Genomic DNA, 57,671 nt, shown 5'->3' with positions numbered 1-57,671 from the left:
CCGAGACGAGTTGTATCCAGTTCGACAATGTTTGGTCGACCCAGCCGTGGCCGCCGACCAAATGCCCGCCCATCTCAAGGACGACTGCAGGCAGGGCGAACACCAAGCCTATCCAGAACCGCCGGGTCATGTCCGCTAACTCGGGATTCGGTGCGGCGTCCAGAGTTGCCACTTCGGGCTCCAGAGCCATGCCGCAGATCGGGCAGCTGCCGGGTCCGATCTGCCGGATCTCGGGATGCATCGGGCATGTGTAGATGGTGCCTTCCGGAACAGGCTCTTTCGGTGCGGCCTTGGACTTATCGAGATACGTTTCGGGGGCGGCGGCGAACTTCGTACGACAGCTGGCCGAGCAGAAATGGTAGGTGTGACCTTGGTAATCGAACCGGTGCTTGCTCGTCGTCGGATCGACGGTCATCCCGCAAACTGGGTCCACGACCTTTCCGTCTCCCGAAACGGGATGGTGGTGATGCTCATGAGCGTCGTGATCATGGCCGCCACCGCAACAAGCTGCTTTGGTTTCGTCAGGGCCCGGTGTCGCGATCGTTTTCGAGGAGCAGCCGCATTCTCCTTTGGAATTAGCCTTTTCCGGACTGGTCATCTAAGTCTCCTGTGGGACTTGCAACTTATACCCTATGGGGGTATATAGGAGGAATGCGCAAAGACATCAAGACTTCGTGCCAGAAACGCCTCAGCCGGATTGAAGGTCAGGTCCGGGGCCTTGCTAAGATGGTGGATGAAGACCGGTACTGCATCGATATCGTAACGCAGATCTCCGCCGTTCGTGCCGCTCTGCGCCGCGTTGAGGAAGAGGTGTTGAAGGATCATGTCGCCCATTGCGTCGAGCATGCGATCGCGAGTGGCGACAAAGCGGATCAGCGCCGCAAGATCGCGGAATTGATGGCTGTAGTTGGACGGACGGAACGATAAGCTCTAGGTTCCATCTTGGCGGTACAAGGATTCGCGACTATGGTTGCAAATTCGGACACGGCAAATCGAGGGTACTAACGCGTTAATGTTGGTCGGACTTACCAAGACGCAACGGCGGAAAGCAGGGTGGTTCATCGCCCTGGCTTATCTGTTTTGCGTGATGGCGCCGACGTTGTCCTTCGCCTTACCAGGCAGTCAGGCAACGCCTTACTGCCTGACTGACGATGATCATGTGCCGGGCATGGTTCACGTGCACAACGATCATATGCATAGTGAAGGCGCGATCCACGTCCATAAGGACGGGAATGCTCATCCTCATTCCGGCATCGAGACCCACGCGAGTTCATCCGCAGATCATGATGCGAACCTTGTCGCGTTGAAGAGTGATGTCGGTTCGACAAAGGCGCCGCATTCGGCGGATGGAAAGTGTTGTGGCCTGATTTGCGTCACCGCGCTCCCTGCGCCCGCGCTCCTCGCCGTGGCACATCCGTCAGTGCCGAAGGCCATCCAAGCTTCCGACAACCATCGGAAGCTTGCGGATAATTCGCCCCCACAGCTTTATCGTCCCCCCAATTCCTGACCTGACAACAGCGTGACGCGGCGCCGTACCCGTTCGGGGTACGCGCACCTGTGGTCCATCGTCAGTTCAGGAAACATCTATGTCAGCGCAAATTGGGGCGATCGTCGCCGCCGTTGGTTCGGTGGTGCGCGAAATATTCGGAAGAACACTTAGAGCATTTGCAGGCGTGGCTTTGGCGGCTATGACACTGGGCGGCTGCACGGTACCGACTGGGCCGCTCGTCGGCGCAGACCCTGCTGATGCTGGGGCAAGAGTCGCGGGCGTCGGCTACCGATCGACCATCGCTCCTTATACCAGCCTCCGCCCGACCACGCCTACCGGCTGGGCGGAGCAGAACCAGCGCGTCACCCCGTCACCGAAATCCGGGCACGAGCACTAGGAGCGCGTCATGAAAATTATCCGTGGCGTGCTGCCGCATCAGAGCCTCCTCCGAAACAATCGGTCGGCGTTGGCACTCACCGTTTCCCTCCTTCTTTCTGGTTGTGCGACCTTCTCGCCGGATCTGGGAATGGGCGTCGTCGCCGATGTCGCCGACCATACGATCAAGAAGGATGTGATCGCGATCCGCTCGGTGGATGAGGCGCAGCAGACCAGCGACAGAGTCAAGCATTTGCTACGCCGGACGCTCAATGTTGATACCGCCGTTCAGGTCGCGCTGCTCAACAATCGCGGCTTGCAGGCCGCATACAATGAATTGGCATTGGCGGAAGCCGATCGTGTCCAGGAAAGCCTGCCGCCCAATCCGACGTTCTCAGTCTCGCGCATTTCGGGCAATGGCGCGACCGAGATCGAGCGCCAGATCGTGGGAGACATCCTCGCACTTGCGACGCTACCGTTCCGATCCGAAATCGCAAAACAGCGTTTCCATCAGGCACAGCTTCGCGCCGCCCTGGAAACACTTCGCCTTGCCGCCGATGTCAGACGTGCTTACTACCGCGCGGTTGCCGCAAACGAACTGGTCGGCCTTCTTAGCGACGCCAAGGCCACCGCCGAATCCATCGCGCAATTGTCGAAGAACCTTGGCCAGACCGGATCGATGAACAAACTCGATCAGGCGCGTGAGCAGGTCTTCTATGCGGAAACCACAGCGGACCTTGCGACGGTGCGTCAGGAAGCGACCAGTTCGCGCGAAGCTCTGGCACGGCTGTTGGGGCTGTGGGACGGCGATCTCAATTTCAAGCTGCCGAGCCATCTGCCGGCTTTGCCGCCGCGTCCGCAGACCTTGCCACGCATCGAAGTCGACGCCGTTGAACACCGTATCGATCTACAGATCGCCCGTATCGAACTGGTTGCTTTGGCAAAAGCGCTCAATCTGACGGAAGCGAGCCGTTTCGTCACGCTGCTCGATGTTGCGGGAATTTCGAAGACCACCAGGAACCCCGATGGCTCCCGGTCCCGCGAACGCGGCTTCGACATCCAGTTCCAGATCCCGATCTTCGACGGCGGCGAGGTCCGGGTGCGGCAAGCGAGCGAGACCTACAACCAGGCCTTCAATCGTCTGACCGAGAAGGCGATCAACGTGCGCTCGGAAGCGCGTGACGCGTACCGGACGTATCGATCGAGCTATGAGATCGCCCGGCAGTACGAGCGCGAGGTTCTGCCGCTCCGGAAGATTATCACCGAAGAGATGCAACTGCGCTTTTCGAGCATGCAGGTGGACGTGTTCACACTGTTGACGGAAGCGCGGCAGCGCACCGCCTCATTGCGCGCGGCGATCGAAGCCAAGCGCAGCTTCTGGCTCGCCCAATCCGACCTGCAGACCGCCGTCAACGGCGGCGGCTCGGGAGAAACACCAACGAAGTCCAGTCCGACGACGACCGCCCAGGCCGGCGGCGGAGGCAATTGATGGAGACCAACATGCTATCGCGAAGAGGATTTTTGGGAACGGCCGCGCTGGTCGGCGCGAGCGCCGTCAGCGGTCGCGTGCAGGCGGCGAACATTCCGGAAGCGCCGATCATGGACAAGGTGACGATGCAGCCGCCGCTGCATCCCACCAGCGGTCCGGATTACCGCCCGGTCGTGACCCTCAACGGCTGGTCACTGCCCTGGCGGATGAATGGCGACTGGAAGGAATTCCATCTCGTCGCGGAGCCCGTGGTGCGAGAGTTCGCCGACGGTATGAAGGCGTATCTGTGGGGTTACAATGGCCAGGCGCCGGGCCCGACGATCGAGGCCGTCGAAGGCGACAAGGTCCGCATCTTCGTCACCAACAAGCTGCCCGAGCATACGACCGTGCATTGGCACGGCATGATCGTGCCGAACGGCATGGACGGCGTCGGTGGTCTCAATCAGCCGCATATCAAGCCCGGCAAGACCTTCGTCTACGAGTTCGAGATGAAGAACAGTGGGACGTTCATGTACCACCCGCACTCCGACGAAATGGTGCAGATGGCAATGGGCATGATGGGCATGGTCATTGTGCACCCGCGCGATCCGTCGTTCCGTCCGGTCGATCGCGACTTCGTCTTCATCATGAGCACCTACGACATCGACCCCGGGACCTATCTGCCGAAGGTCAACGAGATGACCAACTTCAACATGTGGACGTTCAACAGCCGCGTGTTTCCGGGCATCGATCCGCTGCCGGTGCGGCTCGGCGACAGGGTACGGGTCCGGATCGGCAATCTCACCATGACCAACCATCCGATTCACCTGCATGGACACCACTTTGCAGTGACCTGCACCGACGGCGGCTGGATTCCGGAAAGCGCTCAGAGGCCGGAGACCACGACGGACGTTCCGGTCGGTGCGGTTCGGGCGTTCGATGTGTTGGCCGACAACCCGGGGGACTGGGCACTGCATTGCCACAAGTCGCACCACACCATGAACGCCATGGGCCACGACATGCGCAACATGATCGGCGTCTCGAAGAAGGATCTGGCGAAAGCGGTCGGCAAGCTGGCGCCAGACGCCATGGTGATGGGATCGACGGGCATGGCGATGGGCGAGATGGAAATGCCTGCGCCGGACAACACGCTGCCGATGATGACGGGCTCGGGACAATTCGGGCCGATCGAGATGGGCGGGATGTTCACGGTGATGAAGATCCGCGAAGGCATGGCCCGCGACGATTACAGCGATCCCGGGCCCTACAAGAACCCGCCTGGCACCGTCGCATATGAAGTCGATGCTCCGGCCGCGGAGCCGGTCCGACCGCAGAACGGCAAAGACGATGCGGGCGCTGCAAAGATGAAAGGCATGAAAGGCATGAAGATGAAGGGGATGTGAGTGCGACGTTCAGACCGAATGTTTCACCGAACGAAGGAGACGCGACATGAAAGAACTGCATCGAACTGGCGTCGCATTATTTGCAACACTGATCTTGGCGGCGCCGGCATGGGCCGGGGCAGGGCCTGCCGGACATCAGGACGACACGTTTTCGGCTGGTGAGCCGGGCGAGGCGAATAAACCAGCACGGATCGTTCAAGTGACGATGGGCAAAGCCGATGGCAAGATGACGTTCACGCCGAACAAGATCGAGGTCAAAAAAGGCGAGCAGATCAAGTTCATGCTGCGCAACAACGGCGAATTCGACCACGAGTTCATTCTCGCGACCACGGCCGAAAATCTCAAGCATGCCGAGTCGATGAAGAAAAATCCCGACATGGAGCATGATGATCCGAACGGCAAGCGCCTGGCGCCGAAGAAGACCGGCGAGATCGTCTGGAAATTCACGAAGAGTGGCACGTTTGAATACTCTTGCCTGATTCCAGGTCACCGCGAGGCGGGAATGATCGGCACGGTTGTCGTCAAGTAACCCGCATGATTGCCATGCAGGGAAGACCAACGGAAATTTATGGCTCCGGGCAACGGAGCGAACGATCGAGCCATATTCTGTCGGGAGTCCATTTCATCGGCATTCAAAAAAACTCGTGAACAAGCGAGGCGATCTACTTGCCGTCCGAAAATTCACTGCTGCCTAAACGTGACCGAGCGCGTGGTCGTCGGAACTGTTCATCCTCCGCGACGCGCACAACAGGATACACCGCGGGCGGCGTGAAAGAAGACCTTCCAAGGGAAGGTGCAGTAACTGAAGAGGAGTAAAAAATGAAAACACGTAACATCATAGCGGGAATTGCCGCGTTCGCTTTCGCCTTGTCGTCCTCCGCTGCATTGGCGCAGGCGGACATGGTGAAGGGTGAAGTCAAAAAGATCGACGAGTCCGCGGGCAAGATCACCATGAAGCACGGGCCGATCAAGAACCTCGATATGGACGAGGACGGCATGACAATGGTGTTCCGCGTCCAGGACCCAGCGATGCTGAAACAGGTCAAGGTCGGCGACAAAGTGCAATTCCAGGCTGAACGAGCAACGGCGGGCATCACCGTCACCAAGATCGAGAAGCAGAAATAGCACCCGGCAGTTCGACGCCGTCGATCTCACGTCGGCGGCGTCGGATACGGCGGAGTAGAAGTTCGCATGGAGAGCGACGGCGTTGGAAACAGAACGAAATTACACTGGACCGGAAGGGCCGCGATGAGCCTCGTCATGCCCGGTGCGCCCATATCGATGCCGACGGAGAGAGCGATCACAAAGGAGCGAGAAAGTTCACCCGCCAAGCGTGACCTCCGGCTGGATCTGTTCCGTGGATTGGCTAACTGGGCGATCTTCCTGGATCACATTCCGAACAACTTGGTTGCCTGGATAACCACGCGAAACTACGGCTTCAGCGATGCGGCGGACGTTTTCGTGTTCATTTCCGGTTACACCGCCGCGTTCATCTACGCACGCAGGATGGCCGCGCAGGGATACCTCGCGGGGACGGCCCTGCTGGTCCGCCGCGTTTGGCAACTTTATGTGGCGCATGTCCTGTTGTTCGTGTTCTACGCCGCCGCCATTGGGTATGTCGCGCAAGACTACGGACATTCCCACCTTCTGGACGAATTCAACGTAGCCGGATTGATCGAGCAACCAGTGGCGACACTTACGCAGGGACTCCTTCTCAGGTTCAAGCCGCTCAACCTGGACGTCCTGCCTTTGTACATCGTGCTGATGGCTGGATTTGCACCGTTGCTGATGCTGATGATGCGAGCTCCGGACGCGGCGCTGGCTGCGGCAATTTTGGTCTATGTGCTGGCGCGTCATTTCGGCTGGAATTTCCCTGCGCATCCTTCCGGCGGCTGGTACTTTAATCCGTTCACATGGCAGCTTCTGTTCACGATGGGCGCTTGGGCGGCATTGGGAGGCGCCTCCCGGGCACAGGCGTTGGCTCGCTCCCGAATGATCCTGACCGCGAGCGTGGCTTTCGTGGTTTTCGCATTCATCGTGACGGTCGGCGCTCGCCTTGGGCTATCGGCGTTGTCGCCTATGTTCAATGTTCTCAGTGAGAAAACCAATCTCGCGCCCTATAGGATCCTACATTTTTTAGCCCTTGCCGTGATCGTGGTTCACCTCGTTCCACGAAACTGGAAAGGTCTCGATTCAAAACTGGCTCGCCCGGCCATCGTGTGCGGGCAGAGATCGTTAGAAGTGTTCTGCACGGGGATTTTCCTGTCGTTCGTCGGGCATTTCATTTTGGAGATGTATTCGGACCGCCTGCTTACCCAAATTGGAGTGAGCGTTGGTGGAATTCTTCTGATGACGGCCGTCGCGCTCTATCGGACGTGGTCCCGAACTCTTGACGCGCGTTCTCCCAACGCTCCGGTCACGCAACGCAATCAGCCGGAAAAGGGAGAATGAATGATGCACCCACCGGTCATCGCGTTTTGCGACGTGGGCGGCCTTCTTGGAAAGAACAATGAGATAGCTAGGGCGTCTAAAAAGCACCGGGAACAGACCTGCGGTCGATGGTCCACATATGCCAGCGATTGGGTTGAACGAGGAGGTCTCCATGATTGCTCTTCCATATGACTACTTCTTGATCGTCTGGTTCATCCTCGCAGCCGCTTCCACGGCGTACGTTGCGTTCGACCAGTTCAACGGCAACCCGGAACCGACGGTGATGAAGTGGGGCTTCATCCTCGTCACTCTCTACATGGGGCCATTCGGTCTGCTGCTCTACGTACTGGCGGACAAGGAGCCGCGTCCCGGTGAACATGAACGGTTCACCGCGCCTCTTTGGAAGCAGGGAATCGGAAGCACCATCCATTGTGTCGCTGGCGACGCCACCGGGATTATTCTCGCGGCGGTCGTGACGGCGTCGCTCGGACTGCCGATGTGGATCGACCTGATCGTCGAATATATCGCCGGGTTTTCGTTCGGGCTTTTCATCTTCCAGTCGCTTTTCATGAAAAAGATGATGGGCGGCACCTACTGGGAAAACGTGCGCAAGAGCTTCATGCCCGAATTCATCAGCATGAATGCTATGATGGCGGGAATGGCGCCGACGATGAGCTTGTTGATGATGGGCCGCGACATGCGCGCCATGGATCCGCTTGAACTGGTCTTCTGGGGTGTGATGTCGATCGGCGTCATGGTCGGATTCTCGACCGCCTATCCATTCAACGTCTGGATGGTGAAGAAGAAGGTCAAGCACGGCCTGATGACCGTTCGCTCCAATGATGACGCAAAAGCCCACGATGACCACGCAAAGAAGCCGGCCATGGACAAGATGGCCCATTCTAGGATGGCTCACGGCAGCGGCCATCAGATGGCCGGCGACGCAACCACTCCGCAGTTGGTGGCGCTCGCCGGCGTGACGGGATTTCTCCTGATATCCGGAATGGTCATTCCCGGCTTTTCCGTGAACCTCGGTCTCAGCGCCCGCGACGTCGATGCCTCCATCATGCCGCCAGGTATGATCAACACGTTCGATCTACCCGGCGAGGCCATGAAGGACATGGCCGCTGTGAAGCCGCGACAGGTTACTTATATTGCTCCGCTCGACGCAAAGGGCGACCAGGTGCTGCAACCGCGGATCGAGAATGGCGTCAAAGTGTTTGAGCTGGAAGCTTCCGTCATCCGCTGGAACATCCTTCCCGACGTCGCGGTCGATGCCTACGCCTACAATCATCAGGTGCCGGGGCCCCGGTTACAGATGACCGAGGGCGATCACGTCCGAATCAACTTCCACAACAATCTCCCGGAATCCACGACCGTGCATTGGCACGGCCTGATCGTGCCAAACGAAATGGATGGACCGGCGAAGATCACTCAGGATCCGGTGCCTCCAGGTGGTTCCTACACCTACGAATTCACGGTCGGGCAAAGCGGCACATATTTTTACCACAGCCACGACCACCCGGACCGGCAGCAGGCGCTCGGGCTCTATGGCGCATTGCTGATTGCGCCCAAGGATCCATCGGCTGAAGTGAAAGCCGATCTGGATTACACGATCCAGTTGCAGGAATGGCTGAAACGCGAATGGCTCACCTATCCCGCCATGTCGATGGAAGGAGCGATGCCGAACTACTTCACCATTAATGGCAAGGCCTATCCTTCGACCGACACGATTGCAATGAAGGTCGGGCAAACCATCAAGCTGCGGTTCATCGGCACCAACAATAACTTCATTCATCCCATGCACGTCCACGGCGGTCCGTTCGAGGTCGTTGCGGTCGATGGTGTGACGTTGAACGAAAGCGCGCGTTATCAAGCGGACACCGTCAACGTCGGCCCAGGCCAGCGATACGATGTGATCTGGACCGCCCGCAAGCCCGGCAAATGGCTGGTGCACTGCCACATTCCGCATCACACGGCTAACAACAATGTCGAGCAGCACGGCGGCGGAGGCCTGATGCTCGTTCTCGACGTGAAATGAGCCTCCGCTTCACCGCAACAGGAAAACAAATGTCGAAGACTTCAACGGCTACCATTGCATTGATCGCAGCAATCTTTTCAAGCGGAGCAGCCCTCGCTCATCCACAACTCGAGACGTCTGAACCTGCCGCAGGAGCAGCGACGACTGCACCCAAGCAGATCAAGATCACCTTCAACGAAACCGTCATCCCGCAATTTTCCGGAATTGAGATCAAGGACAAGGCGGGCCGAACGATCACGGTCGGGAAGCCGGCCGTCGATCCCGCCGACAAGAAGCGATTGATTGTGCCGGTGAAAGAGGCATTGCCTTCTGGCGAGTACAGGGTCGATTGGCACGCCGTCTCGGACGATACCCATCGCGTCAAGGGGACCTATTCGTTCAGCGTGACCCGCTGATGATTGAGGTCGGGCTTATTATCGCGCGGCTTCTGCATTATCTGGCGACGACGGCCCTTGCGGGGCTATCGTTTTTTCCGCTGTACGCATACTCGGGAGCCGAACCGGAAGTCTTAGGCCGCTGGCGGCACAAATGGCTCTTGTGGACCGCCATTGCTGCACTGTTGAGCGGTCTTTGCTGGTTCACATTTGCTGCCGCGAACATGAGCGGGAGCATGCGCGATCTCGCTGATGCAGAAACGCTCTGGACGATCGTCCACGACATGAGTTTCGGTCATGTCTGGGCGCTACGTATGCTTCTTGCGGTGCTCACGATTGGCGTCGCGGCATCAGGTCTCCGTTCGAAGGTAGCGGCGCATCATTATAATTGGATGATGTCGCTCCTAACCGCGGTTCTTTTGGCATCGCTGGCCGGGACGGGGCACGCCCAGATCGAGGAAGGGCGGCTTGGCATCATTCACGTTGTTGCCGACGCCGCACATCTTCTCGCCGCCGGGACTTGGCTCGGAGGGCTCATTCCGCTTGCGGTGATCCTGCATCGCTCCAAAATAAGAGACGTGAATGTGAGGTCGGAGGACTTAAATTGCATTTTGACGCGATTTTCCGGAATGGGTTATGCCGCGGTCGCCACATTGATCGGGTCGGGTCTCGTCAACAGTTGGTTCTTGGTTGGATCGTTTTCCGGATTACTGGACACTGCCTATGGCCAAATCCTCCTTGGAAAGCTTGTGCTGTTTGTCGGAATGCTCGCGCTCGCGGTTGCGAATCGGTTCTGGCTCGTGCCGTCGATGAGCAAGCTTCGAACGGATACGGCAGGTGAATTGGCCATGTGGTCCACAAGGCTGCGCCGTCACGTGCTCGGTGAGCAGTTTTTGGGATGCGCGGTTCTCTTGGCGGTAAGCATCCTCGGAACTATGCAGCCGGCCGTCGGGCAGTGATAATGGCTTCACGCAAAGAGATGATCGAAGATGAAGGAAATGAACTTAAAGGGAGGATCAAGATGAATACAGGTGACGTATCGCGACGGAGCGCGCTCGGACTTGTCGCGGCGGCATTGATCGCTCCGACGGTTTCTGTGGCTGCACAGACCACTGTCATTCGTGTTCACAAGGATCCGAATTGCGGCTGCTGCTCGGGATGGGTGAGGCATTTGGAAGCTGCGGGATTCGGCGTCGCGGTTGTAGAAGACACCGATCTCCGGGTCATCCGGAAGCGTTTGGGCGTCCCGACCGATCTGTCCGCATGCCATACAGCCGAAGCGGGCGGATATGTCATCGAGGGACATGTTCCGGCCGCGGCCATTCAACGGATGCTGAAGGAGCGCCCCGTTGCCACCGGCGTGGCGGTTCCGGGAATGCCAGTGGGTTCTCCCGGCATGGAGGGCGGCAAGCCCGAACGATATGTCGTTGTTCTGTTCGGGCCGGATGGTCGACGTGCCTACATGGAATTCGAAGGCTTGCGTCCCGTCGGTTGATTAACCGCCGTTGGACTGCTCAAATGTTCCTCAGGGCAAGCCGCTCAAATTTCAGAGGAGTTTGTAAGCGGCACCGGATGCCCTGACCTGATCGGAGTGCGGTTAGGATGCCTTGCGATCCGATCCTGCCTGCCGCATGCGTCAGGGCGTCGGTGTGATCGACTGGACGGTATAGGTGCCACCGGAGCCGCTCAGGGTGAAATTCACCTTGTCTCCGGTCTTCACCTTCGCGAGATCGACCGACGGTGCAACAGCGAACTCCATCTTCATGGCGGGCCAGTCGATAGCCGGAATTGGGCCGTGATCGAAGGTGATTTTGTGATCCGCGGCGTTCAGCGCCGTGACCGTGCCGGAGGCGGTCGCGCTCCTTACCTCCTTCGCGTCGCTCATCGGCGCCATCTTCTTCATGTTCTTCATGCCATTGATGTCGGACATGCCCGCGCCTCCCTGAGCGAAAGTGGCGCCTGCCTGCAGCGTCAATGCGGCACCGAGCAGCGTGGCAGCAAGAACTCCGGCACGTTGGGTCCGGCGATGGTTATCGACGTAATACATTGATATTCTCCTGTTTGGCGTGATGATTTGTGGATGCCACGGTGGGCGTGGATAGGGTGATGAGCGAACGAACTGAATCCGCTAGGATCGTCTTCGCGTCCATTGCCGCCGTTTTCGGTGCGCAATTCTTGTGAAGCTGTTTCGCCGTCATTGCACATTCTCCGTATGGTGCAGTTCGAGCGTTCGCGTCGGGCCTCGATGTCCGGTACCTTTCTCGTCGCTGTCCTGCCACGGCACGGCGGGCAATCCGATTCCCTTGACCACCGCGAAGATCGCGGGAATGACAACCAAGGTCAGCACGGTCGAGGAAACCATGCCGCCGATCATCGGCACGGCAATTCGCTGCATCACCTCCGAGCCGGTCCCCGTGCTCCAGAGAATCGGTACCAAGCCCGCCATGATGGCGACGACGGTCATCATCTTGGGCCGTACCCGGTCCACCGCGCCAAGCATGATCGCATCGTACAGGTCGGCACGCGTGAACTGCTCTCCAGCGGCCGATCGTTTCGCCTTCAATTCGGACATGGCCTGCTCGAGGTAGATCAACATTACGACGCCGGTTTCGGCCGCGACACCCGCAAGCGCAATGAAGCCGACGGCGACCGCGACCGACATGTTGAATCCGAGCCACCACATCAACCAAATGCCGCCGACCAACGAAAACGGCAATGACAGCATCACGATCAGGGTTTCCGCCAGTTTCCGGAAATTCAGGTAGAGCAGCAGAAAGATGATCAGCAAAGTCACCGGCACGACTATCTTGAGTCGCGCTTCGGCACGCTGCAGATACTCGAATTGTCCGCTCCAGGAGACGTAGTAGCCCGGCGGAAATTTTACTTTTTGCGCGACCGCCTGCTGCGCCTCGGCGACGTAGCCGCCCAGATCGCGACCGGTAATGTCGACGTAAATGTAAACCGCGAGTTGACCGTTCTCGGTGCGGATCGAGGTGGCGCCGCGGGTCAATTTCACGCTGGCGACCTGGCCGAGCGGGACGCTCCCACCGGACGCCAGCGGTACCTGGACATCGGTGCTGATCGTCTGTGGGCTAGAGCGCAATGCGCGCGGATACCGGATGTTGACGGCGTAGCGTTCCCGACCTTCGACCGTCGTGGTGACGGTTTCGCCGCCCAGCGCCGTGGCGATCACGTCTTGGACGTCGCTGATCGTCAACCCGTAGCGGCCCAACGCCAAACGATCGGGAATGATCTCCAAATAGTATCCGCCAATCACGCGCTCAGCATAGGCGCTTGAGGTACCAGGCACCGATTTGACCACCCCTTCGACTTCGCGGGCGAGCTTCTCCATTTCCGCAAGATCCTTGCCGAAAATCTTGATCCCGACGGGCGTGCGGATTCCGGTCGACAGCATGTCGATTCGGGCGCGGATCGGCATCGTCCACGCATTTGAGACCCCCGGAAACTGCAGCGCCTTGTCCATCTCGGCCTTGAGGCTGTCGATCGTTACGCCAGGCCGCCATTCCGACTTCGGCTTCAAATTGATGATGGTCTCGAACATTTCGGTCGGCGCCGGGTCGGTGGCGGTCGAGGCGCGGCCCGCTTTGCCATAGACCGACGCAACCTCGGGGAATGACTTGATGATGCGGTCCTGGGTCTGCAACAGCTCAGCAGCCTTGGTGATGGACAGGCCGGGCAGCGTTGTCGGCATGTACATCAGGGTGCCTTCATTGAGGGTCGGCATGAACTCGCTGCCGAGTTGGCGGGCGGGCCAGATCGTCACCGCCAGCGCCGCCAGCGCAAGTACGATCGTCAATGTCTTCGCCTTGAGAACCCACCGGATCACCGGTCGATACACCCAGATCAGGAACCTGTTCACGGGATTCTTGTGTTCCGAGATGATGCGCCCGCGGACAAAGATGACCATGAGAGCCGGCACCAGCGTGATCGAGAGCAGGGCGGCCGCAGCCATCGAAAAGGTTTTGGTGTAGGCGAGCGGCCCGAACATGCGTCCTTCCTGCGCCTCCAAGGTAAAGATCGGTAAGAACGAGACGGTGATCACCAACAAACTGAAGAATAGCGACGGCCCGACTTCGCTGGCCGCATCGATCAGGATCTGCATCCGCGGTGTGCCAGGCTCCGCGCGCTCGAGATGTTTGTGCGCATTTTCGATCATGACGATCGCCGCGTCGATCATAGCGCCAACCGCGATGGCAATGCCGCCGAGGCTCATAATGTTGGCGCCAAGCCCCATGAACTTCATGGCCGCGAACGCCATCAGGATGCCGACGGGGAGCATTAGGATGGCAACGAGGGCGCTGCGCAGGTGAAGCAGGAAGACAAAGCAAACCAAGGCAACGATGATGCTCTCTTCGAGCAGGGTGCCCTTGAGCGTCTTGATGGCAGCTTTGATGAGTTCGGAGCGATCGTAGACTGGGATGATCTCGACGCCCTTGGGCAGGCTTGAGGCGATCTCTGCGAGGCGCGCCTTGACGTTGTCGATCACGGTGAGAGCATTGGCGCCGAACCGTTGCAGCGCAATACCGCTGACGACTTCGCCGTCGCCGTTGAGTTCGGTAATGCCGCGGCGCTCGTCAGGACCAAGTTCGACGCGCGCAACATCCCGCAATCGAAGCGGAGCGCCCGCATCAGTCTTCAGAACGATGTTCTCGATGTCCTCGATGCCTCTGAGGTAGCCACGGCCGCGGACGACGAATTCAAACTCGGACAGCTCCACGGTGCGCCCGCCGACATCCATGTTGCTCGCCCGGACGGCGCTGCGAAGCTTGTCCAGGGAAATGCCCTGGGCGCGCAATTTTTGTGGATCAACGACAATGTTGTATTGCTTGACGAAGCCGCCGACGCTGGCCACTTCCGCGACGCCTTCGGCTTTGGAGATTCCATAACGGATGGTCCAATCCTGGAGGGAACGCAGTTCAGCAAGGGTCATGTTCTTGGCCACAACGGCGTATTGATAGACCCATCCAACGCCGGTTGCGTCAGGCCCAAGAGTTGGGGTCACACCCGTCGGGAGTCTGCGCGCTACGGTGTTGAGATATTCCAGCACGCGGCTGCGAGCCCAATATGGATCGGTGCCATCTTCGAAAATGACGTAGACGAAAGACGCGCCGAAAAACGAGAAGCCCCGCACCACCTTCGATTTCGGCACCGTCAGCATCGCCGTCGTCAACGGATAGGTGACCTGATCTTCGACGACTTGGGGCGCTTGCCCGGGGTATTCAGTGTAGACGATGACCTGTACGTCGGAGAGATCGGGGATGGCGTCGAGCGGCAGGGTGCGCAGTGCATAAATACCCGCTGTGACTGCGAACACGGTCCCGATCAGGACGAGCATGAGATTCCGCGCCGACCAGGCGATCAGGCGGGCGATCATTTCGATTTTTCTCCATCTGTAAATGCCTGCAAAGCCGATTTCAGGTTGCTTTCGGCATCGATCAGGAAGTTGGCGGCGACTACGACGAGATCGCCTTCGTCGACACCCTCGCGGATCTCGGTGTAGTCCTCGCCACGTGTGCCGACCTTGACTTCACGTGGCTCGAAACGGCCTTTACCTTTGTCGATGAAAACGATCTGCCGCGCTCCGGTATCGATCACCGCGCCGTTTGGTACTGCGATCACGGGCTTTTCGGCACCGGACGCGATTTCGACGTCGGCGAACATATCGGGGAGAAGCACGCCGTCAGGATTGGGGAGTTCGATGCGCACCTTGGTGGTTCGCGTTTGCGTGTTCACCTCAGGATAGATCAAAGCGACAGATCCTTTGAATACCCGACCCGGCAGACTGCGAACCTTGATCGTCGCTGCCGCGCCGATCTTCACGGCATCGATATCCTGTTCGGCGACGTCAGCGATCACCCAGATCACGGAGGTGTCGGCCAGTCGAAACAACACGTCGCCCGGCATCGCCCGCATGCCCTCGATCGCCGTTCGCTCCAGAATCACGCCATCGCGCGGGGCCGTCCAGGTTATGGTCAGTGGGACCGTTTTGGTACGATCGATTTCGGCGATCACGCTGGCGGGTACGGCTAGGTTCTCGAGCCGCCGCCGTGCGCCTTCGATCAGTTGCTTGCGCCCAGCAAGATTGGCCGTTCCACCGCTGTCGCTGACGATGGACAGGTATTGGGCACCCGCAGCCGCCACATCGGGCGAATATAGCTTCAGTAACGGTTGCCCCTTGGTGACGTGATCGCCTGTAGTGACGTTCTCGACGCTCTCGATGAACGACTGCGCTCTCAACGAGACGACGGCCACGCGTCGCTCATCGAGCTTGATCGTTCCGGGAGCACGAACGGGCCGTGTCACGGTGCGCAGGGAGGCAGGTTCCGATCGGACGCCGGTGCGTTGCAGCTTGCCCGGTGAAATCTGGATCGTGGAGGCGTCGTTCTCACCTTCGTACACGGGGATGTAGTCCATCCCCATTGAGTCCTTCTTCGGAACAGGAGAGGTGTCGGGCAGGCCCATCGGATTGCGATAGAAGAGAATCCGCTTGGCTCCGGTGTCCTGGGCCGGCGCCGCAGTTTCCGAAGGGTTATCGAAGCTGACATCTTCGTTGGCATAGACTGCAATATACGGACGCCCGTCCGGTGTCGTCTTCGCGTTCTTGGAATAGAGCGTCTTGCCGTCGGGGTCGCGGTAGTAAATGATCGGACCGGTTACCGCGGGCTTGGCGGGCTGGGATCCGAGGAGGGCTGCGACACGAAGCGGAACCCAGCTAGGTAACGTTTGGTTAGCGTGACCGAGTCGATAGCCAACTCCCAGCATTGCGACAAGTGCGCTTATTGCAAACGCAAGGAGCGCGATCCGTTTCGCGGTCGATCTTCCGGTTTGGGCGCGGGGCCTCACGCGTCCATCCTCGAATGGACGGTGTTCAGTCAACTTATCCATCAGTGTACCCTTGGCACTGCTGCGGAATGCCGCAACTGAACCTGATTAGGTCTTTCCGGCAGAAACGATGCCAGTCCGGGAAGCGATCGTAAGTAGGTCGCCCGTTCCATGATGTTCTGGCTATCCCTCTGTATCGACCGAGCTGTGTTCTGCCGGGCACATCAGTGCACCGGATCGAAAATCCTATTTGCAAACGAACCACCGATTATTTCGCATCGGACTCCGGACCGGTTACAGGCTCACGCCGATGTGAAAGACCCACCTGAATGGTCGTTCGATGCTCCGAAGTCGATTAATGCCGAGGCCGAACGATTTATGGGCGCCCTTCCGGGTGTGCAAAATTCATCGACCGGCATGGCGATCGGACGGCGACTGTTTCAGCCGTGATGGTCTTTTTGCTTCGGTGCATTTTGCTTGTCGTGACGTTCGTTGCTGGCCTTCATCATTTGATTGCAGCTTTTCATCATCTGCTTCATTTGGCTCATCATGCCCATCATTTCCTGCATGCCCTGTGAGCCGTTGCCCATCATGGGTTGATTGGTTTCTGGCGGCGGATTCGATGGCGTGGACGTTTCGTCCGCCTGGACGGCGGCAGAAGCCGCTAACGACGCAATCAATGCGAGCGGGATGAGAGTGGTGGTGATCTTCATTTTGTTGCCTTTCTAAAGGATGGCACGGATCGGTGATCAATGCGTGCTGCGGTACGGTTTGGGGCAAACTGCGACGCTCCGCTCGTCGCATCCCGAGGCATCGTTGCCATGAGAACATAGGTGCAGGGCGCACATGGCCAGACAGGGAAGGGCTGGCAGGAGAAATGGCAGGACACCTGATGCTACGAGCCACCGCCAGTTGAACGCGACTCCGGCAAGCAACGCCAATGCAGCCAAAAGCAGCCACAGCGTGCGTTTACAAAAACCAAACGCATCGGGAATCCTGCGCCGCAGGTCTTGTCGATCCAATGCCGACGTTAACCATGTCATGGTTGCGTCTCCTGCCATGCACCTGCACCCTCGCCGCTTGCTTAAGAGGGCGATCATCATCCGTTAGTTCGCGAAGGGGCGCATGCCGGTTACAAGCTCACGCTCTCGTGAGACCGACCGGAGAAGCAGTTTTCTCTTCTCGGCGGGGACAAACAGGTGACGTGCTGTCTTCCTTCGTGGCGGCGCTCATCCGCGCCGCCCCGACCTTCAGCTCTCATTGGTGTAGACGGAGTAAGGATTTTGTCTTTTCACCGGGCAATGCCGAGCGCGGCCAATGCCAACCTTACCAACGCAGCAGTTTGGGGCCGAGCACGGCGCCAGCGACCGTACACAAAACGATCGTGCCCCCATACCAGAGCGCAATGAAGGGAAGCAGGTCATCCATGCAATGCAAAGCATAGGCGGTCGCGCTGACGCCGCCCGCGACCAGCCCGGCCAGCGCACCGGTGCGGACCAAATCGGTCGGGGCGGCGAGGCGGACTGCCGCCATGATTGTGGCGAATGGTACGACCGCGACCGTGGGGACGGCGATTAGGCATTCGAGCCAGTAACTGCCGAACACCATGGTCTCCCAGTGTGACCGTGGTGCCGTGGCCAGATTGATGGCCGCAATGATCATGGCTGCGAGAAACGGTAGGACGGTGAGGGCGAACCGGACCCGGAATTCGCCGCCGGGGCGGATGTACTTGACCAGATAATGCGAGGCCAAAATCACGACCGACAAACTGAAGGCCAGTTTTGCAACCAGAAAGACTTGAGCGTGCAGTTCATCGAGGTCGGTGCGAACGCCGAGGATAAAAACCACCACCAGCAGGGATGCCGCAGCTCCTATCAAGATTGCAATCCGAACATTCCGGACGACCTCTTGCGTATCGACCGGATCAACCTGTGAGCTGAGCATGGAAATCAATTCGTTGGTTTTCACGCCTTTGTCTCCCGAGCAATTAACGCGGTGAGTATCTTTAACCCACGGTGAACATTCACTTTGACGGCAGATTGCGACATCCCGCTACGATCGGCGGCTTCGGCTACACTCAAGCCTTCGAGTTTCACGTATTGGAGCGAAAGTCTCATTCGTTCCGGTAACCTTTCCAATAGCTTGGAAAGGTCGAATTGACTTTCTGCGGCAGCATTGTCGTCCGATGCCAGGATGTTGTCGGCGTTTTCTAACGGTACGTCCGCCGTCGTAGCCCTGGTGCGTCGCAAATGGTCGATGAGCTTGTAGCGGGCAATAGCGTATACCCACGGCGTCAGCGGTTGTTCCGGATCGTAGGTGTGACGTTGCGTATGGATGACGATCAAGGCCTCCTGCACGAGGTCTTCAGTTTCCTCGGCTGTCCGCCCGGATCGCAAAAGCCTGGTCTTGTAGTAGCTCCGCAGATGTCCGCCCAAAGTCGTCAGCAGTAATCGATGCGCGTTGGAGTCGCCTTCGAGGCTCGCCGTCATGAGCGCTTTGAGGTCCGACTCCTTTGTCATCTCTCCCTCGTTAGATTCGAACGGACAATGCCCGTGGTTACAGACTCACGAGATAGTGAGTGCAGGTGGCTGCGACAGGCGAAGTTCAGGAGAAGTCACAAAAGATGAGCGCAACAGCTTGGGTGCATCGATCGTATCATTCAACGCTTCGGTACCTCACCCAAGATTATAGCGTGCCTTTGGCCGGGGCAAATTGCAGTATCGCAACGGCGATGGGCTCGGTCTGTCTGGCGTTGTCGGACAAATCAACCGAGACGGCCGGGGAACACCAGAGCGTCGAAAACGGGGCATATCTCGATCACTGCTTCCGCTCGGCTCTAAGTATGCACGGTCGCGCTCACATCGTCGTGACCTGTAACCCGTCAGACCTCACGTTCGAACTCATTTACATGAGGTCCATGCTGTGACCATCAAGCCGAGCCGGGAGATGAAAAATGGGCAAATCAAACAGGGTTGCATTACTGTCGCTGTTCCTGATCGCCTCCGCATCGCCAAGCTTTGCGCATGCGACCAAGACCGATTCTGGTCTTCGGACTACGGCCGCGGAGCGGATGATTCCTACGGTCTCGCCCCAGAACTGGGTCGCTACTCGGCATCTCGGCCCGAAAGCTTGCAACTATCGCGGCGGACCTAAAACGGGCACATGGTCGTGTGAACGAACGTCCAACCTCATCAACGGCGCAAGCCTTCGTTGAATTGACTTCTAGTTGTCATTGTCGGTGCAGATGAAGCCCATCATGGACGTTTTATGAGGGACGGCGATCGGTCGGTCGCAACGCTCAACGGCAACGTCAACTTGTGCGGCTTGATGTTTGCCGAAGCTCATCATGATGGACGTGCTCGAAACGGGGGCGCATTCCGAAGCCCGACGAAATGAGGTGAACCATGATGCACGACATGGTGCCAGGCATGATGTGGGGAATGGGTCTCATTGGATTATTGGTTGTTGTTGTCCTGCTGCTTGTGGTGGCCGCGCTGGTCAAATATCTGCGTTCGTCGAACAAAGGAGGAGATCGGTGAAAGGACTGTGAATGCTCGTGTTCGCAGGCAGTCGCCGTTGCTTTCGGAGCGATTGCGGCTAGGGCCCACGGATTTTTTGGAGGGTTGATTCGGGACAATTTAGTGGTACAAAGGAGTGCAGTGGGGCCCTAATAACCTACTGATTTTGCTAGATGAATGCTCAGGAGTCGCCAATCCTTTCCTGGGCACCATTTTTAGATCATGCGGCTATCGCTGATCTCCCCTCGTCGCGGGGATTGTTCCGCCGTCTTGCGGTATACACGATGCGGCTTCCACAAATCTTGCGCCAAAACATGAAATCGCCGGGCTGGCGGCCTGCCTGATGCCTGTAAGGTGAGAGGCAGGTGATGCATGCGGGCGGGCAGAGGGCAATGAACGGTCGCGCGGTCGGAAGCAATCCTGCCGAAATATTTTCAGTTTTCCTGAAACTGGGGCTCACCTCGTTTGGCGGGCCGGTCGCGCATCTCGGCTATTTCCGATCCGAGTTCGTCGAGCGGCGGAAATGGCTGAGCGAGGAAAGCTACGCCGACCTCGTGGCGCTTTGTCAGTTTCTTCCCGGTCCTGCATCGAGCCAGGTCGGAATCGCGATCGGCCTGTTGCGTGGCGGCTATCCCGGTGCGCTCGCGGCGTGGGCCGCATTCACGCTGCCGTCCGCACTGGCACTTGTTCTCTTTGCTTATGGCCTCGCGGTCTTTGAAAATCATTTCGGCGGCGGATGGCTGCACGGGTTGAAGGTTGCCGCCGTCGCCGTCGTGGCGCTGGCCATTCTCGGCATGGCCAGAACGCTGACGCCGGATCGTCTCCGGGTGACGTTTGCGATTGCCGCGATGGCGGTGGCGCTCATGCTGCCCTCGGCGTGGGGGCAGATCGCGGGCATCGTGCTCGGCGGATGTGTCGGCTGGTTTTGCATCGAGGGAAAACCGTCCGCCGATCAGGCCGTGCTGCCGCTTCCGATCAGCCGCGGGGCTGGCGTCGCGATGCTTGTTGCGTTCGCCGTTTTGCTGGCGGGTCTGCCTCTCGCCGCGGCGGCAACCGACAGTCTGTCACTGAAACTGTTCGACATCTTTTATCGCGTCGGATCGCTGGTGTTCGGCGGCGGCCATGTCGTTCTGCCGCTGCTCAAGGCGGAAGTCGTCCCGGCCTTTGTGAGCAGCGACAATTTCCTTGCGGGCTACGGCGCCGCGCAGGCCGTTCCGGGTCCGCTGTTCACGTTCGCCGCCTATCTCGGCGCGGTCATGGGTGGATGGACCATCGCGGCCGTTTGTCTTGTCGGCATCTTTCTGCCGTCGTTTCTGCTGGTGATCGGCGTGCTGCCGTTCTGGGATGCGCTGCGAAGAAAACCGGCGGCGCAAGCCGTGCTGGCGGGCGTGAACGCGGCGGTGGTCGGATTGCTGCTCGCCGCGTTCTACGATCCGGTTTGGACCGCGGGCATCACCAACAGCTATGACTACGCGCTCGGGTTGGGCGCGTTCGTGCTGCTGTTCGTATGGAAGGCGCCGCCGTGGCTTGTGGTGGTTCTGTGCGGTGCGGCCGGGCAATGGCTCTCTCATTGGTGAACCGGCCGGGGTTGCGGAGATTCTGTTCAGCGGGTACAGAGCCTCACCGCCGCTGATCGCGGGCCGTCTCAACGCGTGTCGTTGGGTGCGCCCGTTTCGGCAAGCACATTACTGTAAGAGAATCTTCCAGGAGTGGCTTTGAGAGTGGCTTTGAAATACGCGCTTATAGTTGTGGCCGCCGTGCCCGCGCTCCGGGTTGCTCCGGCTGCCGCCGTCGATGCCCGGTTTTACAACAGCCTGAAGCGGCTCGATCCCGAGACCAGACTCGAACAGGTCTGCGACATCGAGGCGATGAACCGGATCGACCGCGATCCCACCCCCTACCATCCCGACCGCGCCAAGAGCGACGTGCTGAGCACGCCGCGCCACGTCGGCGACACGGTGAAGGGCAATGGCGGCGCCTTTCGCAGCAAGGGCAAGTGGTACGCTTACTCCTTCACTTGCAAGGGATCGCCGGACCACTACAAGGTGCTGTCGTTCAGCTACAAGATCGGCGGGCCGATTCCCGAAACCAAGTGGGCATCGTACGGGCTCTGGCGCTAATCGTGGCGTGCGGCTTGCGTTTCATATGCTGGCTCATCGAGATCGTTTGAAAGCGGCCCGATCCATGCTGGCCGCTTATTATATTAGAATTACCTAATTTAACTCTTTTTCGAGAAATGGTCCGTTAAACAGGACGAGCGTCCATCGCTTGTCTGTCGAGCCTTGTCTTCGGCAAGGATCATCGATTCATGGGTCATTCATGCCAAACATCTCGATCCGGTCAAAATTGATCGCCGTCATTGCTCTGCTTCTTCTGTCGATGGCGGGGCTTGGAGCTATCGCACTTCATAGCGTTCAGGTTCTGAGCGGTCATACGGCGAACATTACCAGGGTCTGGCTGCCAAGCGTTCGTCATCTCGGCGAATTGCGCTCTGCAATCAATTTGAACCGCGCGCAGCTCCGGGCCTACATGATGGCTGATAATGACAAGGAGCGCGCCACTCTCGACAAGGTTATGAAAAAGACCCTCGCGTTAATCGCGCAGACGCGCGATTCTTACGTGGCGCTGGTGTCTTCGCCGCAGGAGCGCGAGCTGTTCAACGACTGGTCGCGCGCCTGGACAAAATATGTCGAGGAGACCGATGCCGTTTTGGCGCTGTCCCGAAAGGGCGATGCTGCCTCCGCTCAGCAGGCCAGAGACCTTTTCATCAAGACGGTTCGTCCGGTGGCGAACGAATCGGACGGGTATCTGACGAAAGCCATCGAGATCAATGATAACGGCGCGAAAGCAGAAACGAGAAACGCAGAAGAGGGCCACCTTTGGGCTTTCAGGATCGTTTGCTCCGTCCTTGTGATGGCTATCCTTCTGGCCGCCATCGCGGGCTTTCTGTTTATTCGCGACATTTCATCTTCCATCGGCTCGATTGTCCGCCCGATGCGGGCGCTTGGTCGCGGTGATCTGACAGCCGAAATTCCACAGGGCGGAGAAAAGACGGAAATCGGATCGATGGCGGTGGCGTTGCAGATTTTCAAGGATGCGTTGATCGCCAAGAAAGCGGCGGACGAGGCAGCCGCCCGTGATGCCCAAGGGAAGATCGAGCGCGCCAAACGTCTTGAGGCATTGACCACGCAGTTCGAGGCAGCGATCGGTGAAATCGTGGAAACTGTTTCCGAAGCATCGTGCGGGCTGGAGGCTTCCGCCGACAGCCTGACGCGGACGGCAGATCGTTCGCGTGAACTTGCCACGTTTGTGACCTCGGCGTCGGAAGAGGCTTCGGCCAATGTCCAGTCGGTGGCTTCGGCGACCGAGGAGTTGTCGTCTTCGGTTTCCGAGATCAGCCGTCAGGTTCAGGAATCCGCAGAAATTGCGAAGGAAGCCGTTGCCCAGGCGCACCTGACGGATGAGCATGTCGGCGAGCTCTCCAAGGCCGCAACCCGAATCGGCGATGTGATCGAGTTGATCAATACGATCGCAGGCCAGACCAATCTGCTGGCGCTGAACGCCACTATCGAAGCGGCGCGGGCGGGTGAGGCCGGACGGGGGTTTGCCGTCGTGGCCGCCGAGGTGAAGGCTTTGGCCGAGCAAACGGCCAAGGCAACCGGCGAAATCGATCAGCAGATCTCGGGGATTCAAGCCGCGACGCAGCAGTCGGTCGGGGCGATCAGGGTGATCGGACGCACGATCGAACGGCTGTCCGAAATCTCGTCGGCGATTGCGGCGGCTGTCGAAGAACAGGGTGCGGCGACGCAGGAGATCGCGCGCAACGTGCAGCACGCGGCGGAAGGCACGCAGCAGGTGTCGTCCAACGTCACGGAGGTCCAGCGTGGCGCGATCGCGACCGGATCGGCCTCGTCGCAGGTTCTCGCCGCGGCGCAATCCCTGGCGCAGGACTCCGGCCGGCTGAAATCAGAGGTCGTGAACTTCATCAGCGCCGTGCGGGTGGCTTGAGCGAAGATCGGCGGGTTGAAGGGAAGCCTTGGGGACGGTGAGCTGAGTGTTTGCTCTTCACACACCCCAGATGTCGTCGGCATAGTCGCGGATGGTGCGGTCGGCCGAGAACCAGCCCATCCGCGCGGTGTTGAGGATCGCGGACATTTCCCACGCGGCATGCCCCCAGCGTGTGTCCACCAGCGCCTGGGCGCGATGGTAATCGTCGAAGTCCGCCGACACCATGTAGTGATCGAGATAGCGCAGGCTGTGCGCGATCGGTGCGAAGCGCGCCGGATCGTCGGGCGAGAACGCGCCGCGGTCGATCGCCTCGATCACGCGCGCCAGCATCGGCGAGGCGGCGATGGCGTCGGACGCGTCCAGCCCCATGCTGCGGCGCTCTGCCACCTGAGCGGCGGTCATCCCGAAGATGAAGATGTTATCCGCGCCGACCTGATCGCGGATTTCGATATTGGCGCCGTCGAGCGTGCCGATGGTGAGCGCGCCGTTGAGCGCGAGCTTCATGTTGCCGGTGCCGGAGGCTTCCATGCCCGCGGTTGAGATCTGTTCCGACAGATCGCAGGCCGGCACCATCATCTCCGCCGCGCTGACATTGTAGTTCGGCACGAACGCCACCTTCAGCAGGCCGCGAATCGATTCGTCACGGTTCACCGTGTCCGCGATGTCGTTGATGAGCTTGATGATCAGCTTGGCCTGATGGTAGCTCGGCGCGGCCTTGCCCGCGAAGATTTTCACGCGCGGCACCCAGTTCGCACCGGGGTTGTCGCGGATCGCGAGATAGCGCGCGATGGTGTCGAGCGCGTTGAGCAACTGGCGCTTATATTCGTGGATGCGCTTGATCTGGATGTCGAATAGCGCCGCCGGATCGAGGCGCAGCGATAGCGTGCGCTCGACCATGCCCGCGAGCGCGACCTTGTTGTGCTGCTTGATGGCGCGGAAGCGCTCCTGAAAGGCCGCATCATTGGCATAGGGCTCGAGTCCGGTCAGCGCCGCGGGGTCGTCGAGTACGCGGTCGCCGCAGACCTCGCGCAACAGCGCGGTGAGGTCCGGATTGCACTGGTGCAGCCAGCGCCGGAAGGTGATGCCGTTGGTCTTGTTGGTGATGCGGTCGGGATAGAGCGTGTTGAGGTCGGCGAACACCGTATGCTTCATCAGTTCCGAATGCATCGCCGAGACGCCGTTGATGCGGTGCGAGCCGATGAAGGCGAGATGGCCCATGCGCACGCGGCGGCCGCCGGTCTCGTCGATCAGCGAGGTCGCCGCGCGAAAACGGATGTCGCCGGGCCGCTGCCGCTCGGCGGCGGCGAGGTTGTCGGCGTTCAGCCGGTAGATGATGTCGAGATGGCGCGGCAGCAGCCTCTCGAACAGTTCGACCGGCCAGCTCTCCAGCGCCTCCGGCAGCAGCGTGTGGTTGGTGTAGGCGACGGTCTGCGATACGATCCGCCGCGCCTGTGGCCACGGCACGTCATGATGATCGATCAGAAGCCGCAGCAGTTCCGGCACCGCGAGGCTCGGATGTGTGTCGTTGAGCTGGATCGCGGCATGTGACGCCAGCGTGCGGATGTTGCCCTGCTCGCGCAGGTGGCGCGCGACGATGTCCTGCAACGAGGCGGAGACGAAGAAATATTCCTGCCGCAGCCGCAACTCCTTGCCCGCCGCCGTCTCGTCGCTCGGATAGAGGAATTTCGAGATCGCTTCCGCGCGCGTGCGCTGGTTGGAGGCGGCCGCATAGTCGCCACGGTTGAAGGCGTCGATGTCGAGCGGAGCCACGGGCCGCGCCGACCACAGCCGCAGCGCGTTGACATGCGCGCCACGCCAGCCGACGATCGGTGTGTCGAACGCCGCCGCGCGCACCGTCTCGCCCGGTATCCATGTGACGGAATCGCCCCGCGCGGAGGGATGATGTTCGATGCGCCCGCCGTACTGGACGTCGTAGCACACCTCGAACCGCTCGAACTCCCACGGGTTGCCGCCCTCCAGCCAGCATTCGGGAAATTCCTGCTGCCAGCCATGCGCGATGGCCTGCCGGAACAGGCCATGTTCGTAGCGGATGCCGTAACCGATGGCGGGGATCGCAAGGCTCGCCATGCTCTCCATGAAGCAGGCGGCGAGGCGGCCGAGTCCGCCATTGCCGAGTGCCGCGTCCGGCTCGATGTCCTTGACGTCGGCGAAGTCGACGCCGAGGTCGCGCAGCGCGCGGACATAGGTCTCCATCAATTGCAGATTGCTCAGCGCATCGGTGAGCAGGCGGCCGATCAGGAATTCCAGCGACAGATAATAGACGCGCTTTTTTCCCGCGATGCGCGTCTCGCGCACGCCCGGCAGCCAGCGCGCGGCGATGCGTTCGCGCAATGTCAGTGCTGCGGCGAGATACCAGTCGTGCATCGTCGCGCGCTCGATCTCATGGCCCAGCACGCGCGTGATCCTGGCCCTGATCTCGTCGCGAACAGCCGCCACATCGTAGTCGCTCGGACGCTCCCGCGCGGGCGCGCTGTTCGAAAGCCCGGTCTTGGGGAGCGCAGTCCTGACAATATTCAAGCCGCCACCCTCACTTTGGTGCGTGATCGCAAACTCATCCCGCACGACAAACCGGAGAGCGGCGGGATGGGTTCCAGAACAAACAAAGATTAAGGCCACAGGCGGGAGGTGGGGGCGCGCCGGCAAACAAAATTGCGGGCGCACAAAATATCAAGCCATTGATTTTTATTTGTTTTTTAAAAACTTGCATGAAATCCGCTAAAAATTTGCTTTCTGCCGCCAGTTGGGATTTTTCAGCTTCAGGATTTTTCAGGGTTGGCAGGCTAGTTTGCCAACCATTCGATTCGGAACACGCAACATGACCATCCGGCTGCACCGCGGCGACCTGCCAGACCTTTCGCGCTACACGGACTCCGTCGCGATCGACACCGAAACCCTCGGTCTCAACCCGCATCGCGACCGGCTGTGCGTGGTGCAGCTTTCGAACGGCGACGGCAGCGCCGATGTCGTGCAGATTCCGGCGGGCCACACCGACGCCCCCAACCTGAAGAAGCTGCTCGGCGATCCCGCGATCACCAAGCTGTTTCATTTCGCCCGGTTCGACATCGCCGTGCTGTACCATGCCTTCGGCGTGATGGCGCAGCCGGTCTATTGCACCAAGATCGCCTCGAAGCTGGTGCGCACCTATACCGACCGGCACGGCCTGAAGGATCTGGTGCGCGAGATGCTCGGCGTGGAGATTTCCAAGCAGCAGCAGTCCAGCGACTGGGGCGCTGCGTCATTGTCGGAAGCGCAACTGACCTACGCCGCTTCCGACGTGCTGCATCTGCATGCGCTGCGCGACAAGCTCGACGCCATGCTCGCGCGCGAGAATCGCGAACCTCTGGCGAAAGCCTGCTTTGAATTCCTGCCGACACGCGCGAGGCTTGATCTGCAAGGCTGGGAAGAAACCGATATTTTCGCGCATTCGTAAAGAGCGCGCATTGTCCGAAAGCCGCGATGCCCGAAAGGCAGGGGCCCTGCGCGGCCGTTCGCGGCCCTTATATTGTCGCGATAGCGCGTAAACCTGATAGCGTAACCCGGGAACCATGGTGGCCACACAGACGCCGGCATATCAGGGAAACGATCCCCGCTTCGTGCGCGCCGCGCGCCACAGCCGCCGCGTGCGCTGGCTGCGCCGCGCCGTGCCTGCGGTGGTGATCCTGTCGCTGGCGCTCATCGTCGGCGCGTCGGTGTTCAATCCGTTCCGCTTCCTTAAAAAACTGCCGATCGATCTCAGCAAGCTGTCGGTCTCGGGTACCAAGATCACGATGGATGCGCCGCATCTCGCGGGCTATCTGCCCGACCGGCGGCCCTATGAAGTGTGGGCGAAGGCCGCGACGCAGGATGTCACCGACCCGACCAAGGTGGACATGCTCAGCATCCGCGCGCAGGTGGAGATGCAGGACAAGTCGACGCTGCGGGTGGACGCGCAGAACGGCCATTTCGACACCAAGACGCAACTGCTCGATCTCGCCAACGACATTCTCTTGCAGACAACCAGCGGTTCTGAGGCGAAGCTCACGCAGGCGCGCGTCGATCTCGCGACCGGCATCATCAGCTCGGACCAGCCGGTGGCGGTAAAGTTCACCAACGGCACGCTGAACTCGCAGAATTTGCGCATCACCGATCACGGCGCGTCGGCGGTGTTCGGCGGCGGCGTGACGATGCTGCTCGATCCGCCCGCGGACAAGACCAATGCCGCCGCCACGGCGGGGGGCGCGCCCGCCGATGCACCTGCGGAATCCCAATGAGGCGGCGATTGAAATCGGATATGGATGCACGATGCGAGTAACGGGACACAATCTGTCAGGCGGCCGGAAGGCGCGCGCGGTGTGCCGCCGCGCGGCGCTGGGCCTGTCCGTGTTCATTGCTGTTTTCTCGGCGTTCGCGGTGTGTGTGTCCGCCGCGCAGGCGCAGACCAGCACGGTGTCCGGCGTGCCGAACGCGGTGCAGGGCTTCTCGAAGAATCGCGGCCAGCCGATCCAGATCGATGCGCTCTCGCTCGAGGTGCGCGACAAGGACAAGATCGCGACCTTCTCCGGCAATGTGAAAGTCGTGCAGGGCGACACCACGATGCGCTCGAAGACGCTCGTGGTGTTCTACGATCAGGACAAGGCGGGGGCGAAGCCGGGCATGAAGACGGCGCAGCCGGGGCCGGGCGGCAATTCGAGCGTGCGGCGGCTGGAAGCGCGCGGCGGCGTCGTCGTCACGCAGAACGATCAGACCGTGACCGGCGAGACCGGCATCTTCGACATGAAGACCAACACCGTGACGATGACCGGCGGCGTGGTGCTGACCAAGGACAAGAACGTGCTGAAGGGCGACCGGCTGGTGGTGGATATGACGACCGGCGTCTCGCGCGTCGAATCCAGCGGCGGGCGCGGCGTCTCCGGCCTGTTCAATTCCACTTCGCCTAACAAGAATGGCGGCGGGCTCAGCCTCGTGCCCGGCTCAAGTCCCAAGACGGAGAACGCGCCGTCCTCGCGCGCTCCCGGAAAACCGATGAAACTCAATAACTTGCAAGGCCGTTCGGGATCGCGCGGTTGAACCTTGGCCCGCGAGCCTATATCAAAGGGCGGGGACGGATTCTGACAGGCGGGGTGCCGGCGCGCCTCTCACGCCGCGGGGTCGCAAGCTGGCAAGCCAGGCTTTGAAACAAGCCAGTCTTTGAAAGGCCGATCGAGCGGATGGTGGATCTCCTGCGCATGTTTCGCCGCCGTGCCCCTTCGCGGGGCAAGCAGGGCTTTGGCCGCGCCAAAGGCGATATCAAAAGTGACATCAAGGGCGACATCACCTCGTTCAGCGCCCGCATGGGCGACATGTTCAAGGGCGGGAAGAGCGATCCCGCGCCGCAGCCCGCATCGCGGCAGCCGTTTCAGTTGACCGAACAGCAGCAGCAATGGGCCTCCTACAGCGAGATGGCGGTCATGCTGACGGAGGATGATGTGACATCCTTCGAGCGCACGTCGCCGCCGATCCCGCGCGGCGATGCGCGGCGCCCGCCACAGCCAGAGTCACGACAAGCGCAGCAACGGCAGCCCCAGCAAAGGCCACCGCAACAGGGTAGGGCCGCAGCGCAGCGTTCGCAGCCGCGCGCCGGATATCTTGCCGTGCACGGCATCGAGAAAAGTTTCGGCACCCGCAAGGTGGTGCGCGGCATCAACATCTATGTGCGTCGTGGCGAGGCGGTCGGCCTGCTGGGCCCGAACGGCGCGGGCAAGACCACGGCCTTCTACATGATCACCGGCCTTATCAAGGCCGACAAGGGCCGCATCGAACTCGACGGCTACGATGTCACGAATCTTCCGATGTATCAGCGCGCGCGGCTCGGCATCGGCTACCTGCCGCAGGAAGCCTCTATTTTCCGGGGACTTTCGGTCGAGGACAACATTCGCGCGGTGCTGGAAGTCGCCGAGCCCGACCGGCGCAAGCGCGAATACGAACTGGATTCGCTGCTGGAGGAATTCAACATCGTGCGGCTGCGCAAGTCGCCGTCGATCGCGCTGTCGGGCGGCGAGCGCCGCCGCGTCGAGATCGCGCGCGCTCTGGCGACCAAGCCGAACTACATGCTGCTCGACGAGCCGTTCGCGGGCATCGACCCGATCGCGGTCGGCGACATCCAGCAGCTGGTGCGCCACCTCACCAATCGCGGCATCGGCGTCTTGATCACCGATCATAATGTGCGCGAGACGCTCGGCCTCACCGACCGCGCCTACATCGTCTATGCCGGCGAGGTGCTGACCGAGGGCCAGCCCGAGGAGATCGTCAACGATCCCGACGTGCGCCGTCTCTACCTCGGCGAGGAATTCCGCCTGTAGTTCCGGCGGTACCGCCCGGCGGGAGGACACAGCCGCCCGTTGCGGGCGAAAACTCAGTCCCGTCAAGTCATATACAGGGGCATTTAAAAGAGCTAAGCAAGAATTGGACCAATTGGCCCGACTCTTCAGGCTGGATGCCATAATGGCGCTGACGCAACGCTTGGAATTTCGCCAGTCGCAAGCACTGGTGATGACGCCGCAGTTGATGCAGGCGATCAAGCTGCTGCAATTGTCCAATCTCGATCTGGTGGCGTTCGTCGAGGGCGAGCTGGAGCGCAATCCGCTTCTGGAGCGTAACGACGAAGAAGCGCCGGTGCGCGGCGAAGGCGCGGCAGGGGAACAGGATTTTTCCGGAAATGACGATGGCGGGGACGACCAGCCGGGCAGCGAGCCTGCGCGCGGCCCCGGCGAGCCGTCCGACGACTGGATGAATCGCGAACTCGGCAGCCGCGCCGAGATCGAACAGACCTTCGACACCAGCATGGACAACGTCTTCACTGAGGAGCCTTCGGAGACGGCGACGCGCGCGGCGCAGGATGCCGCGCCGACCTCCTACACCGAATGGGGCGGCGGCGCTTCCAGCGACGAGGACTATAATCTGGAGGCTTTCGTCGCCGCCGAAACCTCGTTGCAGGATCATCTGGCCGAACAGCTCGCGGTCGCGCTGACCGATCCCGCGCAGCGCATGATCGGCCAGTACCTGATCGATCTCGTCGATGAGGCGGGCTATCTGCCGCCGGATCTCGGCGAAGCCGCCGACAAGCTCGGCACCACTCAGAAAGCCGTCGATGATGTGCTCGCGGTGTTGCAGACGTTCGATCCGCCGGGCATCTGCGCGCGGACTCTGAGCGAGTGCCTCGCGATCCAGTTGCGCGAGCGCGACCGATATGATCCGGCGATGCGCGCTCTGGTCGAGCATCTCGATCTGCTGGCGAAGCGCGAGATCGCGGCTTTACGAAAAATCTGCGGCGTCGATGACGACGACATCGCCGACATGATCGGCGAGATCCGTCATCTCGATCCCAAGCCCGGATTGAAATTCGCGACCGGGCGGACGCAAACGGTGGTGCCCGACGTCTATGTGCGGCCGGGGCCGGACGGCGGCTGGCTCGTCGAACTCAACAGCGACACGCTGCCCAAGGTGCTCGTCAACCAGTCCTATTACGCGAGCCTCACCAGGACGCTGCGCAAGGACGAGGACAAGTCCTATTTCGCCGATTGCTTGCAGAACGCAACCTGGCTGGTGCGCGCGCTCGATCAGCGCGCGCGGACCATCCTGAAAGTGGCCACCGAGATCGTGCGCCAGCAGGATGGCTTCTTCACGCGCGGCGTTGCGCATTTGCGCCCGCTCAACCTCAAGGCGGTGGCGGACGCGATCCAGATGCACGAATCGACGGTGTCGCGCGTCACCGCCAACAAATACATGGCGACGAATCGCGGTATCTTCGAATTGAAATATTTCTTCACTGCGTCCATCGCTTCCGCCGACGGCGGCGAGGCGCATTCGGCCGAATCCGTGCGGCATCGCATCAAACAGATGATCGATGCCGAGGAGCCGAACGATATTCTGTCAGACGACACGCTGGTGGAACGCTTGCGCGCTGAGGGCGTTGATATTGCCCGGCGCACCGTGGCGAAATACCGGGAAGCTCTGAGGATACCGTCATCCGTTCAGCGCCGCCGTGAAAAGCGTTATGCGCTTGGTCAAGTTTCCGGCCATTCCGGAGCCGCAACCCCTTCTTCCAGCGACCGGCCGCGCGACATAGCTCCCGCTTGACGGTTTGCCGGGCAATGGCATTGTGGGGATGTTGAAACAAGACGACGAGGTGCGTTCATGACGCTTCGAGTTTCCGGCAAAAGCATCAACATCGGTGAAGCCATTCGCGGTCGTGTGGAAGGTCGAACGGAAGAGGTGTTACGAAAATATTTCGACGGGAATTATTCGGGGCATTTCACTTTCAGCAAGGATGGTTTCGGCTTCAAGGCGGATTGCGCGCTGCATCTGGATTCCGGCGTGACGCTAGAGGCCGACGCAATGGCCGCCGATGCCTATGCCAGCGCGGATCAGGCACTCATCCAGATCGAGAAGCGGTTGCGCCGCTACAAGAGCCGGCTCAAGGATCGCTCCGCGCGCAAGGCGCATGCGGAATCCGAAGCGATCGCGGCGATGGGTCTCGCCGGCATCGACGCATCGAGCTACGTGCTCGAAGGACCCTCCTACGATGAAGACGATGACGAGGTCACCGCGTTCAATCCGGTGGTGATCGCGGAATCGACTCAGGCGCTGCGGCGCTTTTCGGTCAGCGAGGCGGTGATGGAGCTCGACATGACGGGCGCGCCCGTCATCGTGTTTCAGCATGGCTCGAGCGGACGGGTGAATATCATTTACCGTCGTTCCGACGGCAATGTCGGCTGGATCGATCCCCCGGCGGCGAAGTCATCGTGAGCGGAATTTGGGGTCGAAATAGCCCCGGTAAGACCTTGACGCCCTGCCGGGCCCTCCCTATGGTCCGCCGCCTCGACGGACCCGGGGCGGGTCCGTTCGGATCAGGCCGGTTACCGGCTTCCCGCCTTTTAACGGCTTACGGTTTCACCCTTCACGCGCGGACAGCTCCATGACGATCACCGATCTGGTTGCGCCGGAAGCGATTCTTCCCGCGCTCAAGGTCAACAGCAAGAAGCAGGCGTTGCAGGAACTGGCGGCGCGTGCGGCTGAACTGACCGGACAGAACGAGCGCGCGATCTTCGAAGTGTTGCTTCAGCGCGAGAAGCTCGGCACCACGGCTGTCGGCTACGGCATCGCCATCCCGCACGGCAAGCTGCCGAAACTTGAAAAATTGTTCGGTCTGTTCGCACGGCTTGAGCGGCCGATCGATTTCGAGGCGATGGATGGCGCACCGGTCGATCTTCTGTTCCTGCTGCTCGCGCCGGAAGGCGCAGGCGCCGATCATCTCAAGGCTCTGGCGCGCGTCGCGCGTCTGTTGCGCGATCAGGAAGTCGCCAAGAAGCTGCGCGCCTCGAGCGACGCGCAGGCGCTCTATTCGGTGCTGGCGCTGCCGCCCGCGAGCGCGGCGTAAGATTCACCCCACTCACTTCCGCACTCACTCGTCATTGCAGGGCTTGACCCGGCAATCCATCTTCTTGGCTCGACTCTTTTTTAGTTTTTAGATGGATGCCCGGATCAAGTCCGGGCATGACAAATACTGGGTTTGTCGGAATGAGGGACGACCTCAATCCCGAACGACGCGCACCGCGCCGAGCGCGGCGCTGGTGGCGTGCGCGGCGTAGGCCTTCAGCGCCATCGTCACGCGCCGCGTGCGCGGGCCGGGCTTCCATGCCTTGTCGCCGCGCGCATCCATCGCCGCGCGACGGCGCTGCAACTCGGCGTCATCGACGGCGAGATGAACCTTGCGGTTCGGAATGTCGAACTCGATCAGGTCGCCTTCTTCCACGAGTCCGATGGCGCCGCCTTCGGCGGCTTCCGGCGAGACGTGGCCGATCGATAGTCCCGACGAGCCTCCGGAGAAGCGGCCGTCGGTGATCAGTGCGCACTGCTTGCCGAGGCCCTTCGATTTCAGATAGCTCGTCGGATACAGCATCTCCTGCATGCCGGGGCCGCCGCGCGGTCCCTCGTAGCGGATCAGCACGACGTCGCCGGCCTTGATCCTGTTGCCGAGGATCGCTTCCACCGCCGCATCCTGACTCTCGAAGATGCGCGCGGTGCCTTTGAACTTGAGAATGCTGGTATCGACGCCCGCCGTCTTTACGATGCAGCCGTCGCGCGCGATATTGCCGAACAGCACCGCGAGGCCGCCGTCCTTGAGGAACGCGTGTTCGGCATCGCGGATGCAGCCTGTGGCGCGGTCGGTGTCGAGGTCGTCGTAGCGGCGATCCTGACTGAACGCGACCTGCGTCGGCACGCCGCCCGGCGCCGCGCGATAGAAGGTGCGCACGCTGTCGCTCTTGGTGCGCATCACGTCCCAGCGATCCAGCGCATCCTTCAGGCTCTTGCTGTGGACGTTCGGCAGGCTGGTGTCGATCAGCCCGGCTCGGTCGAGCTCGCCGAGAATGCCCATGATGCCGCCGGCGCGATGCACGTCTTCCAGATGCACGTTGGCGACCGCGGGCGCGACCTTGCACAGCACCGGCACGCGGCGCGACAGCCGGTCGATGTCGGCCATCGTGAACGGCACTTCGCCCTCATAGGCGGCGGCGAGCAGATGCAGCACGGTGTTGGTCGAACCGCCCATCGAGATGTCGAGCGTCATCGCGTTCTCGAACGCCTTGAAGCTCGCGATGTTGCGCGGCAGCGTGGTCTCGTCGTTCTGCTCGTAATAACGCCGCGCGAGATCGACGATCAGGTGACCCGCCTCGACGAACAGGCCCTTGCGGTCGGCATGGGTGGCGAGCACCGAGCCGTTGCCCGGCAAAGCGAGGCCGAGCGCCTCGGTGAGGCAGTTCATCGAATTGGCGGTGAACATGCCGGAGCACGAGCCGCAGGTCGGGCAGGCCGAACGCTCGATTGCATCCACCTCGGCGTCGGTCACGCTGTCGTCGGCGGCGGCGACCATCGCGTCGATCAGATCGACTGCCTTAACGGTGTCGTTCCACTTCACCTTGCCAGCTTCCATCGGCCCGCCGGACACGAACACGGTGGGGATGTTGAGGCGCAGCGAGGCCATCAGCATGCCGGGCGTGATCTTGTCGCAGTTCGAGATGCAGACCATGGCGTCGGCGCAATGCGCATTGACCATGTATTCGACGCTGTCGGCGATGATCTCGCGCGAGGGCAGGCTGTAGAGCATGCCGTCATGGCCCATGGCGATGCCGTCATCGACCGCGATGGTGTTGAACTCCTTGGCGACGCCGCCCGCCTTCTCGATCTCGCGCGCCACGAGCTGGCCGAGGTCCTTGAGATGGACGTGGCCCGGCACGAACTGCGTGAACGAGTTCACCACCGCGATGATCGGCTTGCCGAAATCCTCGGTCTTCATGCCGGTGGCGCGCCACAGGCCGCGCGCGCCGGCCATGTTGCGGCCATGGGTGGATGTGCGGGAACGATAGGGAGGCATTTTGGAATTCCTCAAGGACAATTGATTGGTTCCATACGCGCCTGTGGCGGCGAAGCCAATAAGGCGTGCGGATAGCTGCCATACGCGGGCGGGCGAGGGCGGCCGGGCATGCAAAAGGCGGCAACGCTTTCGCGCTGCCGCCTCGAAACTCGTCCATGGGCCGTTCAGCCGAACGGGATCAGTGCAGGCTGACGGTCTGAAGCTCGTTGCTCCAGGCGTTGGCGATCGCGGCCTCGCGGCTGTCGGTCAGCATGATCGGCGTGCCATCGGCGGCGTGCAGCGCGAACAGCGTCACGCCCGGCGCGATTTCGGGTGCCTGTGGGAACAGGCTAGGGACGTCCTCGGAACGGATTTGCTTGACGTAGGCGAGATGACCCTCGCCCAGCGCGGCCAGCGCCTCCAGCGAAACCGGTGATTGATCTCTTGGCTCGTGGTGCAGAATAGTAGCCATGTCCTCGACTCCTTCTAAGTCAGACAGCGGTCGAGTCCGCCCATTGCATTATTCGTGTTCATTGATGGCTATCGTCTTAACGATCCGCTCGGGTTCCGGCCTTGCGAGATCTACCGACAACAGCCCGTTCTTCAGGTCCGCGCCAAGCACGTACATCCCCTCTGCCAGCACGAAGGTGCGCTGGAAGTGGCGCGCGGCGATGCCGCGATGGATGTATTGCCGGGCCTTGTCGTCCTGCTGGCGGCCACGGATGACGAGTTGGTTTTCCTCAATGGTTACATCGAGTTGGTCGCGGGTGAAGCCCGCCACCGCCAGCGTGATACGCAGCTTTTCGGGCTGGCCGCTGCAACGCTCGCATCGCTCGATGTTGTAGGGAGGATACCCGTCGGCGCCTTTCACGACGCGGTCGAGCGCACGCTCGATCTCGTCGAATCCCAGCAGGAACGGACTGGATAACGAAGGAACACGCGACATTCCAAAGTCCTCTCGAAGCGACTTTGCCAGGCGTTGCGCCCGGATGGGCGTTCCGCCAAGGGCCCTTTCGGCACCCTTCGCCGGGGAGCGTTCCCGCCCGTCCAGCTTCAACCGATATGGCGATGTTCGGGCGGCTGTTCAAGGCCGGGGCGGCCCGCGGGACAGGCCATGCACGACAAGATGCCTGATTTGTGGGGAGGTGGGGAAGGGCGGTTGGTGGAGCCAGGCGGGATCGAACCGCCGACCTCTTGCATGCCATGCAAGCGCTCTCCCAGCTGAGCTATGGCCCCTTAAGTCACCGCGTTCGGATGGGTCCGATGCGTCTGGCGGAGGGAACAGGCCGTTGGCCGGTGCCCGTGAATCGTCAGGACCGACCTGAAACCACGTTTCAGGCCGTATCTCAAGTCTCTTGTCTCAGGATTCCTCGTCGCCGGAGACGTCGCCGATGATGTCGGTGACGTCCTCGTCTTCTTCCTCGTCTTCGGCGATGAAGGTGGAATCGTCATCGTCGTCGTCGATGGAGTCGTCAACCTCGATGTCGTCCTCGGATTCCGGCACGTTCGCCTTGACCTTGCCGGTGTTCTCCTCGGCGTCGGCCTCTTCCAGCGAGACCAATTCTTCCTCGTTCTCCGCGACTTCGGTTTCCTGCGAGGCTTCGGAGGCGGCGGCGCGCGCGGCGGCGTCGTTGCGCGCACCACGGGGCGGCGCGATCGGCGCGATCGGCACGATTTCGCCCGTGTAGGGCGAGATCACCGGGGTCTTGTTGAGGTCATAGAACTTCTTGCCCGTCACAGGGCAAGTGCGTTTGGTTCCGAGATCGGCTTTGGCCACGGGCGAGGATCCTGGGAATTTCAAAAAAAGCGGTGCTTCACTTGGGCGGTTGCGGCGGCTCTGTCAATAGTACTCTGGCTCCTCGCCGCAGGACGGGTGACGTATCCCGGCACCCATGGTAGGAGCCGTTCAAATTGTAGAGGAATTTCGCCGTGAGCCAGTCCGTTGAGCCGACCCCTCTGGAGGCGCGAGGCGCGGGTCCCCTGACCGGAAAGGTCCGGGTGCCGGGCGACAAGTCGATCTCCCATCGTGCCCTGATTTTGGGTGCGCTCGCGGTCGGCGAAACGAAGATCACCGGACTTCTCGAGGGCGAGGACGTCCTCAACACCGCCAAGGCGATGGCGGCGCTCGGCGCGAAGGTGGAGCGGACCGGCGCGGGCGCGTGGTCCGTCCACGGCGTCGGCGTCGGCGGCTTCAAGGCCCCGGAGGCGCCGCTCGATTTCGGCAACAGCGGCACCGGCTGCCGTCTGGCGATGGGCGCGGTCGCGGGCTCTCCTATTGCTGCGACCTTCGACGGCGACGCCTCGCTGCGCTCGCGGCCGATGCGGCGGATTCTCGATCCGCTGGAATTGATGGGCGCGGTTGTGTCGGGTGGCGATGGAAAACGCCTGCCGCTGACGCTCGCCGGCGCGAAGGATCCGATCCCGATGGCCTACCGCACGCCGGTGGCCTCGGCGCAGATCAAGTCGGCCGTATTGCTCGCGGGACTGTCCGCGCCGGGCGTGACGACGGTGATCGAGACCGAAGCCAGCCGCGATCACACCGAACTGATGCTGAAGCAGTTCGGTGCCGAGATCAGGGTCGAAAAGGACGGCGCGCACGGACGCCGCATCACGCTCACCGGCCAGCCCGAACTGCACGGGGTGAGCGTCGAGGTGCCGGCCGATCCGTCCTCGGCGGCGTTTCCGCTGGTCGCCGCATTGATCGTGCCGGACTCGGATTTGACCCTCACCGACGTGATGACGAACCCGTTGCGTACGGGGCTTTTCACGACCTTGCGGGAAATGGGCGCGTCGATCGAGGAGAGCGACGTGCGCGACGCCGGCGAGCCGATGGCGAATTTGCGCGTGCGCGCCTCGAAACTGCGCGGCGTTACCGTGCCGCCGGAGCGCGCGCCCTCGATGATCGACGAATATCTCGTGCTCGCGGTCGCCGCCGCTTTCGCGGAAGGCACCACGCGGATGCGCGGCTTGCAGGAATTGCGCGTCAAGGAATCCGACCGGCTGGAAGCCACCGCCGACATGCTGCGCGTCAACGGCGTCAAGGTCGGGATCGAGGGCGACGACCTCATCGTGCATGGCGAGGGCTTCGTGCCGGGCGGCGGCCTTGTGAAGACGCACATGGATCACCGCATCGCGATGTCGGCGCTGGTGATGGGCTGCGCTTCGGAAGCACCGGTCAAGGTGGACGATACCGCCTTCATCGCCACGAGCTTCCCCGATTTCATTCCGATGATGCGCGCGCTGGGGGCGGATTTCTCATGATCATCGCCATCGACGGACCCGCGGCATCGGGCAAGGGCACGCTCGGCAAGCGCCTCGCGCATCATTACGGTTTTCGTCATCTCGACACCGGCGTGATCTATCGCGCGGTGGCGCAGGCGCTCCTTGAAGCGGGCGCGGCGCTGACGGACGAGGCGGCGGCGGTGGCGGCGGCGATGGAACTCGACCCGGAAAAATTCGGCAATCCCGTGCTCAAGACGCAGAGCGTTGGCGATGCCGCCTCCGTCGTCTCCGCGATCCCGGAAGTGCGCAAGGCGCTGGTCGATTTCCAGCGCCAGTTCGCCGCAGGCCCGCCGGGCGCGGTGCTCGACGGCCGCGACATCGGCACCGTGATCTGCCCCGACGCTGACGTGAAGATTTTCGTCGTCGCCGACCCGAAGGTGCGGGCGCATCGCCGCACGCTGGAAGCGCGCGCGCGCGGCGAGGCCGCCGACGAGGCGCTGGTGCTCGCCGACATCCTCAAGCGCGACGAGCGCGACAAGAACCGCGCGACAGCGCCGCTGCGTCAGGCTGACGACGCCCATGTGCTGGACAATTCCCGCCTCGACATCGAGGGCGGCGTGCGCGCCGCGATCGCGATCATCGAGCGGGTCCGGGCCGGGAAATAGAGGAACTTCGGGACCGCGTGCCGGAAACAGGCCGGAATCGCCCGAAATCGAGCCAAAAGGGCCATTTTGCAGCCCCCCGCGACGATTCCAGCCTTGCCCCAAAAGGGATGTAGGGCTATATCGCCCCGGTTCGGGTTACTCGACAGGATCGAGGCCATTCCCGAGCGGGCCGGCACCGGGTCGATCCCTGCCGTCATTGGAGGAAAGCCCGCTCTGAAGGTCTTTGAGGTCGAATTTTATTTCAAGACCCCGACGGAAATCATCGCATCGCTCGTGCAGGCACAGGCCGGCCCGCTCTCGTGAACCGTGAAGGTTGGCGAGGCGGTCGTCAAAGGTTGCGGACCTTTGGCCCTTCCCGCGCGATGCGCCATCAACCCAACACCGGCCAACCCGCGATCTGGAGAACCAATGGCTTCGACTGCATCTTCCTATAACCCGAGCCGCGAGGATTTCGCGGCGATGCTCGATGAATCCTTTTCGGGCGGCAACCTTCAGGAAAGCTCTGTCATCAAGGGCAAGGTTGTGGCGATCGAGAAGGACATGGCCGTCATCGACGTCGGCCTGAAGACCGAAGGCCGCGTGGCGCTTCGCGAGTTCAACGGCCCCGGCCGCGAGAACACCATCAAGGTCGGCGACGAAGTCGAAGTCTTCCTGGACCGGATCGAAAACGCCCTCGGCGAAGCCGTGCTGTCGCGCGACAAGGCGCGCCGCGAGGAAAGCTGGGGCAAGCTCGAGAAGGCGTTCAACGCCAACGAGAAGGTTCACGGCGTCATCTTCAATCAGGTCAAGGGCGGCTTCACCGTCGACCTCGACGGCGCTGTGGCGTTCCTGCCGCGCTCGCAGGTCGACATTCGCCCGATCCGCGACGTCGGCCCGCTGATGAACAATTCGCAGCCGTTCCAAATTCTGAAGATGGATCGCCGCCGCGGCAACATCGTCGTCTCCCGCCGCACGGTTCTCGAAGAGACCCGCGCCGAGCAGCGCCAGGAACTGGTGCAGAACCTCGAAGAGGGTCAGGTGATCGACGGCGTCGTCAAGAACATCACCGATTACGGTGCGTTCGTTGACCTCGGCGGCATCGACGGCCTGCTGCACGTCACCGACATCGCGTGGCGCCGCGTCAACCATCCGACCGAGGTGCTGACCATCGGCCAGACGGTGAAGGTCAAGATCATCAAGATCAACCACGAGACCCACCGCATCTCGCTCGGCATGAAGCAGCTGCTGGACGATCCGTGGCAGGGCATCGAGGCGAAGTATCCGCTCAACGCCCGCGTCACCGGCCGCGTCACCAACATCACCGACTACGGCGCGTTCGTCGAACTGGAGCCGGGCATCGAAGGCCTGATCCACGTCTCGGAGATGTCGTGGACCAAGAAGAACATGCATCCCGGCAAGATCGTTTCGACCTCGCAGGAAGTCGAAGTGCAGGTGCTGGAAGTGGATTCGGCCAAGCGCCGCATCTCGCTCGGTCTCAAGCAGACCATGCGCAATCCGTGGGAAGTGTTCGTCGAGAAGTTCCCGGTCGGCGCGACCGTGGAAGGCGAGGTCAAGAACAAGACCGAGTTCGGCCTGTTCCTGGGTCTCGACGGCGACGTCGACGGCATGGTGCATCTGTCCGACCTCGACTGGAAGCAGCCGGGCGAGCAGGTGATCGACAACTTCAAGAAGGGCGACATGGTCAAGGCCGTGGTGCTCGACGTGGATGTCGAGAAGGAGCGCATTTCGCTCGGCGTCAAGCAGCTCGAAGGCGACCCCTTCGCGGAGCCTGGCGACGTCAAGAAGGGCGCGGTCGTGACTTGCGAAATCCTCGACGTGAAGGAAGCCGGCATCGACGTGCAGATCGCCGGCACCGACTTCACCACCTTCATCAAGCGTTCGGAACTCGCGCGCGATCGCAACGACCAGCGCGCCGAGCGCTTCGCCGTCGGCGAGAAGGTCGATGCCCGCGTCATCCAGTTCGACAAGAAGGCCCGCAAGGTCCAGGTGTCGATCAAGGCGCTTGAGGTGGCCGAGGAGAAGGAAGCCATCGCGCAGTACGGATCTTCGGATTCGGGCGCGACGCTGGGCGACATTCTCGGCAACGCGCTGAAGAAGCGCGACAAGTAAGCCTTGTCATCATTGTTGCGGAAAGGGCCCCGGTTTCGGGGCCCTTTTTGTTTGCAGAGAGTTGCACGGGGAAGAGTTCAAATTGTCTCGTATTTGATGTATCCCGATCACTCAATCTCAAGCACTGAGCGGGGATAACGCGCCGCCCACCGGAGAGCCGCATGTCGTTCGAATCCGACCTGATCGTTGACCGCCGCCGCATTCGCCGCAAGCTGACGTTCTGGCGCGTGGTGAGCGGCCTGCTCGTGATCGCCGCGGTGGTCGGGGGCGGAATGCTGCTCACGCCCGCCGGGCGACAGGCGCTGACCGGCAAGGACGCCATCGCCCGGATCAAGATCGAAGGGCTGATCCGCAGCAACGACGAGCGCGTCGCGGCACTGGAGCGGCTGGAGAAATCGAACGCCGCCGCCGTCATCGTGCACATCAATTCGCCCGGCGGCACCACGGCGGGCTCCGAGCAGTTGTTCGACGCGCTGACGCGGCTGAAGGCGAAGAAGCCGCTGGTCGTCGTGGTCGAGGGTCTGGCGGCTTCGGGCGGCTACATCACGGCGCTGGCGTCCGATCACATCATCGCGCAGCAGACCTCGCTGGTCGGCTCGATCGGCGTGCTGTTTCAGTTTCCGAATTTCGCCGACCTGCTGAAGACCGTCGGCGTCAAGGTCGAGGAGGTGAAGTCGGCGCCGCTGAAGGCCGCGCCGAACGGCTTTGAGCCGACCTCGCCGGAAGCGCGCGCCGCGCTCGACGCGCTGGTGAAGGATTCCTTCGCCTGGTTCAAGGATCTGGTGAAGACGCGGCGGCACATGGACGACGCCACGTTGCAGACCGTCTCCGACGGGCGCGTGTTCACCGGCCGCCAGGCTGTGGGGCTGAAGCTGATCGACGAACTCGGCGACGAGAAGACGGCGGTGAAATGGCTGCTGGCCCAGAACAAGATCAAGAGCGACCTGCCGGTGCGCGATTACAAGCTCGCGCCGCGCTTTTCCGACATGACGTTCCTGCGCGCGGCGGCGGCGATGGCGTTTGAATCGCTCGGGCTGCCCACGGTGGCGCGGTTTGTCGGCGGTAACGGCGCGGCGAGCCTGAGTGAGCAACTGCAACTCGAAGGCATGCTGGCATTGTGGCGGCCCGCGGGCACGAATTGAATGGCTGAATCACGTTTCATCGGCCCGTCGAGACCTCCAAGTGAGCGAATGCTTTCAATTGTCACGCAAAATCGCTCTCGTCTTGGGCGTTATGCGACTTGACAGTTCAAGGCTTTTTCAAGGAAATGTCACCCGCAACGACCGCGAGCCTCCGAACCGATGATCAAATCAGAACTCGTTCAGCGCATTGCCGAGCATAATCCGCATCTCTACCAGAGGGACGTGGAGAACATCGTCAACGCGATCCTCGAGGAGATCGTCTCGGCATTGTCGCGCGGCGATCGTGTCGAACTGCGAGGTTTCGGCGCTTTCTCTGTGAAGCATCGCCCGGCGCGCGCGGGCCGCAATCCGCGCACCGGCGAGCACGTGCCTGTCGAGCAGAAGAGCGTGCCGTTCTTCAAGACCGGCAAGGAAATGCGTGAACGGCTCAACCGCAACGGCCTCGACGGGGAAGCCGCGGCGTCCTGATCGCTTCGCGCGGCGCCCTCGCGCGCTGATATGCCGGACCATTCGGGAAGGACGGGATGCGCAAGATCGTCAACACCGTGCTGATCGTGCCGCTCGCATTGGTGTTGCTTGCCTTCGCGCTCGCCAACCGCCGCTTCGTCACGGTGTCGTTCAACCCCTTCGATTCCGGCGATCCTTCGTTTGCCCTGGCGCTGCCGCTGTTCATCGTCATCGTCGCCGCCGCGATGCTGGGGGTTCTGGCGGGCGGGCTGGCGGTCTGGTTCGGGCAGCGCCGTCACCGCAAGGCGGCCCGCCGGCTGGAGGCGGAGGCCGCGCAGGCCCGCGCCGAGCTGGCGGAATTGCGGCGGAATCCGGCTTTTCCGGCTCCTTCGCCCCGGCCCGGCGTTCCGCCGCTGGCCATTGCACAAGACAAGCAGCACGCGACGTTGTAGAACGCGCCTTCCCTGCTTGGATCGCTTAACCCAGCTCAACCTCATGTCCCTGATCGTGAAAATCTGCGGCCTGTCCGAACCGGAGACGCTTGATGCGGCTCTGGACGCTGGCGCCGACATGGTGGGCTTCGTGTTCTTTCCGCCCTCGCCGCGCCATCTGTCGCTGGAGGCGGCGCGCGATCTCGGCCGCCGCGTCAAGGACCGCGCGGGCAAGGTGGCGCTGACGGTCGATGCCGACGACGCCACCATCGCCAACATCGTCGAGACGCTGCGCCCGGACTGGCTGCAACTGCACGGGCGTGAAAGCGTGGCGCGCATCCGCGACCTCAAGCAGCAATTCGGCCTGCCGGTGATGAAGGCGATCCCGGTGGAGAGCCGCGACGATCTCGCCGCCGTCGCGGGCTATGCCGCCGTCGCGGACCGCATTCTGTTCGATGCCCGCGCGCCGAAGGATGCCACCCGTCCCGGCGGGCTCGGCGTGCCGTTCGACTGGCGCATTCTGGAAGATCTAAAACTGGGCAAGCCGTTCTTTTTGTCGGGCGGTCTCAACGCGGGCAACCTCGCGCAGGCGATCAATATTGCTCGTCCGCAGGGTATCGACGTGTCGTCCGGCGTCGAGCGCGCGCCCGGCGTCAAGGACGCCAACATGATCCGCGCCTTCATCGGCGCGGCGCGCGGGGCCGAGGCCAGCCTGCATACGGCGACAGCCAATGCGGGATAATTTCGCAGTATCGCATCATCAATAAGACGTGGATGGCCGGACTGAATCCGGCCATGACGAAGGTTAGATATGAGCTTGGCAAAACCCAATTCCTTCCGTTCCGGCCCCGATGAACGCGGCCATTTCGGCACCTTCGGCGGCCGCTTCGTCGCCGAAACGCTGATGCCGCTGATCCTCGATCTGGAAAAAGCCTATGCGCAGGCCAAGGCCGATCCGGCGTTTCAGAAGGAGATGAACGCCTATTTGAAGGACTATGTCGGCCGTCCGTCGCCTTTGTATTTCGCCGAACGGCTCACCGAACATCTCGGCGGCGCGAAAATCTATCTGAAGCGCGAGGAGCTGAACCACACTGGCTCGCACAAGGTCAACAATGTGCTCGGCCAGATCATGGTCGCGCGCCGCATGGGCAAGAAGCGCATCATCGCCGAGACAGGTGCTGGGCAGCATGGCGTCGCCACCGCGACGCTGTGCGCGCGCTTCGGGCTCGAGTGCATCGTCTACATGGGCGCGGTCGATGTCGAGCGGCAACAGCCGAACGTGATCCGCATGGAGATGCTGGGCGCGAAAGTGGTGCCGGTGCAGTCCGGCACGCGCACGCTCAAGGATGCGATGAACGATGCGCTGCGCGATTGGGTCACCAACGTCGCGACCACGTTCTATTGCATCGGCACGGTGGCGGGTCCGCATCCGTATCCGGCGATGGTGCGCGATTTCCAGTCGATCATCGGGCACGAGACGCGCGCGCAGATGATGGACGCCGAAGGCCGCCTGCCGGATTCGCTCGTCGCCTGCATCGGCGGCGGCTCCAACGCGATGGGACTGTTTCATCCGTTCCTTGACGATCCCTCCGTCGAGATTTTCGGCGTCGAGGCCGCAGGCCATGGTCTCACCAATCTGCACGCGGCCTCGCTCGCGGGCGGGCGTCCCGGCGTGCTGCACGGCAACCGCACCTATCTCTTGATGGATGACGACGGCCAGATTCAAGACGCGCATTCGATCTCGGCGGGCCTCGATTATCCCGGCATCGGTCCCGAGCATGCATGGCTGCACGAGACCGGCCGCGTGACGTATCTGTCCGCGACAGACGAGGAGGCGCTCGCCGCGTTCCAGTTGCTGTCGCGGCTGGAAGGCATCATTCCGGCGCTGGAGTCGGCGCATGCGATTGCCAAATTGTCAGAACTCGCGCCGAAACGTCCGCGCGATCATCTGATGGTCGTCAATCTCTCCGGCCGTGGCGACAAGGACGTGCCGCAGGTCGGCGATATTCTGCGGGGGCGCAAGTCATGACCACGCGCCTCGACACCCGTTTCGCCGAACTGAAGAAAGAGGGCCGCGCGGCGCTCGTCACCTTCTTAATGTGCGGCGACCCGGACCTCGCAACCTCGCTCGAAATCCTCAAGGCGCTGCCGAAGGCGGGCGCCGACGTGATCGAGATCGGCATGCCGTTCACCGATCCGATGGCGGACGGTCCCGCGATTCAGGCCGCGGGCCTGCGTGCACTCAAGTCTGGCACCACGCTGAAAAAGACATTGCAGGTGGTGCGCGACTTCCGCGCGACCGAGCCCGCGACGCCGGTCGTGCTGATGGGCTACTACAATCCGATCTTCATCTACGGCGTCGATAAGTTTCTGGTGGACGCGAAAGCCGCCGGTGTCGATGGCCTCATCGTGGTCGATCTGCCGCCGGAGGAAGACGAAGAGCTTTGCATTCCCGCGCTGAAGGCGGGCGTGAACTTCATCCGTCTCGCGACGCCGACCACCGACGACAAGCGCCTGCCGGCGGTGCTCGCCAATACCTCGGGCTTTGTCTATTACGTCTCCATCACCGGCATCACCGGCTCGGCCGCTGCCGACGACAAAGAGGTCGGCGAGGCGGTGGCGCGGATCAAGCGTCACACGCAACTTCCGGTCTGCGTCGGTTTCGGCATCCGCACGCCGGAGGCTGCGGCGCGCATCGCGCGGCATGGCGAGGGCGCGGTGGTCGGCTCGGCGCTGATCGATGCGCTGCGCGCCACGCTCGATGCGGACGGGAAAGCCAGCGCGAAGACGGTCCCGGCGGTCACAGATTTGGTGGCGGCGCTCGCTGCCGGAGTGCGCGGGTCAAAGCCCGGCGCGCAATAGATTTATTTGAAAATGTTCGGGTTGCCCGGCCCGCGCCGGGCGTCCATATATCGGCTGAATTGAAGCGGGAGCCCGCCCATGAACTGGTTGACCGACGTCGTCCGTCCGAAAATCCGCAACATGATCCGCCGCGAGACGCCGGAGAATTTGTGGATCAAGTGCCCGGATTCCGGCCAGCTCGTGTTCTACAAGGATGTCGAGGCCAACCAGTTCGTCATTCCCGGCTCGAACTATCACATGCGCATGGGCGCGACCGCGCGGCTGAAATCGGTGTTCGACAACGAGACCTGGTTCGATGTCGCGCTGCCGGATGTCGCCGCCGATCCGCTGAAGTTTCGCGACGAGCGCAAATATGCCGACCGCATCAAGGACGCGCGCGCCAAGACCGGCATGAACGATGCGGTGAAGGTCGGTTATGGCCGGATCGAGAGTTCGCCCGCCGTGGTCGCGGTGCAGGATTTCGATTTCATGGGCGGCTCGCTCGGCATGGCGGCGGGCGAGGCGATCGTCAAGGGATTGCAACTCGCGGTCGAGAAGCATGCGCCCTTCATCATGTTCGCGGCGTCGGGCGGCGCGCGGATGCAGGAGGGCATTTTGTCGCTGATGCAGATGCCGCGCACCACGGTCGCCATTCAATTGCTGCGCGAAGCGAAGCTGCCCTACATCGTGGTGCTGACCAACCCGACCACCGGCGGCGTCACCGCGTCCTACGCGATGCTGGGCGACGTGCAACTCGCCGAGCCGGGCGCGCTGATCGGCTTCGCCGGCGCGCGCGTGATCGAGCAGACCATCCGTGAGAAGCTGCCGGAAGGCTTCCAGCGCGCCGAATATCTGAAAGACCATGGCATGGTCGATATGGTGGTGCACCGCCATGACATGCGCGCCACGCTGGCGCGGCTGTGCCGCCTGCTGATGAAAGCGCCGTCCGCGCACACGGAGGAGGCGGCCGCGCCGCGTCTGCCGGATGTCGAAGTGCTGCCGCCGGACGCGGCTGCGTCGCCGGCGTGAGCGCCGCTGTCCCCGCGCGCCGCGAGCTCGACGATCTGCTGACGCGGCTGACGGCGCTGCATCCCAAGCGCATCGATCTCGATCTGTCGCGCATCGAGCGCATCCTCGCGGCGCTGGATCATCCCGAGCGTCGCCTGCCGCCGGTGATCCATGTCGCGGGTACCAACGGCAAGGGTTCGACCGTTGCCTTCCTGCGCGCGATCCTGGAAGCGGCGGGGCTGCGGGTCCACGTTTACACCTCGCCGCATCTCGTGCGCATCAACGAACGCTTCCGCGTCGCGGGCGTGCTTGCGACCGACGAGCAACTGGAGGATGCGTTTGCCCAGTGCGAGCGTGCCAATGGCGGCGCGCCGATCACGCTGTTCGAGATCGAAACCGCCGCCGCCTTCGTGCTGTTCTCGCAGCATATCGCCGACGTGGTGCTGCTCGAGGTTGGCCTCGGCGGCAGGCTGGATGCGACCAACGTGGTGGACGCGCCGCTCGCCAGCGTGATTACGCCGATCGGCATGGATCATCCGGAATTTCTCGGCGACACGCTGATCAAGATCGCGGGCGAGAAGGCCGGCGTCATCAAACGCGGCGTGCCGGTGATTGCGGCGGAGCAGCAGGCCGAGGCGCAGGCGGTGATCGAACAGACGGCCCGTAAGCTGCGCGCGCCGCTGTCGTCCGCGACGCAGGAATGGCATGTCGGCGTCGAGCATGGACGGCTCGTCTATTCCGACGAGCGCGGCCTGCTCGATCTCGCGGCGCCCCGTTTGTTCGGTCGTCACCAGTTCGACAATGCCGGGCTGGCGATCGCCACGCTGCGCGCGATCGACTCTCTCGCCATCGAGCCCGCGGCGTTCGAGCAGGGCATCGCGCGCGCCGAGTGGCCGGCGCGAATGCAGCGGCTGCCGTCCGGCGCTCTGTTCGCCTACGCGCCGGAAGGCTGCGAAATCTGGCTCGACGGCGGCCATAATGCCGATGGCGGGCGCGTCACGGCGGCGGCGCTGGCGGACCTCGGCGAGCGGATCGAGCGCCCCGTGGTGTTGATCGTAGGCATGATGGGCAACAAGGACGCGCGCGGCTTCCTCGCGAATTTCTCGGGCCTGACCCGGCATGTGGTCGCGGTACCGATCCCCGGCAACGACAACGCGATGGCGCCCGAGCAACTCGCTTCCATCGCGCGGTCGCTGGAGATGCGCGCGGACATCGCGCGCAATGTCGGCGAGGCGTTGAGCTTTGTCGCCTCGATGGCCTACGAGACGCCGCCGCGCATTCTCATCACCGGCTCGCTCTATCTCGCGGGCCATGTGCTGGCGGAAAACGGCACGCTGCCGGCTTAAATCGCAAAACAAAACGGCCGGTGAAATTTTCACCGGCCGTTTCAAATCCGAGTATGCGAACGCTTACACGGCGGCGGTGATCCACTGTTGCAGCTTCTGCTTAGGCGCGGCGCCGACCTGGCGCGAGGCCATCTCGCCGCCCTTGAAGATCATCAGGGTCGGAATCGACATCACGCCGTACTTCGATGCGGTCTTCGGGCTCTCGTCGACGTTGAGCTTGACGATCTTCACCTTGTCGCCCATCGCGCCCGCGATCTCGTCGAGCGCCGGAGCGATCATGCGGCAGGGGCCGCACCATTCCGCCCAGAAATCCACCACGACCGGTCCTTCCGCCTTGAGAACTTCAGCCTCGAAGTCGGAATCAGAAACCTTGCCTACGCCCATGATCTGCCTCGTTGATGAAGGCGCCGGATTGAGAATCGGCGCCCGTTTGATTGGCGCAAACGTATGAATGCCCTTCAACCCGGTCAAGGCTGGCAAAGCAGCCGTGTTGCTGCTATGCCGAATCGCCGGGCATAATATTCTGTAATGATATCAATGGCTAGGCGATATCCCCGGAGAAGGCCGCCGCCAGCCCTGAGTCCAACGTCGCAGACGGGACCTCGGCCATCCGCGCGGTTTCCGTCCACAGCAGCGCGCAGCGTATGGTCCTGCCGGGATAGAGTTTCGCGAGCACCGCGCGGTAAAGCGCGAGCTGGCTGACATATTGCGGCGGCGCTTCCGTGCGCGGCGCGGGGCCGGTCTTGTAATCGACGATCATGATTTCGCCGGGCGCGATGACGAGGCGGTCGATCTGGCCTGACACGCGCACGGTCTTGCCGCCGATATCGATCCGCCCCGCGATCGAGACTTCGGCGCGGCTGCCCGGCGTGAACAGCGAGGCGAATTGCGACTCCCCGATCAGATCGACAATTTGCTGCGCGAGTTGATCGAGTTCATCCTTGCTAAATCCATCCTGCGCATGGCGGGCGAGAAAACGCTCCGCCGCCGCCTTGCGCTGGCCGGGCGCGATATCCGGCAGCGATTGCAGCAGGCGATGCACCCACTGGCCGCGCAGCCGCGCGCGCTGGCGCGCAAGCGCGGCTTCCGGGGTCGGCAGGGGAAGGTGTGCGTCGTCGCGCGCGTCTGACGGCGCGATCGGTCGTTCGCGCGGAATCTCAAGTGGCGCGTTCGCGCGCAACCAGTCCGGCAGCGGCGCTGGCGCGGCGGGATTCGCGGCGACATCCTCCATCGCCTCGGGCTCGACATCGCCCGCGCGGGTGTAGCGCCTGACAGGCCCGAACGGCGTTTCGATCTCGGCCATCGTCAGCGGCGAGGCCGCAAGCCCCTTGTCGATCAGGTCGTACCATGACAGTTCGCGCACATTGTTGCGGTTGCCGGGCTGGCAGCCGCCGACGATCAGCCGTTCGGCGGCGCGCGTCATCGCGACATAGAGCAGGCGGCGGTATTCGTGCTCGGTGTCGTCGCGCATCGCGGCGCGGGCCTGCGCCACCGCCTCGGTGTCGTCGCGTTTCGCGCCCGCCCACAGCACCACGTCGCCCGGTCCGGCATTGCCGTGCGGCATGCGGATCAGCTTCAGCCGCTGGGTATCCGACGGCGAGGTAGTGGTGTCGACCAGAAACACCACGGAAGCCTCGAGGCCCTTCGCGCCGTGCACGGTCATGACGCGAACCTCGTCGCGCAGGATCTCCATGTCGCGCTTCACGTCGGTGTCGGCGGCGCGCAGCCACGCGATGAAGCCCTGCGATGAGGCGGCCGCCTTGCGTTCATAGGTCAGTGCGAGTTCGAGAAACTCGTCGAGCGCGTCGTTCGCCTCCGGCCCCAGACGCCGCAGGATGCGGGCGCGCCCGCCGGAGCCGCCGCCTTCGCCGCCGAGCAGCCATGCGAAGAACGCGAACGGCGCAAGCCGCGCGAAACGCTGCTCGCATCGCATGAGAAAATCGTTGGCCGCCTGCAATTTCGGCGAGGAGCCTGCGCGACTTGCAAGCGCCTCGCGCAGCGAGCCGGTGCGGGCAGGCGCGATGGCGAGCAGGTCGTCGTCGTCGAGTCCGAACAGCGGGCTTTTCAGCGCCACCGCCAGCGCAAGATCATCTTGCGGGAGTAGCAGCGCATCGGCGAGATGCATCAGGTCGATCACCGCGATGTGCTCTGTCAGCTTGAGCCGGTCCGCGCCCGCGACAGGAATGCCCGCGTGCTTGAGCGCCTGAATGACCGCATCGAACGTGGCGCCGCGCCGCCGCACCAGAATCATCACGTCGCCGTAGCGCAATTTGCGGCGGTTGCCCGTGGTGCCTGTCATGATGCCCGCGTCGATCAACGACTTGATCCCGGCCTGCACGCGGCGCGCGAGCTTCACGTCGGGGCTTGTGGTGGAGACGCTGTCGAACGGCGCGTCCCAGCCCTCGATCTCGGGGCGCTCGTCCGGCTCTTCCAGATTCCACAATTCGACCATCGCGGGGGCTGCGTCTGGCAGTGCGTCGTGGACCGGATAGGCGTCGTCGTTATGGATGCTCTTGTAGATCGCCTGTTCGCGGAACACGTAATCGACCGAGTCGAGGATCGCGGCACCCGAGCGGAACGAGTGCTTGAACGACACCGATTCAAAGGCAAGTTTCGCGTGGGCATGACGCGTCATCATCGCGCGCCGGCGCAAATCGAATTCGCGCGGGGCCGCGCCCTGAAACGAGAAGATCGACTGCTTCTCGTCGCCGACCGCGAACACGGTGCGGCGGATGTCGCCGCGCGCGCCCGCGCCCGCGGTGAATTCGGCAACGAAGCTCTCGATGATGTCCCATTGCCGGGGACTGGTGTCCTGCGCCTCGTCGATCAGCACATGGTCGATGCCGCGGTCGAGCTTGAAATGCACCCACGAGGCGTAGCCGCCGGTCAGCATCGCGTGGGTCTTGTCGATCAGATCGTCATAATCCAGCAGGCCCCGCGTCTGCTTCTCGCGCCGGTAGTGCGCCGCGACCGCGCTTGCGATGACGAGCAAGGCATGGGTGCGGTCGCGCTGGATCGCGGCGCGGCGCTGCCCGGCGAGTTGGAGAAGGCGCGGCTGCTCCTGCATGAGTGCTGCGGCGAGCGTGCCTTGCGTGGCGGCCAGCGCCTTGGTCATCAGAGTTTTGCGCGGGCCACCCTCATTGGTGACGAACAGGCCGAGATATTCGTCGAGTTGCGCCTCGCCCGACAGAGCCGCGGCGGCTCGCAGGCGTGCGCCTTGCGTGGCATCGCTCTTGCCGCCCTGCTCGAGGGCGTCCGCCGCGACGAGCCAGCGGCTGCGCGGCAGATGCGGGCCATCGACCATCTCGCGTTCGATATCGGCGATCCGTCTATCGGCTGCGATGTCGAGCGCGCGGCAGACCTGAATCATCGCGGCCTCGATGCCGCCCGCGCCTTCGATCCACGCCATGAAATGCTCGCGGCTCAGGCACGCCTCCTGCACGACCTCCTTGAAGGTGACGTCGGCGGCCTGCGCCATCGCGAAGGCGAGCGCGCGGCCGAGCGCGCCGTCCGGCGCGCGCGCGGCCTCCAGAAGCACCGCGAGGTTGGCGCGCTCCATCATGTCGGTCTGGTCGCGTTCGTCGAGCACGGCGAAATGCGCGGGCACGTTGGCCTCGAACGGAAACTGTTGCAGCAGGCGGGTGCAGAGCGCGTGGATGGTCTGCACCTTCAGGCCGCCCGGCGTTTCCAGCGCGCAGGCAAACAGCTTTCGCGCGCGTGCGCGGACCTCGCGCGTGACCTGCGCGCCGGAATTGCGGATCGCGGCATCGAGTTCGTCGTCGGAGAGCGCGACCCATTTGCCCAGCGTGTCGAACACGCGCTGCGCCATGTTGGCGGCGGCGGCCTTGGTGAAGGTGATGCAGAGAATTTTTTCCGGCGCGACATCGTTGAGCAGCAGGCGGATCACGCGGTTGACGAGCACATAGGTCTTGCCGGATCCGGCATTGGCCGCGACGAAGGCGGAGGATTGCGGATGCGAGGCGCGCAACTGCGCATCGCGCACGGCATCGGGAATGTCGGTGCGGGGCTTGCTCATGCGCCGCCTCCGCCAAGGCCCGCAGCCGACCATTCCTTGATGCGGGCAAGATCGTCATAGGTGCCGTAACGGTTCGACCACATCGCGAGATCGAGCGAGGTGTAGGCCTGATCGGGGTTCTCGAATTTTCTGATGAGCGCGGTGAGCTTGGCGAGCGCCTCGTCGGCTGCATCGTCCGGCAGTTGGGGTTCGTCGCCGCGCGCGATACGCAGATCGACGATCTTCTCCTCGCCCGCTGGATTGTTGCCGTTGAGCCGGACATAGACCAGTTCGCTGACGCTGGCGCGAGCCGGGAACGGCCTGAACCCGCCGCCACGCAGGATGGCGGCTTCCAGCGTGAGTTGCGGCGACAGACCAAGCCGCACCTGCTTGCCGCTCGGCGGCTGGCCCGTCTTGTAATCGACGATGGCGAAGGTGCCGTCGCTGCGGTGCTCGATGCGATCCGCGCGCGCGCTCAGAGTAAAGCTGCGTCCGTTATCGAGGGGGATCGAAATCTCGCCGCGCAATTCGGCGGCGATTGCGGCGACCTCCTCGCGGCGCTTGATTTCCCACCCGGCGAACCATTCCGCGATGCGCAGGAAGCGCGGCCACCACAGCGCCCGCGCCTCGGGGTGCTCCATCAAGCCTGCGAAATGACGTTCCCCGAAAGACCACAGTTCTGCCGCAATATTGTCCGGCAGGATTTTGCCGTAGGCTGCGGTGAAATCCCCGAGCGCGTTATGGATCGCCGAGCCGCGATCCGCCGCGGTCAAGGGAAGATCGATCGGATCGAGCGGCGTGAGGTTCAAAATGCGCTTGGCGAAGATCGTATAAGGATCGCGCAGCCAGTCTTCGATCTCCGTCACCGACATCTGCAACGGCCGCAGCGCCACCGGCGGCTTCGGTGCCGGTTGAGCGACGGGCTGAACGCTCTCGGGATGATCGAGCGCCTCGGCATAACGCACGTAGCGCGTACCGCGTTCAAGCGCGTCATCCCACGCCTCCGGTTTGGCAATTGCCTTCATGCGATGCAGGAATCGCGAGGCGACCGACGGCGCGCCGCCGACCTTGGTGGCGTGCGTGAGAATGACGTCTTCCACGCCAAGCAGTTGCGCGAAGTCGTGCGCGGTGAGGCCGATGCGCCGTTCCGGCAGATCGAGGCCGAGATCGTGGCGCATCGGGCGTGACAGCCACGGATCGATGCGCGGCGCGGGCGGCCACACGCCTTCGACGAGGCCTCCGAGGATCACGCGGTCGCATTGCGTGAGGCGCGCTTCCAGGAGGCCGTAAATCCGCAGCGATGCATCTTCGTTTTCCGGCCGTCGCACCACGCGGCTGGCAAAAGCGGTCGCGAACAAATCGGGATAGTCCGCAAGCTCAAGCGCGATGTGCGTTGGCGCGGGAGAAGGCGTATCATTGTCGGCCACGAGCAGTTCATCAAACGCCTGCGCGAGCTGCGATCCGTCTGCGCCCTCAAAGACAGCGACGCGGCCGTCATCGGCGGTAGACAGGCGGGTCAGCGTTGCGCGATGGAGCTGCGCCAGCGTTGCGAAGTCGTGCGCGCCACGCGAAAGATTTTCGAGCGGCGCGAGGGCATCCGTCAGTGCGGCAAGCAGCCGTGCAATGCCGTCGATGTCGTCTTGCGTCAGCCGGCAGCGCGGCTCGGAGCGATGCAGCGCGGAATGTTGCTTGCGTAGGGCCTTGCTCCATTCCTCGGCGAACCACGCGAACGCTGCCTGCAATCCCTTGCAGCCGGGCGCGGGCCGTGTGCCGCGCAGCACCGCGAGTTCAAGATTGAAGATCGCTTCTGTCCAGGCGCCTTCCGCCTGTCCCAGTCGGAGCAGCGGGTGTTTCAGCAGCGCGAGCAGCGATGGCGGCGACAGCTCGGTGGTGATGGTCTCCGCGGCAAGGCGGGCGAAAATGCCCGCGGGCGTATCCATCAGCGAATCGCCGCCGGAATCGTCGAAGGATAACTTCCAGCGGCCAAGGGCTGCCATCACGCGGCGTGCCAGCGCGCGATCCGGCGTCACCAGCGCGGCGGTCTTGTTGTGCTGTCGCGCTTCCCGCATCGCGACCGCGATGGCAAGAGCCTCCATCTCCGGATTGGCCGCCTCGACAATGGCGAGATTGTCGAAGCCTGCTTCAATGCGCGCGGCGATGTCCTGCTCGGCGAGGCGCTGGTGCCATCGCCCGGTTTCGGTGGCGGGCCGCATCGCTTCCGAGGCGAGCAGTTCACGGCCATGCGCGGCGGGTGCGGCCAGCACCCCGACAGCATGACGATCGAGCCCCATCGAATCCAGCAGGCCATGCAGAGCATATTGCGGGTGGCTCGACAGCGGGTGTTCCGCGAAGTGTCCTTCGGGGTGGCGTATGCCGCCAATGGCGCGCCATGCGTCGTCGTCGAGATCGGTGTCGAGTCCCGGCAGAACCACCGCGCCTTGCGGGTGCCGCGCAATCGCGCGCAGGAATTTGGCGGTGGACGGCATCGAGCCGGTCGAGCCTGCCGCGATGAAAGGGCCGGATGACACCGCGATCCGCTCGGCCTCCGCCTCGATCAGGAGATCGCGGCGGCGCGCGGACTCGATGAGTTTCTGCTCGCTCAGATAAGCGGGCCACGCATCCTTGGCGATCTTGAGGAAGTCGAGCGTAAGTTGCCAATAGCGGTCGAGATCGTCCGGCACGAGATTGTCGAGCGCGTTCCAGTCGATGCCGCGCGTGGTCATGTCGTCGATCAGACGGGCAAGATCGTCGGCCAAAGCGAGAGTCGATGCAGGGCCGCCCGCGACCAGAGGCGCGGTGGCAAGCTCGCGCGAACCGAGGCGCCTGGCCCACGCATCGACAAGCCGCATCAGCACCAGCCGGCGCGGCAGCCCGTCCAGCGCCTCCGGCACCGTGAGCGAGGAAAATCCGGCGGCGTCACCCTGGGCGAAATCGAGCTCGTCTTCGTCGACATGGCCGAGGGCGATAATGCGCGGCAGCAGCACGGCATCCTGCCCCATCACGTCGAGGAAAACCTCGCGCGCCATGCGGCAGGCGCGCTGGGTCGGCAGATAGAGCGTCGCCTGCGCGAGAAGTTCGGGATTTTCGCGCGCGCGGAAATTCTCGATCAGGCGGCCATCAACCAGCGCGCTCAAAAGCGTGTGCAGAAACGGTGCCGACGAGGGAATGTTGAAGACGTGCATGCAGGATTCCGCTGACAGCCGAGCGGATCACGGCCGGGCAGGGTTTGTCGAGACAATATAGGGTATCAGGCAGCGCTGGCCAGAAACGCTTTTTCCGCCGCCGCAATGGCGTCCGGCGTGCCGACATGCATCCACACGCCCTCCAGCCGCAGGCCGAACAGCCGCTCGCGCGCTGCCGCGTCATCGAACAACTTTGTGAGCGAGAATTCGCCTTGCGGTGCGCCCCTGAAGATCGCGGGCGACAGGATCGCCACGCCCGCATAGACGAATGGCACCACATGCTGCTCCTTGCGCCGTTGCAGGCGGCCATCCGTCAGCATGGTGAAGTCGCCGGTCCCGTCATAGCCGATGCTGCCGGCGGTCGGCGCCATCAGCAGCAGGACATCCATGCGCGCGGGATCGAAGGCGTCGGCGAGGCGCCGGAGATTCGGCGTGACGCTGTCGATCCATAGCGTGTCGGCGTTGAGGTGAAAGAACGGGTCATTTCCGAGTAACGGCAAAGCCTTCACCACGCCGCCGCCGGTGCCGAGCACTTCGTTGCGCTCATCTGAGATGGCCACTTTCGGCTTTTGCCGCGCGGCGGTGTGCGCGATGATCTGCTCGCCGAGATAGTGCACGTTGACCACGGCCTTATCGACGCCGGCCTCGCCAAGCCGATCGAGCACATGATCGAGCAACGGCTTGCCCGCGACCTCGACCAGCGGTTTCGGCTTGTGGTCGGTCAGGGGCCGCATCCGTGTGCCGAAGCCGGCGGCGAGCACCATGGCGGTATGAGGCTGAACAGGCATCGTCGTCTCTCAAGCGAATCGCCGCATGATCTGGACAAAGCCTAGAGCATTGGGGCGGAGCCTGCCATCACCGGGAGTGACGCAGGGCGTTGAACCGCTGTAATTCGCTTCTGTGACGGCAATGCGACTCCCGTGCGGAGGCGCGAAATCAGATTTCGACGATCTGATTGCTGTTGGATTTGCGCGTGGGCGTGCCGCGCCGCTTCGGATCCTGTTTGAGGAACTGCACGCCGATCTGCTCGCCGTTGACCCAGCAGAGTTCGCAGCGGCGATAGGCAAGACCGGTCGATGACAAGAGCAGGAAGAATTCCTTCAGTGCCAATCCTTCGACGTTGCCCTGCACCGTGAGCTTTGCGCCGGATTCGGAGATGTCCTCGACGAGGCAACTGCGGCGCCATGTGCCGTCGATGCCCATCATATGCGCTGCGAAACCGCGTTCGAAGACGACTCGCTCGCCCTTGCGTCGCTCTGTTGCCATTTCGGGGTCTCCGCCCGTTGTGTCCCGCAGCCGTTGTGACAGCGGCAAGACGAGGTCGCTAAAAATACCGTCGAGCGACCTAATGGCGCGTAAATTTTCGCTTCAAATGCGATCGATAGGGGGCGGCACGTTCGCCGTAAACCAATCCTTAAGGCTGTTCAGGGCGGGATGAGCGAACGCGCGCTGCAAATAGCCCCAGATCCGGGGTTGATGCCGCAGATATTGCGGCTTGCCGTCACGGCGGTTGAGCCGCGCGAAGGTGCCGAGCAGGCGCGTATTCCGCTGCGCGGACATGATGGCGTACTGCTCGACGAAATGCGCGGCGTCGAATGCGGGATTTGTCTGACGCCGCGCGGCGACGTAACGGCCGAGCAGCGGGATTTCCACGCTATCGGGCACGTCGATCCGCGCATCCTGCAACAGCGACACGAGATCGTAGGCTTCCGGTCCCATCACCGCGTCCTGGAAGTCGAGGAGGCCGACGCGGCTGGCGTCCTTGCGTCCGTTCAGCCAGATCAGGTTCGGCGAATGGAAATCGCGCAGCACCCAGGTCTTGTGAGCGGTCTCGAGCCGGCCGAGCAGGTCCTTCCAGATCACGAGGAAGTCGGCATGCATCATGCCGCTCAGCGTGACGCCGTGATCGGGCAGATACCAGTCCA

52 protein-coding genes and 1 tRNA gene (2 of these 53 running past the window's edge) are annotated in these 57,671 nt (G+C 62.3%); 34 read left to right on the top strand and 19 right to left on the bottom strand.

Translation table 11 applies throughout. The features are described from left to right. Positions 1–598, bottom strand: the beginning of a protein-coding gene (locus AFIC_RS00510) for a heavy metal translocating P-type ATPase (RefSeq protein ID WP_275247250.1). Its footprint begins 1,850 nt before the window's first position; only the first 598 of its 2,448 coding nucleotides appear in the window; its start codon is at positions 596–598; its stop codon lies beyond the left edge, outside the window. Positions 599–651: 53 nt separating this feature from the next. Between AFIC_RS00510 and AFIC_RS00505 the strand changes: the two genes are divergently transcribed. The 12 genes from AFIC_RS00505 to AFIC_RS00450 all read left to right on the top strand — a co-directional run bounded on the left by AFIC_RS00505 (position 652) and on the right by AFIC_RS00450 (position 11,075). Beyond that, positions 652–927, top strand: coding sequence for a metal-sensitive transcriptional regulator (locus AFIC_RS00505; RefSeq protein ID WP_275247249.1), 276 nt, complete (start codon positions 652–654; stop codon positions 925–927). An 85-nt stretch (positions 928–1,012) separates the two neighbouring features. After that, positions 1,013–1,507 carry a hypothetical protein gene (locus tag AFIC_RS00500; protein WP_275247248.1) on the top strand — a complete coding sequence of 165 codons (495 nt, stop codon included), beginning with the start codon at positions 1,013–1,015 and terminating at the stop codon, positions 1,505–1,507. A gap of 79 nt (positions 1,508–1,586) precedes the next feature. Then, entirely contained in the window at positions 1,587–1,886 is a 300-nt protein-coding gene (locus AFIC_RS00495; protein ID WP_275247247.1) for a hypothetical protein, read from the top strand. A 9-nt stretch (positions 1,887–1,895) separates the two neighbouring features. Next, positions 1,896–3,353 (top strand): TolC family protein, encoded by a 1,458-nt coding sequence (locus AFIC_RS00490; protein ID WP_275247246.1) that lies wholly within the window; start codon positions 1,896–1,898, stop codon positions 3,351–3,353. 11 nt (positions 3,354–3,364) lie between these two features. Next, entirely contained in the window at positions 3,365–4,735 is a 1,371-nt protein-coding gene (locus tag AFIC_RS00485; protein WP_040298074.1) for a multicopper oxidase family protein, read from the top strand. A gap of 46 nt (positions 4,736–4,781) precedes the next feature. Further along, entirely contained in the window at positions 4,782–5,264 is a 483-nt protein-coding gene (locus tag AFIC_RS00480; RefSeq protein WP_275247245.1) for a cupredoxin domain-containing protein, read from the top strand. Between the two features lie 290 nt (positions 5,265–5,554). After that, positions 5,555–5,860: a copper-binding protein gene (locus tag AFIC_RS00475; protein ID WP_275247244.1), complete on the top strand. Its 306-nt coding sequence runs from the start codon at positions 5,555–5,557 to the stop codon at positions 5,858–5,860. Between the two features lie 123 nt (positions 5,861–5,983). Further along, positions 5,984–7,186 carry an OpgC family protein gene (locus AFIC_RS00470; protein ID WP_420833351.1) on the top strand — a complete coding sequence of 401 codons (1,203 nt, stop codon included), beginning with the start codon at positions 5,984–5,986 and terminating at the stop codon, positions 7,184–7,186. A gap of 151 nt (positions 7,187–7,337) precedes the next feature. Then, a complete protein-coding gene (locus AFIC_RS00465) occupies positions 7,338–9,206 on the top strand; it encodes a multicopper oxidase domain-containing protein (RefSeq protein WP_275248767.1) in 1,869 nt (622 codons plus the stop codon). 29 nt (positions 9,207–9,235) lie between these two features. Continuing rightward, positions 9,236–9,601, top strand: coding sequence for a copper homeostasis periplasmic binding protein CopC (gene copC / locus AFIC_RS00460; protein ID WP_338063158.1), 366 nt, complete (start codon positions 9,236–9,238; stop codon positions 9,599–9,601). Next, on the top strand, positions 9,601–10,539 hold the full coding sequence (gene copD / locus AFIC_RS00455) for a copper homeostasis membrane protein CopD (RefSeq protein ID WP_275247242.1): 939 nt from the start codon (positions 9,601–9,603) through the stop codon (positions 10,537–10,539). The genes copC and copD overlap by 1 nt, the downstream gene beginning before the upstream one ends. Positions 10,540–10,601: 62 nt before the next feature. Further along, positions 10,602–11,075, top strand: coding sequence for a DUF411 domain-containing protein (locus AFIC_RS00450; RefSeq protein WP_275248766.1), 474 nt, complete (start codon positions 10,602–10,604; stop codon positions 11,073–11,075). Positions 11,076–11,216: 141 nt separating this feature from the next. On the opposite strand, the gene AFIC_RS00445 is transcribed toward AFIC_RS00450, so the two are convergent. From AFIC_RS00445 to AFIC_RS00420, 6 genes are all read right to left on the bottom strand, one after another. Next, a complete protein-coding gene (locus AFIC_RS00445) occupies positions 11,217–11,627 on the bottom strand; it encodes a copper-binding protein (protein ID WP_275247241.1) in 411 nt (136 codons plus the stop codon). Positions 11,628–11,774: 147 nt separating this feature from the next. Continuing rightward, a complete protein-coding gene (locus tag AFIC_RS00440) occupies positions 11,775–14,975 on the bottom strand; it encodes an efflux RND transporter permease subunit (protein WP_275247240.1) in 3,201 nt (1,066 codons plus the stop codon). Beyond that, positions 14,972–16,486 carry an efflux RND transporter periplasmic adaptor subunit gene (locus tag AFIC_RS00435; RefSeq protein WP_275247239.1) on the bottom strand — a complete coding sequence of 505 codons (1,515 nt, stop codon included), beginning with the start codon at positions 16,484–16,486 and terminating at the stop codon, positions 14,972–14,974. Before AFIC_RS00435 ends, AFIC_RS00440 begins: the two co-directional genes overlap by 4 nt. Before the next feature lie 377 nt (positions 16,487–16,863). Further along, positions 16,864–17,136 carry a hypothetical protein gene (locus AFIC_RS00430; protein WP_275247238.1) on the bottom strand — a complete coding sequence of 91 codons (273 nt, stop codon included), beginning with the start codon at positions 17,134–17,136 and terminating at the stop codon, positions 16,864–16,866. A 613-nt stretch (positions 17,137–17,749) separates the two neighbouring features. Next, complete coding sequence (locus AFIC_RS00425; protein WP_275247237.1) at positions 17,750–18,391, bottom strand: DUF1109 domain-containing protein; 642 nt, start codon at positions 18,389–18,391, stop codon at positions 17,750–17,752. After that, positions 18,388–18,942, bottom strand: coding sequence for a sigma-70 family RNA polymerase sigma factor (locus AFIC_RS00420; RefSeq protein WP_275247236.1), 555 nt, complete (start codon positions 18,940–18,942; stop codon positions 18,388–18,390). The genes AFIC_RS00425 and AFIC_RS00420 overlap by 4 nt, the downstream gene beginning before the upstream one ends. Positions 18,943–19,827: 885 nt before the next feature. Between AFIC_RS00420 and AFIC_RS00415 the strand changes: the two genes are divergently transcribed. From AFIC_RS00415 to AFIC_RS00400, 4 genes are all read left to right on the top strand, one after another. After that, positions 19,828–19,962, top strand: a complete 135-nt coding sequence (locus tag AFIC_RS00415; protein WP_275247235.1) for a hypothetical protein — start codon at positions 19,828–19,830, stop codon at positions 19,960–19,962. A 371-nt stretch (positions 19,963–20,333) separates the two neighbouring features. Continuing rightward, on the top strand, positions 20,334–21,518 hold the full coding sequence (gene chrA, locus AFIC_RS00410; protein ID WP_275247234.1) for a chromate efflux transporter: 1,185 nt from the start codon (positions 20,334–20,336) through the stop codon (positions 21,516–21,518). Positions 21,519–21,668: 150 nt separating this feature from the next. Then, positions 21,669–22,061 (top strand): DUF930 domain-containing protein, encoded by a 393-nt coding sequence (locus tag AFIC_RS00405; RefSeq protein ID WP_275248765.1) that lies wholly within the window; start codon positions 21,669–21,671, stop codon positions 22,059–22,061. A 199-nt stretch (positions 22,062–22,260) separates the two neighbouring features. Next, positions 22,261–23,949 (top strand): methyl-accepting chemotaxis protein, encoded by a 1,689-nt coding sequence (locus AFIC_RS00400; protein WP_275247233.1) that lies wholly within the window; start codon positions 22,261–22,263, stop codon positions 23,947–23,949. Between the two features lie 57 nt (positions 23,950–24,006). Here AFIC_RS00400 and AFIC_RS00395 read toward each other — a convergent pair whose 3' ends face one another. Then, the gene (locus tag AFIC_RS00395; protein WP_275247232.1) at positions 24,007–26,487 is read right to left on the bottom strand and encodes a glycogen/starch/alpha-glucan phosphorylase; all 2,481 of its coding nucleotides are present in this window, start codon (positions 26,485–26,487) and stop codon (positions 24,007–24,009) included. Positions 26,488–26,785: 298 nt separating this feature from the next. Here AFIC_RS00395 and AFIC_RS00390 point away from each other — a divergent pair, with 298 nt between their 5' ends. The 7 genes from AFIC_RS00390 (at position 26,786) to ptsN (ending at position 33,364) form a co-directional block, all read left to right on the top strand. Next, entirely contained in the window at positions 26,786–27,400 is a 615-nt protein-coding gene (locus tag AFIC_RS00390; protein WP_275247231.1) for a ribonuclease D, read from the top strand. 115 nt (positions 27,401–27,515) lie between these two features. Then, entirely contained in the window at positions 27,516–28,220 is a 705-nt protein-coding gene (gene lptC, locus AFIC_RS00385) for an LPS export ABC transporter periplasmic protein LptC (protein ID WP_275247230.1), read from the top strand. 31 nt (positions 28,221–28,251) lie between these two features. Then, positions 28,252–29,016, top strand: coding sequence for an LptA/OstA family protein (locus AFIC_RS00380; RefSeq protein ID WP_275247229.1), 765 nt, complete (start codon positions 28,252–28,254; stop codon positions 29,014–29,016). 140 nt (positions 29,017–29,156) lie between these two features. Next, the gene (gene lptB, locus AFIC_RS00375; protein WP_275247228.1) at positions 29,157–30,287 is read left to right on the top strand and encodes an LPS export ABC transporter ATP-binding protein; all 1,131 of its coding nucleotides are present in this window, start codon (positions 29,157–29,159) and stop codon (positions 30,285–30,287) included. Between the two features lie 142 nt (positions 30,288–30,429). Further along, positions 30,430–32,064 (top strand): RNA polymerase factor sigma-54, encoded by a 1,635-nt coding sequence (gene rpoN, locus AFIC_RS00370; protein ID WP_275247227.1) that lies wholly within the window; start codon positions 30,430–30,432, stop codon positions 32,062–32,064. 57 nt (positions 32,065–32,121) lie between these two features. Continuing rightward, entirely contained in the window at positions 32,122–32,733 is a 612-nt protein-coding gene (gene hpf / locus AFIC_RS00365; protein WP_275247226.1) for a ribosome hibernation-promoting factor, HPF/YfiA family, read from the top strand. A 169-nt stretch (positions 32,734–32,902) separates the two neighbouring features. Continuing rightward, positions 32,903–33,364: a PTS IIA-like nitrogen regulatory protein PtsN gene (gene ptsN, locus AFIC_RS00360; protein WP_275247225.1), complete on the top strand. Its 462-nt coding sequence runs from the start codon at positions 32,903–32,905 to the stop codon at positions 33,362–33,364. A gap of 153 nt (positions 33,365–33,517) precedes the next feature. Here the strand turns inward: ptsN and ilvD are convergent, their stop codons facing one another. From ilvD to AFIC_RS00335, 5 genes are all read right to left on the bottom strand, one after another. Next, positions 33,518–35,359: a dihydroxy-acid dehydratase gene (ilvD, locus tag AFIC_RS00355; RefSeq protein WP_275247224.1), complete on the bottom strand. Its 1,842-nt coding sequence runs from the start codon at positions 35,357–35,359 to the stop codon at positions 33,518–33,520. A 178-nt stretch (positions 35,360–35,537) separates the two neighbouring features. Next, positions 35,538–35,810, bottom strand: coding sequence for a BQ00720 family protein (locus AFIC_RS00350; protein WP_275247223.1), 273 nt, complete (start codon positions 35,808–35,810; stop codon positions 35,538–35,540). A 48-nt stretch (positions 35,811–35,858) separates the two neighbouring features. After that, positions 35,859–36,284: an Hsp20 family protein gene (locus AFIC_RS00345; protein ID WP_275247222.1), complete on the bottom strand. Its 426-nt coding sequence runs from the start codon at positions 36,282–36,284 to the stop codon at positions 35,859–35,861. 214 nt (positions 36,285–36,498) lie between these two features. Further along, positions 36,499–36,574: transfer RNA gene (locus AFIC_RS00340), tRNA-Ala, on the bottom strand. 124 nt (positions 36,575–36,698) lie between these two features. Continuing rightward, entirely contained in the window at positions 36,699–37,115 is a 417-nt protein-coding gene (locus tag AFIC_RS00335) for a TIGR02300 family protein (protein ID WP_275247221.1), read from the bottom strand. 152 nt (positions 37,116–37,267) lie between these two features. Here AFIC_RS00335 and aroA point away from each other — a divergent pair, with 152 nt between their 5' ends. The 11 genes from aroA to AFIC_RS00280 all read left to right on the top strand — a co-directional run bounded on the left by aroA (position 37,268) and on the right by AFIC_RS00280 (position 48,549). Next, positions 37,268–38,599, top strand: coding sequence for a 3-phosphoshikimate 1-carboxyvinyltransferase (gene aroA, locus AFIC_RS00330; protein WP_275247220.1), 1,332 nt, complete (start codon positions 37,268–37,270; stop codon positions 38,597–38,599). Next, positions 38,596–39,225 (top strand): (d)CMP kinase, encoded by a 630-nt coding sequence (gene cmk / locus AFIC_RS00325; RefSeq protein ID WP_275247219.1) that lies wholly within the window; start codon positions 38,596–38,598, stop codon positions 39,223–39,225. The genes aroA and cmk overlap by 4 nt, the downstream gene beginning before the upstream one ends. A 408-nt stretch (positions 39,226–39,633) precedes the next feature. Further along, positions 39,634–41,334: a 30S ribosomal protein S1 gene (rpsA, locus tag AFIC_RS00320; protein ID WP_275247218.1), complete on the top strand. Its 1,701-nt coding sequence runs from the start codon at positions 39,634–39,636 to the stop codon at positions 41,332–41,334. Between the two features lie 161 nt (positions 41,335–41,495). After that, on the top strand, positions 41,496–42,476 hold the full coding sequence (gene sppA, locus AFIC_RS00315) for a signal peptide peptidase SppA (RefSeq protein WP_275247217.1): 981 nt from the start codon (positions 41,496–41,498) through the stop codon (positions 42,474–42,476). 159 nt (positions 42,477–42,635) lie between these two features. After that, entirely contained in the window at positions 42,636–42,944 is a 309-nt protein-coding gene (locus AFIC_RS00310) for an integration host factor subunit beta (protein ID WP_275247216.1), read from the top strand. 56 nt (positions 42,945–43,000) lie between these two features. Next, complete coding sequence (locus AFIC_RS00305) at positions 43,001–43,375, top strand: LapA family protein (RefSeq protein ID WP_275247215.1); 375 nt, start codon at positions 43,001–43,003, stop codon at positions 43,373–43,375. Between the two features lie 43 nt (positions 43,376–43,418). Then, positions 43,419–44,096 carry a phosphoribosylanthranilate isomerase gene (locus AFIC_RS00300; protein WP_275247214.1) on the top strand — a complete coding sequence of 226 codons (678 nt, stop codon included), beginning with the start codon at positions 43,419–43,421 and terminating at the stop codon, positions 44,094–44,096. Positions 44,097–44,165: 69 nt separating this feature from the next. Continuing rightward, on the top strand, positions 44,166–45,383 hold the full coding sequence (gene trpB / locus AFIC_RS00295; RefSeq protein WP_275247213.1) for a tryptophan synthase subunit beta: 1,218 nt from the start codon (positions 44,166–44,168) through the stop codon (positions 45,381–45,383). Continuing rightward, entirely contained in the window at positions 45,380–46,216 is an 837-nt protein-coding gene (gene trpA / locus AFIC_RS00290) for a tryptophan synthase subunit alpha (RefSeq protein ID WP_275247212.1), read from the top strand. Before trpB ends, trpA begins: the two co-directional genes overlap by 4 nt. 78 nt (positions 46,217–46,294) lie before the next feature. After that, positions 46,295–47,224 (top strand): acetyl-CoA carboxylase, carboxyltransferase subunit beta, encoded by a 930-nt coding sequence (gene accD / locus AFIC_RS00285; RefSeq protein WP_275247211.1) that lies wholly within the window; start codon positions 46,295–46,297, stop codon positions 47,222–47,224. Continuing rightward, positions 47,221–48,549 (top strand): bifunctional folylpolyglutamate synthase/dihydrofolate synthase, encoded by a 1,329-nt coding sequence (locus AFIC_RS00280; RefSeq protein WP_275247210.1) that lies wholly within the window; start codon positions 47,221–47,223, stop codon positions 48,547–48,549. Before accD ends, AFIC_RS00280 begins: the two co-directional genes overlap by 4 nt. A 63-nt stretch (positions 48,550–48,612) precedes the next feature. Here AFIC_RS00280 and trxA read toward each other — a convergent pair whose 3' ends face one another. The 6 genes from trxA to tsaE all read right to left on the bottom strand — a co-directional run. Continuing rightward, positions 48,613–48,969: a thioredoxin gene (gene trxA, locus AFIC_RS00275; RefSeq protein WP_275248764.1), complete on the bottom strand. Its 357-nt coding sequence runs from the start codon at positions 48,967–48,969 to the stop codon at positions 48,613–48,615. 121 nt (positions 48,970–49,090) lie between these two features. Continuing rightward, entirely contained in the window at positions 49,091–52,585 is a 3,495-nt protein-coding gene (addA, locus tag AFIC_RS00270) for a double-strand break repair helicase AddA (protein WP_275247209.1), read from the bottom strand. Next, the gene (addB, locus tag AFIC_RS00265; protein WP_275247208.1) at positions 52,582–55,746 is read right to left on the bottom strand and encodes a double-strand break repair protein AddB; all 3,165 of its coding nucleotides are present in this window, start codon (positions 55,744–55,746) and stop codon (positions 52,582–52,584) included. Before addB ends, addA begins: the two co-directional genes overlap by 4 nt. Positions 55,747–55,811: 65 nt before the next feature. Then, positions 55,812–56,534, bottom strand: a complete 723-nt coding sequence (locus tag AFIC_RS00260; protein ID WP_275247207.1) for a nucleotidyltransferase family protein — start codon at positions 56,532–56,534, stop codon at positions 55,812–55,814. A 148-nt stretch (positions 56,535–56,682) separates the two neighbouring features. After that, positions 56,683–57,012: a PilZ domain-containing protein gene (locus AFIC_RS00255; RefSeq protein WP_275247206.1), complete on the bottom strand. Its 330-nt coding sequence runs from the start codon at positions 57,010–57,012 to the stop codon at positions 56,683–56,685. Between the two features lie 102 nt (positions 57,013–57,114). Beyond that, on the bottom strand, positions 57,115–57,671 hold the 3' end of the coding sequence (gene tsaE / locus AFIC_RS00250; RefSeq protein ID WP_275247205.1) for a tRNA (adenosine(37)-N6)-threonylcarbamoyltransferase complex ATPase subunit type 1 TsaE. Its footprint extends 973 nt past the window's final position; only the last 557 of its 1,530 coding nucleotides appear in the window; its start codon lies beyond the right edge, outside the window; its stop codon occupies positions 57,115–57,117.

This window comes from [Pseudomonas] carboxydohydrogena, assembly GCF_029030725.1.
GTDB classification, from domain to species: Bacteria; Pseudomonadota; Alphaproteobacteria; order Rhizobiales; family Xanthobacteraceae; genus Afipia; species Afipia carboxydohydrogena.
This window is presented reverse-complemented; position numbering and strand designations above follow the sequence as displayed.

Coding starts and splice junctions, on each gene's coding strand:
- AFIC_RS00505 (WP_275247249.1), top strand. CDS start 652: ATGCGCAAAGACATCAAGACTTCGTGCCAGAAACGCCTCAGCCGGATT.
- AFIC_RS00500 (WP_275247248.1), top strand. CDS start 1,013: ATGTTGGTCGGACTTACCAAGACGCAACGGCGGAAAGCAGGGTGGTTC.
- AFIC_RS00495 (WP_275247247.1), top strand. CDS start 1,587: ATGTCAGCGCAAATTGGGGCGATCGTCGCCGCCGTTGGTTCGGTGGTG.
- AFIC_RS00490 (WP_275247246.1), top strand. CDS start 1,896: ATGAAAATTATCCGTGGCGTGCTGCCGCATCAGAGCCTCCTCCGAAAC.
- AFIC_RS00485 (WP_040298074.1), top strand. CDS start 3,365: ATGCTATCGCGAAGAGGATTTTTGGGAACGGCCGCGCTGGTCGGCGCG.
- AFIC_RS00480 (WP_275247245.1), top strand. CDS start 4,782: ATGAAAGAACTGCATCGAACTGGCGTCGCATTATTTGCAACACTGATC.
- AFIC_RS00475 (WP_275247244.1), top strand. CDS start 5,555: ATGAAAACACGTAACATCATAGCGGGAATTGCCGCGTTCGCTTTCGCC.
- AFIC_RS00470 (WP_420833351.1), top strand. CDS start 5,984: ATGAGCCTCGTCATGCCCGGTGCGCCCATATCGATGCCGACGGAGAGA.
- AFIC_RS00465 (WP_275248767.1), top strand. CDS start 7,338: ATGATTGCTCTTCCATATGACTACTTCTTGATCGTCTGGTTCATCCTC.
- copC (WP_338063158.1), top strand. CDS start 9,236: ATGTCGAAGACTTCAACGGCTACCATTGCATTGATCGCAGCAATCTTT.
- copD (WP_275247242.1), top strand. CDS start 9,601: ATGATTGAGGTCGGGCTTATTATCGCGCGGCTTCTGCATTATCTGGCG.
- AFIC_RS00450 (WP_275248766.1), top strand. CDS start 10,602: ATGAATACAGGTGACGTATCGCGACGGAGCGCGCTCGGACTTGTCGCG.
- AFIC_RS00445 (WP_275247241.1), bottom strand. CDS start 11,627: ATGTATTACGTCGATAACCATCGCCGGACCCAACGTGCCGGAGTTCTT.
- AFIC_RS00440 (WP_275247240.1), bottom strand. CDS start 14,975: ATGATCGCCCGCCTGATCGCCTGGTCGGCGCGGAATCTCATGCTCGTC.
- AFIC_RS00435 (WP_275247239.1), bottom strand. CDS start 16,486: ATGGATAAGTTGACTGAACACCGTCCATTCGAGGATGGACGCGTGAGG.
- AFIC_RS00430 (WP_275247238.1), bottom strand. CDS start 17,136: ATGAAGATCACCACCACTCTCATCCCGCTCGCATTGATTGCGTCGTTA.
- AFIC_RS00420 (WP_275247236.1), bottom strand. CDS start 18,942: ATGACAAAGGAGTCGGACCTCAAAGCGCTCATGACGGCGAGCCTCGAA.
- AFIC_RS00415 (WP_275247235.1), top strand. CDS start 19,828: ATGATGCACGACATGGTGCCAGGCATGATGTGGGGAATGGGTCTCATT.
- chrA (WP_275247234.1), top strand. CDS start 20,334: ATGAACGGTCGCGCGGTCGGAAGCAATCCTGCCGAAATATTTTCAGTT.
- AFIC_RS00400 (WP_275247233.1), top strand. CDS start 22,261: ATGCCAAACATCTCGATCCGGTCAAAATTGATCGCCGTCATTGCTCTG.
- AFIC_RS00390 (WP_275247231.1), top strand. CDS start 26,786: ATGACCATCCGGCTGCACCGCGGCGACCTGCCAGACCTTTCGCGCTAC.
- lptC (WP_275247230.1), top strand. CDS start 27,516: ATGGTGGCCACACAGACGCCGGCATATCAGGGAAACGATCCCCGCTTC.
- AFIC_RS00380 (WP_275247229.1), top strand. CDS start 28,252: ATGCGAGTAACGGGACACAATCTGTCAGGCGGCCGGAAGGCGCGCGCG.
- lptB (WP_275247228.1), top strand. CDS start 29,157: ATGGTGGATCTCCTGCGCATGTTTCGCCGCCGTGCCCCTTCGCGGGGC.
- rpoN (WP_275247227.1), top strand. CDS start 30,430: ATGGCGCTGACGCAACGCTTGGAATTTCGCCAGTCGCAAGCACTGGTG.
- hpf (WP_275247226.1), top strand. CDS start 32,122: ATGACGCTTCGAGTTTCCGGCAAAAGCATCAACATCGGTGAAGCCATT.
- ptsN (WP_275247225.1), top strand. CDS start 32,903: ATGACGATCACCGATCTGGTTGCGCCGGAAGCGATTCTTCCCGCGCTC.
- ilvD (WP_275247224.1), bottom strand. CDS start 35,359: ATGCCTCCCTATCGTTCCCGCACATCCACCCATGGCCGCAACATGGCC.
- AFIC_RS00350 (WP_275247223.1), bottom strand. CDS start 35,810: ATGGCTACTATTCTGCACCACGAGCCAAGAGATCAATCACCGGTTTCG.
- AFIC_RS00345 (WP_275247222.1), bottom strand. CDS start 36,284: ATGTCGCGTGTTCCTTCGTTATCCAGTCCGTTCCTGCTGGGATTCGAC.
- cmk (WP_275247219.1), top strand. CDS start 38,596: ATGATCATCGCCATCGACGGACCCGCGGCATCGGGCAAGGGCACGCTC.
- rpsA (WP_275247218.1), top strand. CDS start 39,634: ATGGCTTCGACTGCATCTTCCTATAACCCGAGCCGCGAGGATTTCGCG.
- sppA (WP_275247217.1), top strand. CDS start 41,496: ATGTCGTTCGAATCCGACCTGATCGTTGACCGCCGCCGCATTCGCCGC.
- AFIC_RS00310 (WP_275247216.1), top strand. CDS start 42,636: ATGATCAAATCAGAACTCGTTCAGCGCATTGCCGAGCATAATCCGCAT.
- AFIC_RS00305 (WP_275247215.1), top strand. CDS start 43,001: ATGCGCAAGATCGTCAACACCGTGCTGATCGTGCCGCTCGCATTGGTG.
- AFIC_RS00300 (WP_275247214.1), top strand. CDS start 43,419: ATGTCCCTGATCGTGAAAATCTGCGGCCTGTCCGAACCGGAGACGCTT.
- trpB (WP_275247213.1), top strand. CDS start 44,166: ATGAGCTTGGCAAAACCCAATTCCTTCCGTTCCGGCCCCGATGAACGC.
- trpA (WP_275247212.1), top strand. CDS start 45,380: ATGACCACGCGCCTCGACACCCGTTTCGCCGAACTGAAGAAAGAGGGC.
- accD (WP_275247211.1), top strand. CDS start 46,295: ATGAACTGGTTGACCGACGTCGTCCGTCCGAAAATCCGCAACATGATC.
- addA (WP_275247209.1), bottom strand. CDS start 52,585: ATGAGCAAGCCCCGCACCGACATTCCCGATGCCGTGCGCGATGCGCAG.
- addB (WP_275247208.1), bottom strand. CDS start 55,746: ATGCACGTCTTCAACATTCCCTCGTCGGCACCGTTTCTGCACACGCTT.
- AFIC_RS00260 (WP_275247207.1), bottom strand. CDS start 56,534: ATGCCTGTTCAGCCTCATACCGCCATGGTGCTCGCCGCCGGCTTCGGC.
- AFIC_RS00255 (WP_275247206.1), bottom strand. CDS start 57,012: ATGGCAACAGAGCGACGCAAGGGCGAGCGAGTCGTCTTCGAACGCGGT.